Annotated in this window: 52 protein-coding genes (1 of these 52 only partly in view); 21 read left to right on the top strand and 31 right to left on the bottom strand. The window is 61.1% G+C overall.

The features are described 5' to 3' along the window. The 6 genes from AWX27_RS13390 to AWX27_RS13365 all read left to right on the top strand — a co-directional run. Positions 1–54, top strand: partial view of an MFS transporter gene (locus tag AWX27_RS13390; protein ID WP_060422782.1) — the 3' portion only. Its footprint begins 1,242 nt before the window's first position; only the last 54 of its 1,296 coding nucleotides appear in the window; its start codon lies beyond the left edge, outside the window; its stop codon occupies positions 52–54. Then, positions 54–1,544: an FGGY-family carbohydrate kinase gene (locus AWX27_RS13385; protein ID WP_060422779.1), complete on the top strand. Its 1,491-nt coding sequence runs from the start codon at positions 54–56 to the stop codon at positions 1,542–1,544. The genes AWX27_RS13390 and AWX27_RS13385 overlap by 1 nt, the downstream gene beginning before the upstream one ends. Beyond that, positions 1,541–2,197, top strand: coding sequence for a 3-keto-L-gulonate-6-phosphate decarboxylase UlaD (gene ulaD, locus AWX27_RS13380; RefSeq protein WP_060422776.1), 657 nt, complete (start codon positions 1,541–1,543; stop codon positions 2,195–2,197). The genes AWX27_RS13385 and ulaD overlap by 4 nt, the downstream gene beginning before the upstream one ends. Before the next feature lies 1 nt (position 2,198). Beyond that, the gene (locus AWX27_RS13375) at positions 2,199–3,059 is read left to right on the top strand and encodes an L-ribulose-5-phosphate 3-epimerase (RefSeq protein ID WP_060422773.1); all 861 of its coding nucleotides are present in this window, start codon (positions 2,199–2,201) and stop codon (positions 3,057–3,059) included. Next, positions 3,053–3,748: an L-ribulose-5-phosphate 4-epimerase gene (araD, locus tag AWX27_RS13370; protein WP_060422769.1), complete on the top strand. Its 696-nt coding sequence runs from the start codon at positions 3,053–3,055 to the stop codon at positions 3,746–3,748. Before AWX27_RS13375 ends, araD begins: the two co-directional genes overlap by 7 nt. 142 nt (positions 3,749–3,890) lie before the next feature. Further along, entirely contained in the window at positions 3,891–4,589 is a 699-nt protein-coding gene (locus tag AWX27_RS13365) for an RluA family pseudouridine synthase (protein WP_060422763.1), read from the top strand. Between the two features lie 7 nt (positions 4,590–4,596). Here AWX27_RS13365 and AWX27_RS13360 read toward each other — a convergent pair whose 3' ends face one another. After that, entirely contained in the window at positions 4,597–5,136 is a 540-nt protein-coding gene (locus AWX27_RS13360) for a DUF2058 domain-containing protein (RefSeq protein WP_025160208.1), read from the bottom strand. A gap of 315 nt (positions 5,137–5,451) precedes the next feature. Between AWX27_RS13360 and AWX27_RS13355 the strand changes: the two genes are divergently transcribed. The 3 genes from AWX27_RS13355 to AWX27_RS13345 all read left to right on the top strand — a co-directional run bounded on the left by AWX27_RS13355 (position 5,452) and on the right by AWX27_RS13345 (position 9,007). Next, a complete protein-coding gene (locus AWX27_RS13355) occupies positions 5,452–6,429 on the top strand; it encodes a DUF1852 domain-containing protein (protein WP_060422759.1) in 978 nt (325 codons plus the stop codon). A 25-nt stretch (positions 6,430–6,454) separates the two neighbouring features. Beyond that, on the top strand, positions 6,455–7,486 hold the full coding sequence (locus AWX27_RS13350; protein WP_033635869.1) for a methionine synthase: 1,032 nt from the start codon (positions 6,455–6,457) through the stop codon (positions 7,484–7,486). A 171-nt stretch (positions 7,487–7,657) separates the two neighbouring features. After that, positions 7,658–9,007 (top strand): MFS transporter, encoded by a 1,350-nt coding sequence (locus tag AWX27_RS13345; RefSeq protein ID WP_060422754.1) that lies wholly within the window; start codon positions 7,658–7,660, stop codon positions 9,005–9,007. 97 nt (positions 9,008–9,104) lie between these two features. Here the strand turns inward: AWX27_RS13345 and AWX27_RS13340 are convergent, their stop codons facing one another. Continuing rightward, complete coding sequence (locus tag AWX27_RS13340) at positions 9,105–10,232, bottom strand: hypothetical protein (RefSeq protein WP_060422750.1); 1,128 nt, start codon at positions 10,230–10,232, stop codon at positions 9,105–9,107. Positions 10,233–10,488: 256 nt separating this feature from the next. After that, positions 10,489–11,355 (bottom strand): small-conductance mechanosensitive channel MscS, encoded by an 867-nt coding sequence (gene mscS, locus AWX27_RS13335; RefSeq protein ID WP_015378992.1) that lies wholly within the window; start codon positions 11,353–11,355, stop codon positions 10,489–10,491. A 205-nt stretch (positions 11,356–11,560) separates the two neighbouring features. Here mscS and AWX27_RS13330 point away from each other — a divergent pair, with 205 nt between their 5' ends. Continuing rightward, complete coding sequence (locus AWX27_RS13330) at positions 11,561–12,229, top strand: DUF1345 domain-containing protein (protein WP_048234646.1); 669 nt, start codon at positions 11,561–11,563, stop codon at positions 12,227–12,229. 219 nt (positions 12,230–12,448) lie between these two features. Here AWX27_RS13330 and fbaA read toward each other — a convergent pair whose 3' ends face one another. From fbaA to AWX27_RS13310, 4 genes are all read right to left on the bottom strand, one after another. Next, positions 12,449–13,528 (bottom strand): class II fructose-bisphosphate aldolase, encoded by a 1,080-nt coding sequence (gene fbaA, locus AWX27_RS13325; protein WP_025304179.1) that lies wholly within the window; start codon positions 13,526–13,528, stop codon positions 12,449–12,451. A gap of 116 nt (positions 13,529–13,644) precedes the next feature. Continuing rightward, positions 13,645–14,808 (bottom strand): phosphoglycerate kinase, encoded by a 1,164-nt coding sequence (gene pgk, locus AWX27_RS13320; RefSeq protein WP_025160206.1) that lies wholly within the window; start codon positions 14,806–14,808, stop codon positions 13,645–13,647. 70 nt (positions 14,809–14,878) lie between these two features. Continuing rightward, positions 14,879–15,895, bottom strand: a complete 1,017-nt coding sequence (gene epd / locus AWX27_RS13315) for an erythrose-4-phosphate dehydrogenase (protein WP_004931582.1) — start codon at positions 15,893–15,895, stop codon at positions 14,879–14,881. A 313-nt stretch (positions 15,896–16,208) separates the two neighbouring features. Beyond that, the gene (locus AWX27_RS13310) at positions 16,209–17,168 is read right to left on the bottom strand and encodes a LysR family transcriptional regulator (protein WP_274534220.1); all 960 of its coding nucleotides are present in this window, start codon (positions 17,166–17,168) and stop codon (positions 16,209–16,211) included. Between the two features lie 82 nt (positions 17,169–17,250). Here AWX27_RS13310 and AWX27_RS13305 point away from each other — a divergent pair, with 82 nt between their 5' ends. The 5 genes from AWX27_RS13305 (at position 17,251) to AWX27_RS13285 (ending at position 23,977) form a co-directional block, all read left to right on the top strand. Next, positions 17,251–18,336, top strand: a complete 1,086-nt coding sequence (locus AWX27_RS13305; RefSeq protein ID WP_060422746.1) for a tartrate dehydrogenase — start codon at positions 17,251–17,253, stop codon at positions 18,334–18,336. A gap of 364 nt (positions 18,337–18,700) precedes the next feature. Further along, positions 18,701–20,323, top strand: coding sequence for a BCCT family transporter (locus AWX27_RS13300; RefSeq protein WP_060422742.1), 1,623 nt, complete (start codon positions 18,701–18,703; stop codon positions 20,321–20,323). Between the two features lie 26 nt (positions 20,324–20,349). Continuing rightward, positions 20,350–21,474 carry an aromatic ring-hydroxylating oxygenase subunit alpha gene (locus AWX27_RS13295; protein ID WP_019455611.1) on the top strand — a complete coding sequence of 375 codons (1,125 nt, stop codon included), beginning with the start codon at positions 20,350–20,352 and terminating at the stop codon, positions 21,472–21,474. Positions 21,475–21,521: 47 nt separating this feature from the next. Continuing rightward, positions 21,522–22,970 (top strand): NAD-dependent succinate-semialdehyde dehydrogenase, encoded by a 1,449-nt coding sequence (locus tag AWX27_RS13290; protein WP_060422739.1) that lies wholly within the window; start codon positions 21,522–21,524, stop codon positions 22,968–22,970. A 41-nt stretch (positions 22,971–23,011) separates the two neighbouring features. Beyond that, positions 23,012–23,977 carry a PDR/VanB family oxidoreductase gene (locus tag AWX27_RS13285; RefSeq protein ID WP_060422736.1) on the top strand — a complete coding sequence of 322 codons (966 nt, stop codon included), beginning with the start codon at positions 23,012–23,014 and terminating at the stop codon, positions 23,975–23,977. A gap of 30 nt (positions 23,978–24,007) precedes the next feature. Here AWX27_RS13285 and AWX27_RS13280 read toward each other — a convergent pair whose 3' ends face one another. From AWX27_RS13280 to AWX27_RS13265, 4 genes are all read right to left on the bottom strand, one after another. Further along, a complete protein-coding gene (locus tag AWX27_RS13280; RefSeq protein ID WP_060422732.1) occupies positions 24,008–25,078 on the bottom strand; it encodes an ABC transporter ATP-binding protein in 1,071 nt (356 codons plus the stop codon). Further along, positions 25,071–26,840 (bottom strand): ABC transporter permease, encoded by a 1,770-nt coding sequence (locus AWX27_RS13275; protein WP_060422728.1) that lies wholly within the window; start codon positions 26,838–26,840, stop codon positions 25,071–25,073. The genes AWX27_RS13280 and AWX27_RS13275 overlap by 8 nt, the downstream gene beginning before the upstream one ends. Positions 26,841–26,918: 78 nt before the next feature. Further along, positions 26,919–28,007, bottom strand: a complete 1,089-nt coding sequence (locus tag AWX27_RS13270; RefSeq protein WP_060423111.1) for an ABC transporter substrate-binding protein — start codon at positions 28,005–28,007, stop codon at positions 26,919–26,921. A 169-nt stretch (positions 28,008–28,176) separates the two neighbouring features. Then, entirely contained in the window at positions 28,177–29,094 is a 918-nt protein-coding gene (locus tag AWX27_RS13265) for a DMT family transporter (RefSeq protein WP_060422725.1), read from the bottom strand. A gap of 292 nt (positions 29,095–29,386) precedes the next feature. Between AWX27_RS13265 and AWX27_RS13260 the strand changes: the two genes are divergently transcribed. The 3 genes from AWX27_RS13260 (at position 29,387) to brnQ (ending at position 32,166) form a co-directional block, all read left to right on the top strand. Further along, the gene (locus AWX27_RS13260) at positions 29,387–29,719 is read left to right on the top strand and encodes a tRNA-binding protein (RefSeq protein ID WP_048234649.1); all 333 of its coding nucleotides are present in this window, start codon (positions 29,387–29,389) and stop codon (positions 29,717–29,719) included. Between the two features lie 30 nt (positions 29,720–29,749). Beyond that, positions 29,750–30,631 (top strand): 2OG-Fe dioxygenase family protein, encoded by an 882-nt coding sequence (locus AWX27_RS13255; RefSeq protein ID WP_038871106.1) that lies wholly within the window; start codon positions 29,750–29,752, stop codon positions 30,629–30,631. A gap of 212 nt (positions 30,632–30,843) precedes the next feature. After that, positions 30,844–32,166 (top strand): branched-chain amino acid transport system II carrier protein, encoded by a 1,323-nt coding sequence (gene brnQ / locus AWX27_RS13250; RefSeq protein ID WP_060422720.1) that lies wholly within the window; start codon positions 30,844–30,846, stop codon positions 32,164–32,166. A 69-nt stretch (positions 32,167–32,235) separates the two neighbouring features. On the opposite strand, the gene tkt is transcribed toward brnQ, so the two are convergent. Then, the gene (gene tkt, locus AWX27_RS13245) at positions 32,236–34,230 is read right to left on the bottom strand and encodes a transketolase (RefSeq protein ID WP_041036605.1); all 1,995 of its coding nucleotides are present in this window, start codon (positions 34,228–34,230) and stop codon (positions 32,236–32,238) included. A 238-nt stretch (positions 34,231–34,468) separates the two neighbouring features. Between tkt and AWX27_RS13240 the strand changes: the two genes are divergently transcribed. Continuing rightward, entirely contained in the window at positions 34,469–35,221 is a 753-nt protein-coding gene (locus AWX27_RS13240) for a metalloprotease LoiP (protein WP_019456034.1), read from the top strand. A 40-nt stretch (positions 35,222–35,261) separates the two neighbouring features. On the opposite strand, the gene AWX27_RS13235 is transcribed toward AWX27_RS13240, so the two are convergent. The 14 genes from AWX27_RS13235 to AWX27_RS13170 all read right to left on the bottom strand — a co-directional run bounded on the left by AWX27_RS13235 (position 35,262) and on the right by AWX27_RS13170 (position 48,231). Then, positions 35,262–36,902 carry a thiamine pyrophosphate-binding protein gene (locus AWX27_RS13235; RefSeq protein ID WP_060422714.1) on the bottom strand — a complete coding sequence of 547 codons (1,641 nt, stop codon included), beginning with the start codon at positions 36,900–36,902 and terminating at the stop codon, positions 35,262–35,264. A 52-nt stretch (positions 36,903–36,954) separates the two neighbouring features. Next, positions 36,955–38,424: an aldehyde dehydrogenase gene (locus AWX27_RS13230; RefSeq protein ID WP_047570600.1), complete on the bottom strand. Its 1,470-nt coding sequence runs from the start codon at positions 38,422–38,424 to the stop codon at positions 36,955–36,957. 16 nt (positions 38,425–38,440) lie between these two features. Then, positions 38,441–39,235, bottom strand: coding sequence for an aspartate dehydrogenase (locus AWX27_RS13225; protein ID WP_060422711.1), 795 nt, complete (start codon positions 39,233–39,235; stop codon positions 38,441–38,443). Positions 39,236–39,250: 15 nt separating this feature from the next. Next, positions 39,251–40,045, bottom strand: coding sequence for an SDR family oxidoreductase (locus AWX27_RS13220; RefSeq protein WP_047570596.1), 795 nt, complete (start codon positions 40,043–40,045; stop codon positions 39,251–39,253). Then, positions 40,042–40,860 carry an alpha/beta fold hydrolase gene (locus tag AWX27_RS13215; protein ID WP_060422709.1) on the bottom strand — a complete coding sequence of 273 codons (819 nt, stop codon included), beginning with the start codon at positions 40,858–40,860 and terminating at the stop codon, positions 40,042–40,044. The genes AWX27_RS13220 and AWX27_RS13215 overlap by 4 nt, the downstream gene beginning before the upstream one ends. After that, the gene (locus AWX27_RS13210) at positions 40,860–41,384 is read right to left on the bottom strand and encodes a cupin domain-containing protein (protein ID WP_004937634.1); all 525 of its coding nucleotides are present in this window, start codon (positions 41,382–41,384) and stop codon (positions 40,860–40,862) included. The genes AWX27_RS13215 and AWX27_RS13210 overlap by 1 nt, the downstream gene beginning before the upstream one ends. Before the next feature lie 32 nt (positions 41,385–41,416). Next, the gene (locus AWX27_RS13205; RefSeq protein WP_038874278.1) at positions 41,417–42,673 is read right to left on the bottom strand and encodes an MFS transporter; all 1,257 of its coding nucleotides are present in this window, start codon (positions 42,671–42,673) and stop codon (positions 41,417–41,419) included. A 23-nt stretch (positions 42,674–42,696) separates the two neighbouring features. Further along, complete coding sequence (locus AWX27_RS13200; RefSeq protein ID WP_060422706.1) at positions 42,697–43,908, bottom strand: NAD(P)/FAD-dependent oxidoreductase; 1,212 nt, start codon at positions 43,906–43,908, stop codon at positions 42,697–42,699. Then, positions 43,905–44,846 (bottom strand): VOC family protein, encoded by a 942-nt coding sequence (locus AWX27_RS13195; protein ID WP_060422704.1) that lies wholly within the window; start codon positions 44,844–44,846, stop codon positions 43,905–43,907. Before AWX27_RS13195 ends, AWX27_RS13200 begins: the two co-directional genes overlap by 4 nt. A 109-nt stretch (positions 44,847–44,955) precedes the next feature. After that, positions 44,956–45,750 (bottom strand): IclR family transcriptional regulator, encoded by a 795-nt coding sequence (locus tag AWX27_RS13190; protein WP_004937625.1) that lies wholly within the window; start codon positions 45,748–45,750, stop codon positions 44,956–44,958. A 36-nt stretch (positions 45,751–45,786) separates the two neighbouring features. After that, the gene (locus AWX27_RS13185; RefSeq protein ID WP_047729877.1) at positions 45,787–46,542 is read right to left on the bottom strand and encodes an SDR family oxidoreductase; all 756 of its coding nucleotides are present in this window, start codon (positions 46,540–46,542) and stop codon (positions 45,787–45,789) included. Continuing rightward, on the bottom strand, positions 46,539–47,582 hold the full coding sequence (locus AWX27_RS13180) for an aromatic ring-hydroxylating oxygenase subunit alpha (protein ID WP_060422701.1): 1,044 nt from the start codon (positions 47,580–47,582) through the stop codon (positions 46,539–46,541). The genes AWX27_RS13185 and AWX27_RS13180 overlap by 4 nt, the downstream gene beginning before the upstream one ends. A gap of 20 nt (positions 47,583–47,602) precedes the next feature. Continuing rightward, positions 47,603–47,911, bottom strand: a complete 309-nt coding sequence (locus tag AWX27_RS13175) for a recombinase-like helix-turn-helix domain-containing protein (RefSeq protein ID WP_004937617.1) — start codon at positions 47,909–47,911, stop codon at positions 47,603–47,605. A gap of 2 nt (positions 47,912–47,913) precedes the next feature. Then, positions 47,914–48,231, bottom strand: coding sequence for a non-heme iron oxygenase ferredoxin subunit (locus tag AWX27_RS13170; protein WP_004937614.1), 318 nt, complete (start codon positions 48,229–48,231; stop codon positions 47,914–47,916). A gap of 398 nt (positions 48,232–48,629) precedes the next feature. Between AWX27_RS13170 and AWX27_RS13165 the strand changes: the two genes are divergently transcribed. Further along, entirely contained in the window at positions 48,630–49,871 is a 1,242-nt protein-coding gene (locus AWX27_RS13165; RefSeq protein ID WP_060422698.1) for an MFS transporter, read from the top strand. A gap of 110 nt (positions 49,872–49,981) precedes the next feature. Here AWX27_RS13165 and AWX27_RS13160 read toward each other — a convergent pair whose 3' ends face one another. The 3 genes from AWX27_RS13160 to speA all read right to left on the bottom strand — a co-directional run bounded on the left by AWX27_RS13160 (position 49,982) and on the right by speA (position 53,686). Beyond that, the gene (locus AWX27_RS13160; RefSeq protein WP_033638576.1) at positions 49,982–50,134 is read right to left on the bottom strand and encodes a Hok/Gef family protein; all 153 of its coding nucleotides are present in this window, start codon (positions 50,132–50,134) and stop codon (positions 49,982–49,984) included. Between the two features lie 336 nt (positions 50,135–50,470). Then, positions 50,471–51,391 carry an agmatinase gene (speB, locus tag AWX27_RS13155; protein WP_004937606.1) on the bottom strand — a complete coding sequence of 307 codons (921 nt, stop codon included), beginning with the start codon at positions 51,389–51,391 and terminating at the stop codon, positions 50,471–50,473. Positions 51,392–51,709: 318 nt separating this feature from the next. Beyond that, positions 51,710–53,686: a biosynthetic arginine decarboxylase gene (speA, locus tag AWX27_RS13150; RefSeq protein WP_055311965.1), complete on the bottom strand. Its 1,977-nt coding sequence runs from the start codon at positions 53,684–53,686 to the stop codon at positions 51,710–51,712. A gap of 908 nt (positions 53,687–54,594) precedes the next feature. Between speA and metK the strand changes: the two genes are divergently transcribed. Next, positions 54,595–55,749, top strand: coding sequence for a methionine adenosyltransferase (metK, locus tag AWX27_RS13145; protein WP_033654692.1), 1,155 nt, complete (start codon positions 54,595–54,597; stop codon positions 55,747–55,749). Positions 55,750–55,873: 124 nt separating this feature from the next. Here metK and AWX27_RS13140 read toward each other — a convergent pair whose 3' ends face one another. Together AWX27_RS13140 and AWX27_RS13135 are read right to left on the bottom strand one after the other, a co-directional pair. Continuing rightward, the gene (locus AWX27_RS13140) at positions 55,874–56,026 is read right to left on the bottom strand and encodes a Hok/Gef family protein (RefSeq protein WP_004937610.1); all 153 of its coding nucleotides are present in this window, start codon (positions 56,024–56,026) and stop codon (positions 55,874–55,876) included. A 311-nt stretch (positions 56,027–56,337) separates the two neighbouring features. Further along, a partial coding sequence (locus AWX27_RS13135) for an iron ABC transporter permease (RefSeq protein ID WP_156428563.1) occupies positions 56,338–57,184 on the bottom strand: 847 nt, incomplete at its 5' end.

Genomic DNA, 57,184 nt, shown 5'->3' with positions numbered 1-57,184 from the left:
GTGCTGGCGTTGATGTTGCCCAATAAATGCGACCACAGCGCGAGGAGCGAATGATGGAATATTGGCTGGGGCTCGACTGCGGCGGCACCTTCATCAAGGCGGGTTTATACGACCGCAGGGGCCATGAACACGGCGTTGCGCGGCGCAATCTGGCGATCGTCGCGCCGCAGCCCGGCTGGGCCGAGCGCGATATGGCGTCGCTGTGGCGCACCGCCGCCGACGTGATCCGTGAAGTGCTGTCCGCCAGCGGCGTCGCCGCCGGCGCCATCCAGGCCATCGGCATCTCGGCGCAGGGTAAGGGGGCGTTTTTGCTGGATAAGCAGGGGCAGCCGCTGGGCAACGCCATGCTCTCTTCCGATCAGCGCGCGCTGGCGCTGGTGCAGGAATGGCAACGGCAGGGCGTGCCGCAGGCGCTGTATCCGCAAACGCGCCAAACGCTGTGGACCGGGCACCCGGTCTCGCTGCTGCGCTGGCTGAAGCGGCATCAGCCGGAACGTTACGCCCGCATCGGCAGCGTGCTGATGGCGCACGACTACCTGCGCTATTGCCTGACCGGCGAGCTGGCCTGCGAAGAAACCAATATCTCCGAATCCAACCTGTATCAGATGCGCAGCGGACGCTATGACCCGGCGCTGGCGCAGCTGCTGGGTATCGGCGACATCATGCCCGCCCTGCCGACGATTGTCGGTTCGGCCGAGATCGCCGGGCGCATCGAGGCAAACGCCGCGGCCATCACCGGCCTGCAAACCGGCACCCCGGTGGTCGGCGGGTTGTTCGACGTGGTGTCCACCGCGCTGTGCGCCGGACTGCAGGACGAAACCCGACTCAATGCGGTGATGGGGACCTGGTCGGTCACCAGCGGCATCACCGACGCCATCGTCGAGGGTTTCGATCATCCCTTTGTCTATGGCCGCCACGCCGAAAACGGCCAATACATCGTGCACGAAGCCAGCCCCACTTCCGCCGCCAACCTGGAATGGTTCTGTCACCAATGGGGGCTGCAGGACTACGACCAGCTTAACCGCTGGGTCGCCGCCCTGCCGAAAGCCGCCGGCGATCTGCTGTTCGCCCCTTTCCTGTATGGCTCCAACGCCGGCCTGGGGCTGAGCGCCAGCTTCTACGGTCTGCAGGCCTTCCACCAGCGCGAGCACCTGGTGCAGGCGATCTACGAAGGTGTGGTGTTCTGCCACATGACGCACCTTAACCGCATGCGCCGGCGTTTCCCTGAGGCGCAGGCGCTGCGCGTGACCGGCGGCCCCGCCAAATCCCTCCCCTGGATGCAAATGTTCGCCGACGTCAGCGGCCTGCCGGTTGAGCTGCCGCAGGTGGAAGAAACCGGCTGTCTGGGCGCGGCGATGGCGGCCATGGTCGGCAGCGGCGTCTTCAACGATTTCACCGCCGCCCAGCACCGGCTGGCGCCGCGTATCGAGCGGCTGCTGCCGGATGCGGCCGCTGCCGAAGCTTACGACAACAAACACCAACGTTATCAGGCGCTGATTGCTGCATTGCAACATCTGCAGCCCGCCAACAAGGAGGCCCCATGAGCACGAAACCGCGCCTGCAGCTGGCGCTCGATCAAACCCGTTTGGATACGGCGCTGCGCACCGCCGAGACCCTCAGCCCCCATGTGGACATCATCGAGGCCGGTACCATTTTGTGCATCAGCGCCGGCATTCAGGCGGTTAGCGCGCTGCGCGAGCGCTGTCCGCAGCACACGCTGGTGGCCGATCTCAAGGTAGCCGACGCCGGTGCGACGCTGGCCGAGCAGGCCTTCGGCCAGGGCGCGAACTGGATGACGGTGATCTGCGCCGCGCCGTTGGCCACCATGGCCAGCGCGCGGGAGGTCGCCGAGCGTCACGGCGGTGAAATCCAGATCGAACTGTTCGGCCGCTGGACATTGGAGGATGCGCGGCAATGGCGCGGCCTCGGCATCCGCCAGGCGATCTATCACCGCGGCCGCGACGCGCAGGCCAGCGGGCAAACCTGGGGCCGGCAGGATTTGGATCGGATGAAGGCGCTGTCCGATCTGGGCATCGAGCTGTCGGTGACCGGCGGCATCACGCCCGCCGACCTGCCGCTGTTTAAAGAGATCGCCGTCACCGCCTTTATCGCCGGCCGCGCGCTGGCCGAGGCCGGCGATCCGCCGGCGGCCGCCAGGCAGTTCCGCACCGCCATCGATGACATCTGGAGATCATGATATGCGTCAGCACCCGTTGGGAATTTACGAGAAAGCGCTGCCGAAACACCTGAGCTGGCCCGAACGCCTGGCGCTGGCCAAGGCTTGCGGCTTCGACTTCGTCGAAATGTCGGTGGACGAAAGCGATGAACGTCTGGCGCGCCTGAGCTGGAGCAAAGCTCAGCGCCTGGCACTGGTGGACGCCATGCTGGAAACCGGCATCCGCATTCCGTCTATGTGCCTCTCCGGCCACCGGCGCTTCCCGTTTGGCAGCCACGATCCGGCGCTGCGACAGCGCGCCTTCGACGTGATGGAACAGGCCATTCAGCTGGCCAAAGATGTCGGTATCCGGACGATCCAGCTGGCCGGCTACGACGTGTATTACGAAGAGCAGGACGAGGGGACGCTGGCGCGCTTTAGCGAAGGCATGCAGTGGGCGGTAGACCGTGCCGCCGCCGCCCAGGTGATGCTGGCGGTGGAAATTATGGATACCGCCTTTATGAACTCGATCGGGAAATGGAAAGCCTGGGACACCCTGTTGGCCTCGCCGTGGTTCACGGTGTATCCGGACGTCGGCAACCTCAGCGCCTGGGGCAACGACGTGCCGCGTGAATTGGAGTTGGGCATCGATCGCATCGCCGCCATTCACCTGAAAGACACCTACCCGGTCACCGCCACTTCGCCGGGGCAATTCCGTGACGTGCCGTTTGGCGAAGGCTGCGTCGACTTCGTCGAGGTGTTTCGCACGCTGCAGCGCCTCAATTACCGCGGCGCATTCCTGATTGAGATGTGGACAGAAAAAGCCGAGGAGCCGGTGGCCGAGATCGTTCAGGCCCGCCGCTGGATCGAACAGAAAATGCAACAAGGGGGCATGACATGCTGACTCAGTTAAAACAACAGGTGCTGGAGGCCAATCTCGATCTGCCGCGCCATAATCTGGTGACCTTTACCTGGGGCAACGTCAGCGCGGTGGATCGCGAACGCGGTCTGGTGGTGATCAAGCCTTCCGGCGTTGAATACGAGCATATGACGGCGGAGGATATGGTGGTGGTCGATCTGGCCAGCGGCCGCACCGTCGAGGGGGCAAAAAAACCGTCGTCGGACACCGCCACCCATCTGGCGCTGTACCGCGAATTTGCCGATATCGGCGGCATCGTCCACACCCATTCGCGCCACGCCACCATCTGGGCGCAGGCCGGGCTGGACATCCCCGCCTGGGGAACCACCCACGCCGACTATTTTTATGGCGCGATCCCCTGCACTCGCCTGATGACCCAGGATGAAATTGAGCACGATTACGAACTGGAAACCGGCAACGTGATTATCGAAACCTTCCGCCGGCGCGATATCAATCCCAACGCTATCCCAGCGGTACTGGTCAATGCCCACGGCCCCTTCGCCTGGGGCAAAGACGCCCACAACGCGGTGCATAATGCGGTGGTGCTGGAAGAAATTGCCTACATGGGCATTTTCTCGCGCCAGCTGACGCCGGGCATTCACAGCATGCAGCGCGAGCTGTTGGACAAACACTATCTGCGCAAACACGGCCAAAACGCCTACTACGGGCAGTAGGTCCGCCGGGGCCCCAGCCGTTGCACCCGATGCTTTGCCGCATCGGGTGCAACGGGCATGAGGCGCAGTGTAGCGAAAACCGCATTCGCTCATCGACGCGAAATTCGCTATCATCCGCACCCATCCTCCAGCCGGCCGCCCGATGTCTACGATCACCGATACCTTTATCGCCCCGCCATGCCATGACCAAATAGAGATCCTCTATCAGGACGATCATCTGGCGCTGATCAATAAGCCGGCCGGGCTGCTCAGCCTCTCGGGCAAGAATCCGCAGAATCTCGATTCGGTACACCATCGGCTGGTACAGATCTTCCCCGGCTGCGCCCTGGTGCACCGCCTGGATTTCGGCACGTCCGGGTTGATGGTGGTGGCCCGCAACAAGGCCGCCAACGCCGCGCTCTGCCGGCAGTTCAGCGAGCGCACCGTCAGCAAAGTGTACAGCGCGCTGCTCTGCGGCCATCTGGCGGATAACGAAGGGGTCATAGACGCGGCAATCGCCAAAGATCCGGCGCTGTTCCCGCTGATGTCAATTTGCGCCCTCCACGGCAAACCCGCCCGCTCCCACTATCGGGTCATCGAGCGTTTTTATCGTGAAGCGGAGGGCGGGATCTCGCTGCCGCTGACGCGGGTGCAGCTCACCCCAGAGACCGGGCGCACCCACCAGCTGCGTATTCACAGCCGGCAGTTGGGCCACCCTATTTTAGGCTGCGATCTGTATGGCGGGCGTCTGCTGCCGGGTACCGAACAGACGCCGCGGCTGATGCTGCACGCCAGCGAGCTGGACTTTGTGCACCCCATCAGCGGAGCGCGGATCGCCGCTCGTCACGCCGCGCCGTTCTGAACGCGGTTTACCACATCAAATCGTCAGGCACTTTGAAGTCGGCGTACGGATCGTCTTCATCCTGCTCTTCCTGACTCAGCGCGCTGTGCAGCACAATGCTGGCTGCATCGCGCTGCGCGATTTTATCGGCGACGCTCGCAGGGATAATCGCGTATTCACACTCTTCGCGGTTCTCGACCACCAAGCGGGCAATGGCGAGACGGCCATTGATCAGCTGGGTCTGCGTCGCCTTATCCACCAGGATTTTCTTGATCAGGTTACCGTCGGTGAAGTTGAAACCGATATCGCCTTTCGCCAGGACGATGCGGTTCATCTCGATCAGCTGCTTCACCTGCGCCTTGTATTCTTTGGACAGCGCGGCCTGCTTTTGCTGTTCGCTCAGCTGCTTATCGCGCTCAAGCTGTGCTTTTTTGTTCTCTTCCACCGCCTCTCTGGCCTCACGGGCCTGAACGCGTGATTTTTTAGCCGTTCTTTGGACTTTGGCCATTTTCTTGCTGGTAACCAAGCCCGCTTTGAGCATCTGCTCTTGTAAGGTGAGTTTTGTCATGTTCGTGTCTGAAGCCGTGGGGTCATGGGGGGATTATACCCGTAATTTTTCAGGCTGCACCAGGTTGCCGGCCCGTACGTTGGCGGTTTGCGCCGCAGGGCAACGGCGGCAAACCGGCCCGAACGCCAGATCATGAATACCGCTCATGTAGTAATGAAATTAAGTCTCTTTCACTCCCATCGGGACTCTGGCAAAAATAGACCTCATTAACGACAGACAATATGAAATCGGCTGAATAAAAAAAGAGAAAAACAACCCATTGAAAGAAATGGATAAATCCAGCCTTCATATCATATAACAGGATGCTATAAGACGATGAATAGAGACTTTGCCTTTACGATTAAGAGCAGTTCTTTCGATGAAGATTATAACCCTTCTGAAAGTACGCGTATCACCACCAACTTCGCCAATTTGGCCAGAGGGGAAAACCGCCGGGAGAACCTGCGCAACACGCTGGTGATGATTAACAATCGCTTCAATTCGTTGGCGCATTGGGATAACCCCAAGGCCGACCGCTATTCGGTTGAGCTTGAAATCATTTCGGTTGAGATGCGCGTTGAAGTTAAGGGTGCCAGCTTCCCGGTGATTGAAATCCTGAAAACCAACATCATTGATAAAAAAACGCAAAAGCGTCTTGAGGGCATCGTCGGGAATAACTTCTCGTCTTACGTGCGCGATTACGACTTTAGCGTCTTGCTGCCGGCGCACAATAAAAACACGGCGGAATTCAACATTCCGGATGATTTCGGCGATTTGCACGGCAATATCTTTAAGCACTTCGTCAATTCAAACGCATACCATGAGAATTTCAGCAAACCGCCGGTGATCTGCCTCAGCGTGTCCAGCAAAGACACCTATCATCGGACGGGCAATCAACATCCGGTGTTGGGCGACGAATATCGGCAAGACGGCGTTTCGCTGACCGACCGGTATTTTAAAAAAATGGGCCTGCAGGTGCGCTACTTCATGCCGAAAAATAGCGTTGCGCCCCTGGCGTTTTATTTCCCCGGAGATTTGCTGAGCGATTACACCGATCTGGAACTGATCGGCACCATCAGCACGATGGAGACCTTCCAAAAAATCTATCGGCCTGAAATTTACAATGCCAACTCGGCGGCAGGGCAATGCTATCAGCCAAGCCTGAATAACCAGGATCATTCATTAACCAAGATTGTTTACGATCGCGAAGAGCGTAGCCGGTTAGCGATTGAGCAGGGGAAATTTACGGAAGAGCAATTTATCAAGCCCTACAAGCCCATTCTTGAGCAATGGTCTGCTCACTACGCGCTTTGATTCACTTAAATACAGGTCATCTATTATGAAAATATTGCTCCCTACCTCGACCGCCGGCAGCTTGCCTAAACCTTCCTGGCTGGCCCAGCCGGAAACCCTGTGGTCGCCCTGGAAATTGCAGAATGAAGAATTAATCGAAGGGAAACAGGACGCTCTGCGTTTGTCGCTGGCTGAACAACAACAGGCCGGCATCGATATCGTCAGCGATGGCGAGCAAACGCGCCAGCACTTCGTCACGACGTTTATCGAGCACCTCAGCGGCGTCGATTTCGAGAAACGCGAAGTGGTTAAAATTCGCAATCGCTATGAGGCGAGCGTGCCAACCGTCGTGGGTGCGGTCGCGCGCCAAAAGCCCGTGTTCGTTGAAGACGCCAAATTTTTACGCCAGCTGACCAAGCAGCCGATTAAATGGGCCCTGCCGGGGCCGATGACCATGATCGACACGCTCTATGACAACCACTATAAAAGCCGCGAAAAATTGGCCTGGGAATTCGCCAAGATCCTCAATCAGGAAGCCAAAGAGCTCGAGGCCGCCGGCGTCGACATTATTCAGTTTGATGAGCCCGCATTTAACGTGTTCTTTGACGAAGTGAATGACTGGGGCATCGCCGCCCTGGAAAGGGCCGTTGAGGGCCTTAAGTGTGAAACGGCGGTACATATCTGCTATGGATACGGCATTAAGGCCAACACCGACTGGAAAAAGACGCTGGGCTCAGAGTGGCGGCAATATGAAGAGGCGTTCCCCAAGCTGCAAACGTCTACTATCGATATTATCTCGCTGGAGTGCCATAACTCGCACGTCCCGATGGATCTGCTTGAACTGATTCGCGGTAAGAAAGTGATGGTTGGCGCCATTGATGTGGCGAATCATACCGTTGAGACGCCGGAAGAAGTGGCCGCTACGCTGCGCAAAGCGCTACAGTTTGTCGATGCCGACAAACTCTACCCGTCGACCAACTGCGGCATGGCTCCCCTGCCTCGTCAGGTCGCCAGCGGCAAGCTGAATGCCTTGAGTGCGGGCGCTGAGATCGTGCGCCGGGAACTGCTGGCCAAATAACCTCGCCAGCGCCTGCCGCAGGAGCCTCCTGCGGTGGGCGATGATCATCGACTCCCTCTCCCCGCAACGTCCCCCCTCTGGTGTATACTCGGGTTTCTACGCGATGCCAGCCACAGCGGCCTGAACGGCCCCTCAGCCAGCCCACAACAGCTTAATAACAGTGGAACCCTCATGAGCCCAGATACCGCTCGCATCAGCGAAATTATCGATCGCGCCAGGATCTCGCCCTATCAAATCCTCATCCTCACCCTGTGTTTCCTGATCGCCCTGCTGGACGGCTTCGATACCGCCATCATCGGCTATATCGCCCCGGCGCTGCGTGAAGAGTGGGGCCTGCACCCCTCGCAGCTTTCTCCCGCCTTCGGCGCGGGGCTGTTCGGCCTGCTGATCGGCAGCCTGCTGTTCGGGCCGATCGCCGACGCCATCGGCCGCAAACGCGTGCTGCTCGTCGCGGTGCTGGTGTTTGGCGGCTGCACCCTGGCTTCGGCCTATACGCAATCGATAGAATCCCTGACCTTGCTGCGCTTCATCACCGGCATTGGCCTCGGGGGCGCGATACCGACCTGCATTACCCTCAGCTCGGAGTACTCACCGGCGCGCCGCCGCATGCTGATGGTCACCCTGAGCTGGAGCGGCTTTACCGCTGGGCTGGCCCTGGGCGGCCTGCTGGCCGGGCAGATCATCCCGGCGTTCGGCTGGCGCGGCGTGCTGCTGGTCGGCGGCATTGCGCCATTGGCGCTGCTGCCGCTGCTGGCCTGGCAGATGCCCGAGTCGGTACGCTTTATGGTTGCCAACGCCAAACATGCCGATCGGCTGCGTCGGGTGGTCGAGCGTATCACCGGCCGGCGTTGGACGGGGGTCACCATCGTCGATGACGAACGCCCGGCACAGGCCAAGTCGCCGATCTCGCACCTGTTTATCGAAGGGCGCGCCGTGCGCACCCTGCTGCTGTGGGCGGCGTTCTTCTGCTCGCTGTTCGTGTTCTACCTGCTCACCAGCTGGCTGCCGACGATCCTCAAAGACGCCGGTTACGATATCGCCCACGCCTCGCGCATCGGGGCGATGGTGCCGCTCGGCGGCACCCTGGGCGCCATCCTGATGGCGCTGCTGATGGATCGGATCGGGCCCTACCGCGTGCTGGCCGTCTCCTATCTGGGTGCCGCGCTGGTGATCGGCGCGACCGGGTATCTGATGGGCGACGTCTATACGCTGGCCGCCGTCGTGTTCCTGATTGGCTTCGGCGTGGCCGGTGCGCAAAACGGCCTGAACCTGGTCTCCGCCACCCTTTACCCGACCGCTGCCCGCGTGACCGGCGTCAGCTGGGCCATGGCCAATGGCCGCTTCGGTTCGATCGTCGGCTCGATGCTCGGCGCCTGGATGATGACCGCCGCCGGATCGGCGGAAGTGTTCTTCCTCTGGCTAGCGCTGCCGGCGCTGCTGGGCGCGGTCGCTATCTTCCTGCTCTATCGCCTCAGCCTGCATCGTCGCGCGCCGCTCGCGGAACCGGCCGCTGGCGCCTGACCTCGCGGAAAAGAAAAGGCCGAGACGCCATCGATGGCGTCTCGGCCTCTCATGAGAAACCCTTAACCTATAGGTTATTTTTCAAAAGCGCGTGCCGCTATAGTGCACTGTTTTCCTTGTCATTGGCTTCCTTTATGCACTCATCGACATTTTTAAAATCATATTGCAGATAAACGCTCCCAATCCCACTATTGACGGCGGTCGCTTCAAGCATAATCCCCTGCAAATCGTTCTTGAACGGTTTATCTTTTTTCTCTTCCCAGTCAAAACCGAAATAGCGTTCTTTTTTAAGCAGCCCTATCATCCAATCACCAGGCTCTTTCCATAACGACCCCGGCAGCAGCACATCAGTGGCTTTTCCTTTGCCATAATTAGCGGTCAATGATTCAGCAATGTCCTTCACCTTGGACTTTAACGCCAACCCATAACTGTCCGTATTGATATCACCGCTAAGCGCGCGAATTCGGCATAAACCAACCTTGGGAGAGATGAGCAAAATGTAGGTTTCAAAGGCGTTATACGTTTTGGGGACGACCTCCGTAGTATAAATATTAAGACTATTCGGTATTGCCGTTAAGGTAACGCCCGTCATGTCCTCGACGTTCTTTTTCGTTAACCCCATTTGCAGGCCAAACGGCCCAATGCCGGGCGGAAGCAACGCGTCTTTCGCCACCGGATCTTCCTGCTGATTGGATTTTGAAGCGGTTGATGTTACATGATGGGCTATCGTCGGGACGGCCAGGCCATATTTCGCCGACAGCAATTTTTGCTGCAACATCGCCAGACTTTGCTCTTGAGTGGCTATCGTTGCCTTTTTTATCGACCCCACCAGACCACCATCGTATTGTGCGGCCTCTTGTTTAGCGGTCGATATTTCCCGAGTCAGCGTTGCCAATTCAGCGGTGAGTTTTTCAGCCAGCTTCAGATCTGGCGACGTCTGGTTCGTGACAACCTCAACCTTTGCTCCAGACTCGATCGCATTGATTCGTTGCTGAATAAGCGCCTTGTTCGTTTTCAGAATTTCCAGTCGCGCCATCACCAGAGATTTAATCAAGCCGCCGTTTAACGTGTCCTGCTGTTTAGCTGCGTTTTCAATCTCGGCATCCGTACTCACCAGCTCTGACTTTAAATCGGCTACCTGCTGTATTTGTTCAGGCGACAATGCTTTTGGCCCGCATCCAGAGATCAAGACGCTCAATAATGCGGCAATAACAGCCCTTTTCATTTCATCCTTTTCCTATCGACAATCCACAAGGAAGCTATGGTATCAGAGGAGGAAACAGTAACAACGAAAAGTCGTTTTTACCGCGACTTATTGAGCTTCTCGCTATTACGCCCGCATCTGTTTGTCACAGGCCGCAATTTCCGAAAGCGCATATCGGCTTGGCGCTAATATCGATACAGCGGAGACAGAGTGAATGGCTGCCTGGCTAATACGGGGAAAATGGCAATAAAAAAAGGGGCCAAGGCCCCCTTCTCTGTTATTCCGCCTTGGCGGAAGCGTCTTCGGTGCGATACAGGTGCACGTCCATCTGCGGGAACGGAATGCCGATGTTGTGGGCATCCAGCGCGCGCTTGAAGTTTTCCATCAGATCGAAGTACACGTTCCAGTATTCCGCGTTGGTGGTCCAGGAGCGGGTGACGAAGTTCAGGGAAGACGGTGCCATCTCGTTCAGACGCACAGTCACGCCTTTGGCATGCATGATTCGCTTGTCGGCGGCGATCACGTCGCCCAGCACCTTCTTCACCACGTCGATATCGGCATTGTAGGCCACGCCTACCACGATATCCACGCGGCGGTTCGGTTCACGGGAATAGTTGATGATGTTGCCGGCGATGATTTTACCGTTCGGCACCACGATGGTTTTGTTGTCTGCGGTACGCAGGGTGGTGGAGAAAATCTGCACCTGATCGACGGTACCGGCCACGCCACCCAGATCGACATATTCACCCACGCGCAGCGGGCGGAAGATCACCAGCAGCACGCCGGCGGCGAAGTTGGACAGCGACCCTTGCAGCGCCAGACCGACGGCCAAACCGGCGGCACCCAGCACGGCGATCACCGAGGTGGTCTGCACGCCAACGCGCCCCAGCACCGCGATGAAGGTGAACGCCAGCACGCCGTAGCGCACGATCGCCGACAGAAAGTCTGCCACCGTGGCGTCGATGCCGCGCAGCTTCATCACGCGGTTCAGCGCATTACCGACCACGCGGGCCACGATCGAACCGATGATCAGGATAACGATGGCGGCGACGATATTCACCGCGTACTGGATCAACAGATCCTGGTTCTTCACCAACCAGTCGCCGGCACCGTTGATGCCGTCTACTACATTCAAATCTTTCATTCGTGTCGTCCTAACTCAGTCCCTAACGGGAGAAACTCGCAAAAATACACTGGCCTCGGCGGCCAGTAGGAAACCACCGCCTAAGGGTAACCAACATTAAAGGCTCATGCCAACCGTCAGCGTTAAAAATAGCCGAAACCGCCCGCCGCTTCTTCTATGCTGAGAACAGCGCGTTGGCCATTTCACGACAAGGGATCCGTTAATCATGCACATTCGCTCTTCGCTCAAACACTATTGGCAAGTGCGGCCCAGGCTGCTGTTTTCCGTCGGCGCCGGGCTGCTGTGCTTTCTGCTGCTGCCCGCCCAACTTTCGCTGCTGCAGCGCCTGATGATCGGCTGGAATACGCTGGCCTGGCTCTACCTGCTGTTTCTCTGGCGGCTGATGCTGATCAGCACGCCGCAGCACATTCGCCAGATCGCCCGGCGGCAGGATGAAAGCGCCAGTATGGTGCTGACGCTGGTCAGCCTCGGTTGCCTGGTCAGTTTACTCGCGATCCTGTTTGAACTGAGCAGCGCCAAACAGGTGGCCGGCTCTCTGAAGACGCTGCATTTGCTGCTGACCGGTGCCACGCTGGTGGTCTCCTGGCTGCTGCTGCCGACCGCCTTCACCATGCACTATGCCCACCAGTTTTATCGCCAGGGTGCACAGCAGGATCCTTTGCCGCTGCTGTTCCCCGGTAACCTCACCGAGCCGACCTATCTGGATTTCGCCTACTTCTCCTTCACCATTGCGGTGGCGTCACAAACCGCCGATGTGGCGGTCGGAGCAGCGGAGGTGCGTAAGGTCACCCTGCTGCAGTCGGTGATCTCCTTCGCGTTCAACATGCTGATCCTGGGCCTGTCTATCAACGTCGGCGCCGGCCTGCTGGGCTGAAAACGAAAAAGGCTCCCCGCAGGGAGCCTTTAACTCACCAACAAAGGAGGAAAAAACGTGGTTTTTCCTCCTTTGTGGTCATCAGCCGAAAATCAATGGCTTGATTTTCCTTATTTTTTATATTTTGCCAACGGCAAGCCAGGCAACGCTATCAGGCTTGTCATAAACAAAAAGGCTCCCCGCAGGGAGCCTTTTGCATCGTGCAACAGGTGCCGAAGATTACAGAACGTCTACCGCGTTCAGATCTTTGAAGGCCTGCTCCAGACGCGTCACCATGCTGGTCTGCGCTGCGCGCAGCCATACGCGTGGATCGTAGTATTTCTTGTTCGGCTGATCGGCGCCTTTCGGGTTGCCCAGCTGGCCCTGCAGGTAAGCTTCGTTCGCTTTGTAGTACTGCAGGATGCCGTCCCAGGTCGCCCATTGGGTGTCGGTGTCGATGTTCATCTTGATCACGCCGTAACCCACAGACTCTTTGATCTCTGCGTCGGTAGAACCGGAACCGCCGTGGAACACGAAGTTCAGGCTGTTGTGCGGCAGGTTGAATTTCTTGGACACGTAGTCCTGAGAATCACGCAGGATGGTCGGGGTCAGCTTGACGTTGCCTGGCTTGTACACGCCGTGTACGTTACCGAAGGAGGCAGCGATGGTGAAGCGCGGGCTGATGGCGTTCAGTTTTTCGTACGCGTAAGCCACGTCTTCCGGCTGGGTGTACAGAGCGGATGCGTCCATATGACTGTTGTCCACGCCATCTTCTTCACCGCCGGTGCAGCCCAGTTCGATTTCCAGCGTCATGCCGATTTTGGCCATGCGCTTCAGGTAGGCGCTGCAGATCTCGATGTTTTCTTCCAGAGATTCTTCAGACAGATCGATCATGTGGGAAGAGAACAGCGGTTTGCCGGTAGCGGCGAAGTGCTTCTCGCCGGCGTCCAGCAGGCCGTCCAGCCATGGCAGCAGTTTCTTCGCGCAGTGGTCGGTGTGCAGGATCACCGGCACGCCGTAGTGTTCAGCCATCTGGTGAACGTGGTGTGCGCCAGAGATGGCGCCCAGAATCGCTGCGCCCTGAGGCACATCGGTCTTCACGCCTTTGCCGGCGATGAACGCGGCGCCGCCGTTGGAGAACTGAACGATGACCGGCGCGCGCACTTTAGCCGCGGCTTCCAGCACTGCGTTGATGGAGTCGGTACCCACGCAGTTTACCGCTGGCAGCGCAAAGTTGTTCTCTTTAGCAACTGCGAAGACTTTCTGAACGTCATCACCCGTGATGACACCCGGTTTTACGAAATCAAAAATTTTAGACATGTTACTTTGTCCTGTTTCGTCGGCCGTAGATGGATGTAAATCGATGTTTTCACGCCGCGCAGCATTAGCCGCGCGGTATAAAACAAACGGGCGGCTTTCGCCTCCCGTTGTCTGAATTACTGCTTAGCGCGCTCTTCCAGCATCACGACTGCAGGCAGCGGTTTCCCTTCAACGAATTCCAGGAATGCGCCACCGCCGGTGGAGATGTAGGAAATTTTGTCAGCGATACCGAACAGATCGATGGCTGCCAGAGTGTCGCCGCCGCCAGCGATAGAGAAAGCGTCGCTATCGGCGATCGCGCGGGCGACAATTTCGGTGCCCTTACGGAAGTTAGGGAACTCGAATACGCCAACCGGGCCATTCCACAGAATGGTCTTGGCGTTCTTCAGGATAACGGCCAGACGCTCGGCAGAGACGTCGCCCATATCCAGAATTTGCTCGTTGTCCTGGATCTCGTTGGCCTGCTTCACGGTTGCGGTCGCGGTTTCGGAGAACTCAGTCGCGACGCGCACGTCGGTCGGAACCGGGATGTCGCAGGTTTCCAGCAGTTTCTGCGCGTTCGGGATCAGGTCAGGTTCGTACAGGGACTGGCCCACGTTGTTGCCCTGCGCCGCCACGAAGGTGTTGGCGATGCCGCCGCCGACGATCAGCTGATCGGCGATTTTGGACAGGGAATCCAGCACGGTCAGTTTGGTGGACACTTTAGAACCGCCCACGATGGCGACCATCGGACGGGCCGGGTTGCCCAGGGCCTTGCCCAGCGCTTCCAGCTCAGCGGACAGCAGCGGGCCGGCACAGGCGACAGGCGCAAACTTGCCCACGCCGTGGGTGGAAGCCTGCGCGCGGTGCGCGGTGCCGAACGCGTCCATCACGTACACGTCGCACAGCGCCGCGTATTTCTTGGACAGGGTTTCGTCGTCTTTCTTCTCGCCCTTATTGAAACGGACGTTTTCCAGCACCACCAGTTCGCCTTCGGCGACGTCGACGCCATCCAGATAATCCTTCGCCAGACGCACTGGGGATTTCAGGTGATCTTTCAGGTAGTTGACCACAGGCAGCAGGGAGAATTCTTCGTTGTACTCGCCTTCGGTAGGACGACCCAGGTGGGAGGTCACCATCACGCGGGCGCCTTGCTTCAGCGCAGCTTCGATAGTCGGCAGGGAAGCGCGGATACGCGCGTCGGAAGTCACTTTACCGTCTTTTACCGGCACGTTCAGATCGGAGCGGATCAGTACGCGTTTACCCGCCAGATCCAGATCGGTCATCTTAATTACAGACATGGTGAACCCTCTTTATTGAATCTCTATAAAATTGCCTGAGCAGCGCGCCTGTCACGCCGGCGCCGCCGTACTAGAAACCGCTGGCGGCCATTGCCCGTGTGGTATCCAACATCCGATTGGCAAAGCCCCATTCATTGTCGCACCAGACCAAGGTCTTTATCAGGTGCTGCCCGCTGACCCGGGTCTGCGTACCGTCGACGATAGCGCTGTGCGGGTCATGGTTAAAATCGATCGAGACCAATGGTAATTCCGTGTAGTCAACTATACCACGAAATGACTCCCGTGCGGCCTTTTGCAACAGCTGGTTGACCTCCGCCACCTTCACCGCGGCGCTCACGCTGACGCTAAGATCGATAGCCGTCACGTTGATGGTCGGCACGCGCACCGAGATAGCCTCGAAGCGATCGCAAAACTGCGGGAAGATACGGGTGATGCCCGCAGCCAGCTTGGTATCGACCGGAATGATCGACTGGCTCGCCGCACGGGTGCGCCGCAAATCCGCGTGATACGCGTCGATCACCGGCTGATCGTTCATCGCCGAGTGAATGGTGGTCACGGTGCCGGATTCGATGCTGTAGGCGTCGTCCAGCAGCTTGATCACCGGAATAATGCAGTTGGTGGTGCACGAGGCGTTGGACACGATGCGATGTTCCGCCAACAGCGTCTGATGGTTGACGCCGAACACGATGGTAGCGTCCAGATCGTTGCCGCCCGGATGGGCGAACAGCACTTTCTTCGCCCCCGCCGCCAGATGGGCTTCGCCATCCGCCCGGCTGCCGTACACGCCGCTGCAATCCAGCACCACGTCGACGCCCAGCTCGCCCCAGGGCAACTGCTCCACCGCCGGCTGATGCAACAGGCGAATCGCGTCGTCCCCGACGCTCAGCGTGTCGCACTCTTGCCGCACATCCCAGGCGAAGCGACCGTGGCTGGAATCGTACTTCAGCAGATGGGCCATGCCCTCGGCATTCGCCAGCTCGTTGATCGCCACCACGGAGATTTCCGCCCGTCGTCCCGATTCGTACAGTGCGCGCAATACGCTGCGGCCGATGCGGCCAAAGCCGTTTATCGCTATGCGGATGGTCATGCTGCTCCTGAAAAAGGGCCGTCCCCGCCGGGCTGACTCACCGGCGCCGGGCCGGCGCTGACTGGTTGTCTCACTAACCCGCATAGAGTAGTGGATCGCACCGCCCGCTGTGAATCGCCGCGTTTGCATTATTCCCGCGCTTCAGCGGCTTTTCGCCGCCGTCACATCGGCATTTCTGTCGAAGAGTGCTTCAACTGAAACGCTTCAGCTGAGCATAAACCAAAGTTTTGGCAAAAGGAACAGGTGCAACAGTTCCACAAGTAACGGAGGGGAGTTTTACGAGCATAAGATGATCTGGCGCACATTTTTGGCCTCAAGGCCGCGGCGGATTTTCGCTCGCCGCCCCCGTTTCGCCGTAGTGCTCACGGAAATAGTCGCGCAAAAATTCGACCGTCACCCGCACTTTCGCCGACGTTGCCAGCCGGGAAACGTACACCGCCCAGATGTTGGCCGGCTGAAAATACTCCGGCAGAATGTGCACCAACCTGCCGCTGTCGATGTTCTCTTTCACGTCCCAGGCGGAACGCAGCGCAACGCCCTGCCCGTCCAGGCACCACTGGTGCACGATTTCGCCGTGGTTCGACGCCAGCGCCCCCGTCACCTTCACCGTCTCTTCGCCGCCTGGCCCCTGCAACCGCCACAGCCCGAACGGGTGATCGCGCTCCTTGATCACCAGGCAAGCGCGGCCCGCCAGCTCCGCCACGCTTTTCGGCACGCCGTGGCGCTGCAGATACGCCGGCGAAGCGCACAGGATGCGCTGGTTGTCCGCCAGCTTGCGCGCGATCAGATTAGGGGCGATATCGTCGCCGATGCGGATATCCAGATCGAACCCTTCGCTGACCAGATCCACCAACCGATCGGACACGTCAAGCCGCAGCTCCAGCTGCGGATACTCCCGCGCCAGCGCCGACAGCGCCGGGGCCACGAAGCGCCGGCCGAAGCCGAAGCTGCTGACCACGCGCAGCATGCCCTGCGGCGCCTGACGCACCTCGGACAGCTCGTCCATCATCTGATCGACATCGTTGAGAATGCGCTGCGCCCATTCGTAGATGCGCTCGCCGTCCTCGGTGATCGCCACCCGCCGCGTGGTGCGGTGCAGCAGCGACACGTCCAGCGCCTTTTCCAGCAACGCGATGCGTTTGCTGATAAAGGCCGGCGACACGCCCAGCTCTTCGGCGGCGGCGGCAAACCCGGCGCGGCGCGCCACCAGCACGAACACCCGCAGGTCACTCAGGATCGGCATATTGTTCATGATTCGTGTTTTATGTTTCACCGTTTTCGAGATTGATTAACAGTTAGTCAATTATAGGATAACAGTGTTGTCAATCTCCCCTACCTACAAATGAGACCTCTGTATGAGCAAAAATTACAAGATTGCCGCTATCCCCGGGGACGGTATCGGGCGGGAAGTGTTGCCGGAAGGCATACGGGTATTGCAGGCGGCGGCGGCGCGCTGGGATCTGTCGCTGGAATTCAACACCTTCGAGTGGGCCAGCTGCGACTACTACCAGCACCACGGCCAGATGATGCCTGACGATTGGTTTGAGCAGCTCAAGGGCTTCGACGCCATCTATTTCGGCGCCGTCGGCTGGCCGGATACGGTGCCCGATCACATTTCGCTGTGGGGTTCGCTGCTGAAATTCCGCCGCGACTTCGAGCAGTACGTCAACCTGCGCCCGGTGCGGCTGTTTCCCGGCGTGCCCTGCCCGCTGGCGAACAAACAGCCGGGCGACATCGATTTCTACGTGGTGCGCGAAAATACCGAAGGGGAATACTCCTCGCTCGGCGGGCGGATGTTCGAAGGCACCGAACGCGAGATGGTGATCCAGGAATCGGTCTTCACCCGTCAGGGCGTGGACCGCATTCTGAAATACGCCTTCGAGCTGGCGCAGCAGCGCCCGCGCAAACGCCTGACCGCCGCCACCAAGTCCAACGGCATGGCCATCAGCATGCCGTACTGGGATGAGCGCGTGGCGGAGATGGCGCGCCAGTACCCCGATATCGCCTGGGACAAACAGCACATCGATATTCTGTGCGCGCGCTTCGTGCTGAACCCCGAACGCTTCGACGTGGTGGTGGCCTCCAACCTGTTCGGCGATATTTTGTCGGATCTCGGCCCGGCCTGCACCGGCACCATCGGCATTGCGCCGTCGGCCAACCTGAACCCGGAGCGCAACTTCCCGTCGCTGTTCGAACCGGTACACGGCTCGGCGCCGGACATTTTCGGCAAGAACATCGCCAACCCGATCGCCATGATCTGGAGCGGCGCGATGATGCTGGATTTCCTCGGCGACGGCGATGCCCGTTACCGCCAGGCGCACGACGGCATCCTGCAGGCGATCGAGCACATCATCGCCGACGGGCCGCGCACGCCGGACATGCGCGGCGATGCCTCCACCCAGCAAGTTGGCCAGGCGATCGCCGCCCTGCTGCAACGCTAAGCATCACCGGTTTTCCTGCGCAGGGCGCCCTTTCGCGCCCTGCTTTGCCACGTCCGTTTTTCCGCTTCGATCGCCGCCGCAAATCCGCTGAAAACCACCGCAGAAAGCACGCCAATACCCCGGCCAAGATCACAACAAATTGTTTACATACTGTGTTTTATCCTTTTACAGATGCCCCAATTGTGGCCCTCCTGTAATTTGTGCACACTCGAAAATGTTAATGAAGAGTAAATATTCTCGGCGGCGTTTTGCCGGGGCGTTTGCTCCTCGCGGTGTAACAAAACAAAGGGTTCAAACCAATAAGGCCCGGGCGCACCCTACGCTTCGCGCACCGGCCCACCACCGATAACAGGAGTTCACTCCCATGCAGAGCACCCCTAAAAAGGATGTCACGCTCATCGCCATCAGCCTGTGCAGTATTGCGCTGATCGCCATTTGCCTGATGCTCTTTCCGGCTCAATCCGCGCTTATCGCCAACACCATTTTCAACGGCGTCACCCGGCTGTTCGGTTCAACCATTCAAATCCTGGTGCTGATCGCCCTGCTGGTGGTGCTGTATCTGGCGTTGAGCAAATACGGCAACATCCGCCTCGGCGAAGGCAAACCGCAATACTCCACGCTGGCCTGGCTGTTCATGTTCATCTGCGCCGGCCTCGGCTCGTCCACCCTGTATTGGGGGGTAATGGAGTGGGCGTATTACTACCAGACGCCGGGGCTGAACATCGCGCCGCGCACCCCGAAGGCGCTGGAATACAGCATCAGCTACTCCTTCTTCCACTGGGGCCTGAGCGCCTGGGCAACCTATGCCCTCGCCTCGCTGATCATGGCCTACCACTTCCACGTGCGTAAGAACAAAGGGCTCAGCCTGTCGGGGATCATTTCCGCCATCACCGGCGTGCGCGCCAACGGCCCGATCGGGCGGATGGTGGATCTGATTTTCCTGGTCGCCACCGTCGGCGCCCTCACCATTTCGCTGGTGCTGACGGCTTCCACCTTTACTCGCGGGCTGACGGCGCTGACCGGCATCCCCGACAATTTCGTGGTGCAGGCGACGGTGATCCTGCTGGCGGCGGTGATTTTCTGCCTCAGCTCCTACATCGGCATCGACGGTGGCATGCAGCGCCTGAGCAAAATGGTCGGCTGGGGCGCTTTCGTCTTCGCCGGGTTGGTGCTGCTGGTCGGCCCCACCGAGTTCACCATCAACAACACCATCAACGCCATCGGCCTGACGGCGCAAAACTTCCTGCAGATGAGTCTGTTCACCGATCCGATGGGCGACGGCAGCTTCAGCCGCAGCTGGACGGTGTTCTACTGGCTGTGGTGGATCTCTTACACCCCGGGCGTGGCGATGTTCGTCACCCGCGTCTCGCGCGGCCGCAAGATTAAAGAGGTGATCTGGGCACTGTTGCTCGGCAGCACCCTCGGCTGCTGGTTCTTCTTCGGCTCGCTGGAAAGCTACGCCATGCACCAGTTCATCAGCGGGCAGCTCAACGTGCCGGAGATCCTCAGCACCCAGGGCGGCGAAACCGCCGTGCAGATGCTGCTGACGGCGCTGCCGCTCGGCAAGCTGTTCCTGGCTGCCTATCTGTTCATCATGATCATTTTCCTGGCCTCGCACATGGACGCGGTGGCCTACACCATGGCCGCCACCAGCACCCGCAACCTGCAGGAGGGGCAAGATCCCAGCCCGATGCTGCGCCTGTTCTGGTGCGTGGTGATCACCCTGATCCCGCTGTCGATCCTGTTCACCGGCGCCTCGCTGGACACCATGAAAACCACGGTGATCCTGACCGCGCTGCCGTTCCTGCTGGTGCTGCTGGTGAAAACCTACGGCTTTGCCCGCTGGCTGAAGCAGGACTACGCGGCCATTCCGGCTCACCTGATCGAAAGCAGCGCGCCGGCGCTGCCCGAGGTACTGCCCGAGGCGCCGCCGGCCGCCGAACTCTCCGCTCCATCGTCGTATCAACCGCGCCCTATGGCGAAATGACAATAAGAAAAGAGGAAGGTTAACTTATGAGCACTCTGATCCCTGAATTTACCTTACCGAAAGATTTCTGCGCCGACGCCCGCGAGGCTTACACCATTCCGGCCCGGTTCTATACCCACCAGGCGGCGTTCGAGCACGAAAAAGAGCAGGTGTTCGCCACCAGCTGGATTTGCGTGGCGCACCGCAGCGAGCTCGCCGAACCGAACGACTACATCACCCGCGAGATCATCGGTGAAAACATTCTGGTGGTGCGTGGCCGCGACAAAGTGCTGCGCGCCTTTTACAACGTCTGCCCACACCGCGGCCACCAGCTGCTGGCGGGCGACGGCCGGGCGAAAAACGTCATCACCTGCCCTTATCACGCCTGGGCGTTCAAGCTGGACGGCGAACTGGCACACGCGCGCAACTGCGAAAACGTGCAGAACTTCGATAAGGAAAACTCGCACCTGATGCCGGTGCGGGTCGAAGAGTATGCCGGGTTTATTTACGTCAATCTGGACTCGCAGGCCGGCACGGTGGAAGACCAGCTGCCGGGCCTCGGCGCCAAAGTGCGCGAAGCCTGCCCACAGGTCGACGATCTCAAGCTGGCGGCGCGCTTCGTCACCCGTACCCCGGCCAACTGGAAGAACATCGTCGACAACTATCTCGAGTGCTACCACTGCGGCCCGGCGCACCCCGGCTTCGCCGACTCGGTGCAGGTCGACCGCTACTGGCACACCCTGCACGGCAACTGGACGCTGCAGTTCGGCTACGCCCGCCCTTCCGAGCAGTCATTCAAGTTTGAAGAGGGTAAAGAAGCCAGCTTCCACGGCATCTGGCTGTGGCCGTGCACCATGTTCAACATGCCGCCGCTGGAAGGCATGATGACGGTGATCTATGAATTCCCGGTCGATGCAGAAACCACCCTGCAGCACTACGACATCTACTTCACCAACGCCGATTTGAGCGACGAGCAGCTCAAACTGATCGACTGGTACCGCGACGTGTTCCGCCCGGAAGATTTGCGGCTGGTGGAGAGCGTGCAAAAAGGCCTCAAATCGCGCGGCTATCGCGGCCAGGGGCGCATCATGGCCGACGGCGCCGGCAGCGGCGTCAGCGAACACGGCATCGCCCACTTCCACAACCTGCTGGCGCAGGTTTATCAACCCTGATGCGACGGGGCCCACGGGCCCCCTCCCCCTGACTTGTGAGGTTCTTTGTGAATATTTCCGATCGGGCGCTATTCCGCCAACAGGCCTACATCAACGGGCAATGGCGCGATGCCGACAACCAGGAAACCCTGCCGGTGAGCGATCCCGCCACCGGCCAACTCATCGGCAGCGTGCCCAACATGGCGACGGCCGAAACCCAACGGGCGATCGACGCCGCCCAGCAGGCGCTGGAAGGCTGGCGCGCGCTGCCGGCACAGCAACGCGCCCAGCTGCTGCGCCGCTGGTTCGAACTGATGCTGGAACACCAGCAGGATCTGGCCAGCCTGATGACGCTGGAGCAAGGCAAGCCGCTGGCGGAGTCGCTGGGCGAGATCCGCTACGCCGCTTCCTTTATCGAATGGTTCGCCGAACAGGCCAAGCGCACCAATGGCGACATTATTCCCTCGCCGAGCGGCGATAAACGCCTGATGGTGCTGAAGCAGGGCATCGGCGTGTGCGCGGCGATCACGCCCTGGAACTTCCCGGCGGCGATGATCACCCGCAAGGCCGCGCCGGCGCTGGCGGCCGGCTGCACGCTGGTGGTCAAACCCGCCAACGAAACCCCTTACTCGGCGCTGGCGATGGCCGAGCTGGCCGAGCGCGCCGGCATTCCCGCCGGGGTGTTCAACGTGGTGACCGGCAACTCGCAGGCGATCGGCGCCGAGCTGACCGGCCACCCGCAGGTGCGCAAGCTGAGCTTTACCGGCTCCACGCCGGTGGGCAGGCTGCTGATGCGCCAGAGCTCGGACACCATCAAGAAAGTGTCGCTGGAGCTGGGCGGCAACGCGCCGTTCATCGTGTTTGACGATGCGGACATCGATGCCGCGGTGGAAGGCGCGCTGATCGCCAAATACCGCAACGCCGGGCAGACCTGCGTTTGCGTCAATCGGTTCTATGTGCAGCGCGGCGTTTACCCACAGTTCGCCGAGAAGTTTGTCGCCCGCGTGGCGGCGCTGCAGGTCGGCAACGGCTTCGAACCCGGCGTGCAGATCGGCCCGCTGATCAACCGCAAGGCGCGCGACAAGGTGCTGGAACTGCTCGATGACGCGCTGAGCAAAGGCGCTCAGGTGCTGACCGGCGCCACGCCGCACGCGCTGGGCGGCAATTTCTTCACGCCAACGGTGCTGGGCGACGTGCAGCCTGGCTCGCTGCTGCTGGAAGAAGAGATCTTTGGCCCGGTCGCGCCGCTGGTGGTGTTCGATGACGAAGCCGAGGCGATCCGCCAGGCCAACGACACCATTTACGGCTTGGCCGCCTACTTCTACACCCGCGATGCGGCGCGCATCTGGCGCGTTTCGGAGCGGCTGGAGTACGGCATGGTCGGCATCAATACCGGCCTTATCTCCAACGAGGTAGCCCCGTTCGGCGGGGTGAAGCAGTCGGGTCTGGGGCGTGAAGGCTCCGAATACGGCATCGAAGACTATCTGGAGCTCAAATACCTGTGCCAGGCGGTATAACTTTTTCATGCGCGGGGACGCCCGCGCTTTGGAGCCAATGAATGACCAGCTATCAGATGCTTGATGTTCGCGTCGTCGACATCGAACCCGTCACCGCACAGGTCAAGCGCTTTACCCTGGCGGATCCGCAAGGCCGGCCGCTGCCCGCCTTCAGCGGCGGCAGCCACATCATCGTGCAAATGCAGGACGGCGAGCAGCGTTACAGCAACGCCTATTCGCTGCTGAGCTCACCGTTCGAGCTCGACCGTTACCAGATCGCCGTGCGCCGTGAGTCCCCTTCCAAAGGCGGTTCCGACTTCATGCACGATCGGCTGGCAATCGGCGATACGCTGACCATCAGCACCCCCAATAACCTGTTCGCGCTGGCACCGGAGGCGCAGCATCACGTGCTGATCGCCGGCGGCATCGGCATCACGCCGTTTATGGCCCATCTGCACGAGCTGCAGCGCAGCGGGCAACGCTATCATCTGCACTACTGCTTCCACAGCGAGGAACACAACGCCTTCCAGCAGCAGCTGACGCAAGCGCCGTTCACCGACAACGTCAGTTGCCATGTCTCCAGCCTTAACGGCCGGTTGGATCTGGCGCGCACGCTGGCCGACGTGGAGCCCGGTGCCCATATCTACGTCTGCGGCCCGGCGGCGCTGAACGAAGCGGTTTACCGGACCGCCGCCGAACTGGGCATCGCCTCCGGTCGCTTGCACAGCGAAGCCTTCGCCGCCGAAGACACGGCGGGCGGCGCCTTTACGCTGGTGCTGGCCCGCTCAGGTATTGAGCTTGAAGTGGCGGAAGACATGACCATCCTGCAGGCGCTGGAAAACAGCAAGGCCGCCAAGGTCGAATGCCTGTGCCGCGAAGGCATTTGCGGCACCTGCGAAACCCGCATCGTCGAAGGGGAAGCCGATCACCGCGATCAGTATCTCAGTGACGAAGAGCGCGCGGCGCAGCAAACCCTGTTGATCTGCTGCTCGCGCGCCAAAGGCAACCGGCTGGTGCTGGATCTGTAAACGGAGCGCCCGCGTCTGCGGGCGTCCTGACTAGGCTTTCGGGAATATCCACAGATGCTCAGCCGGCAGGGAGAGCCGGCAAAGCGCCTGACTGCGCGCCTCGTGACCATAGGCGCGCACCACGAAATCCTCGGCCACGGTGCGGAACAGGTATTCCCAGCGATCGCCGAGGTACATGCTGGTCAACAGCGGCAGCTCAAGCTGGTTGCCCTGCGGATCTTCGCCCAACCGCACGCGCTCCACGCGGATCACCGCCGAGCCCTCCTGGCCAACCTGCACGCCTTCGCCCGCTTTGCCCCACAGCGCCCAGTCCTTGCCTTCGATGCGCGCCCGGTCGCCTTCCAGCGCCACGATCTTGCCCGGCAAGCGGTTGTTACTGCCCATGAACTCAGCGGTGAACAGCGTAGTGGGTGAACCGTACATCTCCTGCGGCGTACCCTGCTGTTCGATTTTGCCGTTATTGAGCAGCAGGATGCGATCGGAGATGGCCATCGCCTCGTTCTGATCGTGGGTCACCATCAGCGCCGACAGGCCAAGCTTGATGATCAACTCGCGCAGGAATACCCGCGCCTCTTCGCGCAGCTTGGCGTCAAGGTTGGACAGCGGCTCGTCCAGCAGGATCACCGGCGGGTTGTAGACCAGCGCACGCCCAATCGCCACGCGCTGCTGCTGGCCGCCGGAAAGCTGGTGCGGATGGCGCTTGGCCAGATGCCCCAACCCGAGCTGATCCAGCACCGCCTGCACCCGCTGGGTGATTTCCGCCGAGGCGATCTTACGCAGCTTCAGCGGGTAAGCGACGTTCTCAAACACCGTTTTATGCGGCCACAGCGCGTAGGACTGAAACACCAGCCCCAGGTTGCGCTCTTCGGCGGGAATTTCGCTGCGCGCGCTGCCGTTGTACACCGCATTATTGCCGATGACGATTCGGCCCTGGCTCGGTTTCTCCAGCCCGGCCACCGCCCGCAGCAGCGTGGTTTTGCCGCTGCCCGACGGGCCCAGCAGCGAGACCACTTCGCCCCGTTTCAGCTCCATCGACACCCCTTTCAGCACCGGGTTGTCGCCATAGGTCAAATGCAGATTCTCTACCGAAAGTTCAATCATGTAGTTTCACTCCAAAGCGCAAGGCGATCCCCAACCCCAGCACCACCAGCAGGATATTGATGAACGACAGCGCGGCGACGATATCGATAGCGCCCGCGGCCCACAGGGAAACCAGCATCGAGCCGATGGTTTCCGTGCCCGGAGACAGCAGATACACCCCGGTAGAATATTCGCGCTCAAAGATCAGGAACATCAGCAGCCAAGAGCCGATCAGGCCGTAGCGCGACAGCGGAATGGTGACGTGGCGAGTGACCTGGCCGCGGCTGGCGCCGGCGCTACGCGCCGCCTCCTCCAGCTCCGGCCCCACCTGCAGCAGCGTGGAAGAGATCAGCCGCAGGCCGTAAGCCATCCACACCACGGTATACGCCAGCCAGACGCTGAAGATGGTGCTGCGCAGCGAACGCAGCCAGACGATCCAGTTAGCACGCAGCCACTCGGCCATCGGCAGCGCCGACAGCCAACCCTCCTTGAGCGATTTGTCCAGCCACATCGGCAGGAACAGAAACACCCACAGGAATGCCAGACCGGCCAGCAGCCCCGGCACCGCACGCGGCACCAGCACGCTGTAGTCGAGGAAGCGCGTGGCGCCATCCGGCTTGCGGTGCATGGCGATGCCGATAAACAGGTAGCACGCCACCGCCAACGCCCCGCCGATCACCCCAATCGCCATTGAGTTGACGATGGCGCGCAGCAGGTTGGGCTGCGCCCAGATGGTGCGGAAGGTGTTGATCGACAGCTCGTCCCAAACAGACACGCCCACGCCCCAGTTGGAGATAAAGGCGCGCAGCACCACGCCGATCAGCGGCACGCCGATGGTGACGGTCAGCCAAAACACCACCACCGCGCCGGCCACCCAGCGCCATTTGCCCAGCGGCAGCGCGCGGGCCTGCGAGGCTTTGCCCTTGACGGTGACGAAACGGTTGGCGGTACGCATCAGCCGGCGCTGCAGCATCACCAGCGGAATGGTGATGCAGATCAGCACCACCGCCACCGCCGCCATCAGGTGGTAAGACGGCGTACCCAGCTTGTTGGTCAACTGGTAAAGGTAGGTCGCCAGCACCAGGTTGCCCTCCGGATCCCCCAGCACCAGCATCAGGCCGAACACTTCCAGCCCGAGGAAGAACAGCAGCACTCCGGCATACAGGATAGACGGCCGCACCATCGGCAGACTGACGGCGGTCATGACCTGCAGCGGCGTGGCGCCGGCGGTGCGCGCCGCTTCTTCAACGTCGGAGCCCACGCTGCGCAGCGCCGAGGAGATATACAGATACGCGTGGGGCACGTGCGTCAATCCGGCAATCACCACGATGCTGGCCATCGAATAGATATTCCACGGCACGAAGCCCAGCAGCGCCTCCGCCCACAGCGAGAAGAAGCCCACCGGCCCCGCCGCCACCACGTAGCCGAAGCCCAGCACCATCGGCGACACGAAGATCGGCACCAGAATCAGCGGCTCGATGATCCGCCGCCCCGGCAGATCGGTGCGCACCATCAGGAAGGCCAAAATGCCGCCGAGCGGGATGGCGATGATCACCAGCCCGAATGCCAGAATAAAGCCGCTCTTCAGCGCCTTGTAGAAATCCGGATCGGTAAAGATGAACTCGAAGGCCTCCAGGCTGAAGACCTTGGAGGGAGAGAAGAACGGTGCCGAGAGGAAGCTTTGAATGATGATAAACGACAGGGGGACATAGATAACCAGTGCGGTTATCAACACCACCAGGCCGCGCGGCAGGCTCTGCCACTTTCTGCGCCATGCTTGCATAAATGCTCCCTATGGTTGTAAACGCCGACCAAAGGGCGCGCGCCTCTAAGGCAGGCGCGCGTCCGAATGCAGTCCCTGTTATTTCGCCGCAGCGGCGCGCCATTGTTTGATGTAGTCGAGGCGTTTGGCCGGCTGCAGGTATTCCAGCAGGCTATCGTCGACCGGGATCGGCTTGAGCGCGTTGCCCAGCAGCTTGGTCATGCCGTAAATGTCGTTCTTGCCTTCGATGTCGTTGCGGATCGAGGGGATATCCGCCTGATTGGCGAGAATATTTTGCCCTTTTTCCGACAGCACGTAGTCGAACCACAGCTTGGCGGCGTTAGGGTTGCCGGCCTCTTTGCTGATGAAGCTCACGCGCGACAGCACCAGGGTATAGTCTTTCGGATAGACGATGCCGAGCGACGGATCGCTCTTGGCGCGGGCCTCGGCGTACGAACCGAGGATATTGAAGCCGATCAGGTTTTCACCGGAGGAGACGCGCTCCATCATGGTGCCGGTGGAGGATTGTACCGCCAGCCCGCCCTTGGCCACGTCGGCCAGCGTTTTGAAGTAGTTAGGATCGGCCTTGAAGTCCTGCACCGACAGCATGAAGCCGACGCCAGATTTTTCGATGTCGTACGTGGTGACTTTCTTCTTGAATTTGTCCGTCTGGCCGGCGATCAGTTTAGCCAGCGCCGCGTGCGAATCCGGCACATCGCCTTGCGGGATCAGGCGTTTGTTATAGATAAACACCACCGGCTCATAGGTGGTGCCATACACCTTATCTTGCCATACCGCCCATTTCGGCAGCTGAGCCTGCTCGGGGGAGGCGTATTCCTGTGCGTAATCGCCCGCCAGTTTCAAAATGGTGTCCATCGACGAGCTCCACACCACGTCGCCGCTGGTGCCGCCGGCCGCCTGCTCGCTGATGAAGCGGTTATACAGTTCGGTACTGTTCATGTCGTTGTATTCCACCTTAATGCCCGGATACAACGCCTCGAACCCCTGGATCAGCGGCGCCGCCGCCTTGGTGTCGGTGGTCGAGTAAATCACCACCTTGCCTTCTTTCTTCGCGCCGTCGACCCGTTTCTGATAGTCGGCGGGGTAGCCCGCCGGGAAGGCTGCATAGGCGGAAACGGAGCCCAGTAAGGTGATTGCAGCTACGGTAGCGCTGATTTTTTTCATCATCATCATCCATCCCCTGATCACATTTAATAAACCAAAAATTAACATATAGTTAATAAGTGTGACGAGGCAACGGCGTTGCTTTGTTATCTTTCGGTTTTGTGAGGTTGGCCATTTTTCAGCCAATAAAAAAACCCGGCAGCGCGGGCTTTACGGCACTTCCTGTTGCAGACTATTCGGCCAGGCGAGAGCGCCGCAGCAGGCGAATTCGCTGTACGATGGCGACCCCCAGCAGCGTCAGCACAAATCCTGCCAGCTGCAGCAGCGACAGCGCCTCGCCAAACAGCACGTACGCCTGCAGTGCCGCCGCCGGCGGCACCAGCAGCATCAGCGCGGTAATGCGAGTCAAATCGCCGTGGCGCACCATCCAGATAAACAGCGCGGTGCCGCCCAGCGACAACACGCCGGCCGACCACAGCAGCGAGAACCACAGCGTCGGCGAATTGTCCCAGGCGCCGGAGCCCATCACGGCCGCCAGCACGCCGGTTACGATCGCGGCGCCGAGGTGCTGAATGGCGCCTGCCGCCCGCAGATCGGCCGCCGCCAGCGAAGACTTCTGCACCATGATGCCGATCGTCAGCGCGACGATGCTGCCAAACCCCATCAGAATCGGCAACAGCGCCATATTGCCGACGTCGATACCGGTCAGCCGAGGGGAGAGCACCAGCGCAACACCGATAAAACCGACCGCCAGCCCAGCCCAGGAACGCAATCCTATCGGCTTACGCAGCACCAGCGCGAAAATCAGCGCGGTGAACAGCGGCTGCAATCCGCCAATGAGCGACATCACCCCGGCCGCCAGGCCGTTCGCCACCGCCCACCAGCTTGCGGCGAGATAAACGCCGTTCATCAGCATGCCGGTCAGCAGGTGCATCACGAACTGTCGCCCCTTGGGCCAGGCGCAATGCAGCGCCAGCAGGGCGAATACCGCAGCGGCGATCAAAAAGCGCAAAGTCAGGAAAAGGTTGGGATCGGCATGATCCGCCACCGCCCGCGCGGCAATAAAACCGGTCGACCAAATTAATATCAGGAAAAACGGCGCGATAAATGCCTTTCGCCGATCGCGTTTTTCGCGCTGGGTTATTTCCATATCACTACCTGAAAAATGCGGCTGATGAGTTAATGCGGAACATACTAACCAATTTAACACCGGCTTAACAGCACCGACACCGCCCTCCCAAGCCTGCGTAATGAACACACTTGCGGGAAATCATGACGTTTCAATTTTATATAATTCACCAAGCTTATAATTAATCCCACCCCGTTACGACAATGTAAATTAATTGCTACATCCGGTATAACTATTCCCCTCCTGGCGGCGTTGTCGGAATAATTCCCCTTTGCTAGCCTTCCTGAAGCCACTTAATTAACTGGACTGACTTATGGCCGAAATCACTGATTTTATGAAACTGGATATGCGTATTGGCGAAATTATTTCCGTGGAATATAACGACAAGGCGTTAAAGCCCGCCTATAAGCTGCGCATTGATTTCGGCGAAGAAATTGGCATTAAAAACAGCTCGGCGCAATTATGCGAAAACTATCAGGAAGATGATCTGCTCGGCAAAAAAGTCATCTCCGTCGTTAATTTCCCCGCCAGGCGGGTTGCTGGATTTAAATCCGAAGTGCTGGTACTTGCCGCGGTCACCCGGGATCAAGGCACCGTCTTGCTGAAAACCGACTTCGACGTGGAGATCGGCAGCAAGATTTTATAATCGCCACATCATTCGTGAGGCCCCCGAGAAATGCGACAGTTATCCCTGCTTGATGAAGTTAAAAAGGCGTACCAGGAACACCGTTCAGCCTTTATCCCCGGTGCCACCATGCAAGCGATCCTGCTGGCGCTGGGCGCGCGGCCGGAAGATTTCGCCAAGCTGCAGCAGGTCAGCGGCAATCTGGCGGACGATCCCACGCTGCCTTTCCGCAAGTCCAGAAACGGCCGCTTCTGTTTCGACTTCGATCGCGCCCAGATTGAGCGGCTGGAGTTCCAACCTTTCGTGCTCTCGGTCGAGGAAGACTTCATCCGTTACGATTCGGGAAAGGTGCGCCACTTCCGCGGCATCAACGACGATCTGCAGTTGAATACGGCATTCCAGGCGCTGATGAAATTCAAAGCCTACGTGATCGATGGCGTGAGCGTGACGCCGCGCGCCCGGCTTAATCAGGAGATCAACAAATTCGTCTGCACGGTGTTCAACCTGCGCACCGTCACCACGCCGCAGATGCTGGGCGAACCGGCACTGGAAGGCGTGCACAGCGACGGCGTCGACCACACCATGACGACCTTCCTCGGCTGCGACAACATGACCGACGACAGCGCCAAGACCTTTATTCACGATATGCGCGAAACCAGCGGGATCAAATTCGATCGGGCCCGGCCAGAATGGATTTTGGGCGAAATACAGCATCGGCATTTCCTCGATACCCTGCTGATTGTCGATCATGAACGCAAACATAGCCTCTCACCGGTGGAAGCGCAGGACAAACGCCGGCATTCGACCCGCGATATGCTGATCTTTTTCACCCGCAAACCGGTCGAAGACGGCCACGTCTCTTTCGCGTATGACTCTTTCAAACCGCATATCGAAATCCCGCTGTCGATAGACATGGTGGCGCGCGCGAGCTAACGCGCAGCCGGGCCGGCCGCCATGATCCCTCTGTGCGGCCGGTTCACGCCAGGATAAACAGCGCTGGATTAATCAGGTTTTTGTCGCCGAATTATTATATCCTGCCAGACGAAAATTTTGCGGGCGCTCGCTGCCCTCTGCGCCTGCCCTCTGCAGTTATCCATTCCGCAGCAGGCCGTTTATTTCATGAATACAGGCAGTGCCATACCGTTATGACCAAGAATTTATCCCCGAAAGACATTATCGCCCTGGGCTTTATGACCTTCGCCCTGTTTGTCGGCGCCGGCAACATCATTTTCCCCCCGCTGGTGGGGCTGCAGTCCGGCGAACATCTGTGGCCGGCCGCCCTCGGGTTTATGGTGACCGCCGTCGCCTTGCCGGTGATCGCCGTGATCGCGCTGGCGCGCGTCGGCGGCAGCATCAGCCTGCTGACCGGCCCCATCGGCCGCACCGCCGGCCTGCTGTTGGCGACCGTCTGCTATCTGGCGCTCGGCCCGCTGTTCGCCACGCCGCGAACCGCCAATGTCTCTTTCGCCCTCGGCATCGCGCCCTTCACCGGCGACGGCGCCCTGCCGCAGTTCATCTACAGCCTGCTGTTCTTTACCCTGGCGATGATCGTCTCGCTGTATCCCGGCCGGTTGCTCGATAACGTCGGCCATATTCTGGCGCCGCTGAAAATCCTGGCGCTGGCCGCGCTCGGCATCGCCGCCCTGGTTTGGCCCGCCGGTGAACCGGTCTCCGCCGTCGGCAGCTATCAGGCATCGGCGTTTTCCACCGGCTTCGTGCAGGGTTATCAAACCATGGACACGCTGTCGGCGCTGATGTTCGGCTCGATTATCGTCACCGCCGCCCGCTCGCGTGGCGTCAGCGACAGCGGCCTGCTGCTGCGCTACACCCTGTGGGCCAGCCTGATCGCCGGCGTCGGCCTGACGCTGGTCTATATCTGCATGTTCAAACTCGGCGCCGGCAGCGGCAGCCTGGTCGAGAGTGGCGCTCAGGATGGCGCGGCAATCCTGCACGCTTATGTGCAACACACCTTCGGCGATCTGGGCAGCATCTTTATGGCAGTGCTGATGTTCATCGCCTGCCTGGTGACGGCGGTCGGCATGACCTGCGCCTGCGCGGACTTCTTCTCTCGCTACCTGCCGCTCTCTTACCGCACGCTGGTGGTTATCCTCGCCCTCTTCGCCATGCTGGTCTCCAACATGGGGCTGGCCAACCTGATCCGCGTCTCGCTACCGGTGCTGACGGCGATCTATCCGCCCTGCATCGCGCTGGTGTTGCTCAGCTTCAGCCAGAACCGCTGGCGCAGCGCCAAGCGCGTCTTCGCGCCGGTGATCGCCACCAGCCTGGTGTTTGGCCTCGCCGACGGCCTGAAAGCCTCCAGCTTCAGCGGCCTGCTGCCCGCCTGGTTCGATAAGCTGCCGCTGGCCGAACAGGGGCTGGTCTGGCTACAGCCTACGCTGCTGGTGCTGTTGCTGGCGGCGGCTTATGACCGGTTGCGCAGCGTCGAAAGCGCCAACGTCGCGTCGTAAGCGCGGGTTACGCCCATAAAAAAAGCCGGTCACGATGACCGGCTTTTTTATCGGCTTGCGCCAGGCCGCTTACTTCAGCAGCGCCTGCGCCTTGGCCACCACGTTGTCCACGGTGAAGCCGAACTCGGCGAACAGCTGCTCCGCCGGCGCCGACTCACCGAAGGTGGTCATGCCCACGATGGCGCCGTTCAGGCCCACGTACTTGTACCAGTAGTCCGCGATACCCGCTTCCACCGCCACGCGCGCCGTTACCGCCGCCGGCAGCACCGACTCGCGGTACGCCGCATCCTGCTTGTCGAACGCGTCGGTCGACGGCATCGACACCACGCGCACCTTGCGGCCCGCCGCGGTCAGCTTGTCCGCCGCTTCCACCGTGATGCCCACTTCGGAGCCGGTGGCAATCAGGATGACGTCCGGCGTGCCCGCGCAGTCTTTCAGCACGTAGCCGCCGCGGTACACGTTCGCCAGCTGCTCTGCGGTGCGCGGCTGCTGGGTCAGGTTCTGGCGCGAGAACACCAGGGTGGTCGGGCCGTCGTTGCGCTCGATGCCGTACTGCCACGCCACCGCCGACTCCACCTGGTCGCACGGGCGCCAGGTGCTCATGTTCGGGGTCACGCGCAGGCTCGCCAGCTGCTCCACCGGCTGGTGGGTCGGGCCGTCTTCGCCCAGACCGATGGAGTCGTGGGTGTAGACGAACACGTTGCGCAGCTTCATCAGCGCCGCCATGCGCACCGCGTTGCGGGCGTATTCCACGAACATCAGGAAGGTCGCCGAGTACGGCAGGAAGCCGCCGTGCAGCGCGATGCCGTTGGTGATGGCGGTCATGCCGAACTCGCGCACGCCGTAATGAATGTAGTTGCCCGCCGGGTCAACGTTCAGCGCTTTCGAGCCGGACCACATGGTCAGGTTGCTCGGCGCCAGGTCGGCAGAGCCGCCCAGGAACTCCGGCAGCACCTTGCCGAACGCTTCCAGCGCGTTCTGCGATGCCTTGCGGCTGGCGATGTTGGCCGGGTTGGCCTGCAGTTTTTCCACGAACGCCTTGGCGTCGGCTTTCCAGTCGGCCGGCAGCTCGCCGTTCATGCGGCGCTTGAACTCGGCAGCCTGCTCCGGGAAGGCCCTGGCGTAGGCGGCGAACTTGTCGTTCCAGGCCGCTTCTTTGGCCTGACCGGCTTCCTTGGCGTCCCACTGGGCGTAGATGTCCTGCGGGATTTCAAAGGCGGCGTATTTCCAGCCCAGCGCTTCGCGGGTGGCGGCCACTTCGGCGGCGCCCAGCGCGGCGCCGTGCACGTCATGGGTGCCGGCCTTGTTCGGCGAACCGAAGCCGATAACGGTCTTGCACATCAGCAGCGACGGCTTGTCGGTCACCTTGCGGGCTTCTTCAATCGCGGCCTTGATGGCGTCCGGGTTGTGGCCGTCAACGTTGCGCACCACGTGCCAGCCGTAGGCTTCGAAACGCAGGGCGGTGTCGTCGGTGAACCAGCCGTCGACGTGGCCGTCGATGGAGATGCCGTTGTCATCGTAGAAAGCGGTCAGCTTACCGAGCTTGAGGGTACCGGCCAGAGAGCAGACTTCGTGCGAGATGCCTTCCATCATGCAGCCGTCGCCCATGAAGGCGTAGGTGTGGTGGTCAACGATGTCGTGGCCCGGGCGGTTGAACTGCGCCGCCAGGGTGCGTTCGGCGATGGCGAAGCCGACGGCGTTGGCGATGCCCTGGCCCAGCGGGCCGGTGGTGGTTTCAACGCCTGGGGTGTAGCCGTACTCCGGGTGCCCTGGGGTTTTGGAGTGCAGCTGACGGAAGTTTTCCAGCTCGCGCATCGGCAGGTCGTAGCCGGTGAGGTGCAGGAGGCTGTAAATCAACATGGAGCCGTGACCGTTGGAGAGCACGAAACGGTCGCGGTCAGCCCAGTGCGGGTTAGTCGGGTTGTGGTTGAGGTAGTCACGCCACAGGACTTCGGCGATGTCCGCCATGCCCATAGGGGCACCCGGGTGGCCGGAATTTGCTTTTTGTACGGCGTCCATGCTGAGTGCGCGGATGGCGTTGGCAAGCTCTTTACGAGAGGACATGTTTTACTCCAGGTCGGATAAAAAAAGCAGTCAAGTTCCCTATTTTCTCAGACTCCACATCACAACGGCAATCCCTAATGCCAAATGAGAGCGAGTTCACCACTTATTAGCACGATTGGACGCTTTTTCGGAATAACACTATTCTCGCCCCGTCTGACGTACACTAGGCTCTTGCGACAAGATTTCCTCCAAGCAAAATGATTCTTTTACCTTGTTACCTTCACAGGAAGATGGCGTTATGAAGATCCGTACCTCTTTGATTGCGTTGGGCATTGCCACCTTGGCAACCGGCTGTCAAAACCTGAATACCGAAACCTTGATGCAGTCCGGCGCCCAGGCATTCCAGGCGGCGACCCTGAGCAACAACGACGTTAAGGCCCTGAGTGATAAATCCTGCGCCGAGATGGACAGCAAGGCACAAATCGCGCCGGCCGACAGCACCTACGCCAAGCGTCTCAACAAAATCGCCGCGGCGCTGGGCGACAACATCAACGGCACCCCGGCCAACTACAAGGTCTACGTGACCAAAGACGTCAACGCCTGGGCAATGGCCAACGGCTGCATCCGCGTCTACAGCGGCCTGATGGACATGATGAACGACAACGAAGTGGAAGGCGTGCTGGGCCATGAAATGGGCCACGTGGCGCTGGGCCACACCCGCAAGGCGATGCAGGTGGCTTACGGCACCGTGGCGCTGCGCACCGCGGCGTCCTCCGCCGGCGGCGTCATCGGCTCGCTGTCGCAGTCGCAGCTGGCAGACATCGGCGAGAAGCTGGTCAGCGCCCAGTTCTCGCAGAAGCAGGAAAGCGAAGCGGATGATTACTCGTTCGATCTGCTGAAAAAACGCGGCATCGATCCGAACGGCCTGGCCACCAGCTTCGAGAAGCTGGCCCAGATGGAAGCCGGCCGCCAGAGCAGCCTGTTCGACGACCACCCTTCTTCCCAAGCGCGTGCGCAGCACATCCGCGATCGCATCGCGGCAGAGAAATAATCACGAAAACGCCCGGCATCGCCGGGCGTTTTTTATCGTATTAATACAGCGTTTTCTGCGGCGGCCCGGCGAAAGTCAGCGGCCCGACCTGTTTCATGTCCACCTCGACCACCGACGGCCCCGGGTAGTTGATCGCTTCGGCCAGCACGCCGTTGAACTGTGCCGCTGCGTCCACCTTCCAGGCTTTCAGCCCCATCGCTTCGGCAATCTGGGTGAACGCCGGCGTATGCAGCTCGTTGTAATACTGGCGCCCGGCGAAGTACTTGTCCTGAATGCCGCGCATCACGCCATAACCGCCGTCGTTCATGATCAGCAGGGTGATATTCACCTGTTCCTGCGCCATGGTCGCCAACTCGCCCAAGCCCAGCGCCAGACCACCATCGCCCACCAGCCCCACCACCTTGCGCTGCGGGTTGGCAATCGCGGTGCCGATGGCCATCGGCAGCCCCATACCGATGGCACCCGCCAGCGAGTGAATGTTGCACAGCGGCGAGATCGCCCGGAACAACCGGCTGCCCCAGACGCTGCCGGAAACGGTGATATCGCGTACCAACAGCCCGTCCTGCGGCAGCGCGGCGTCGATGGCGTCGTTGAGTTTGGCGTATTCACCGGACTGCTGGCGCAGCGCGCTCTCCGCCTGCTGCACCGCCCCCGCGATCTCGGCATCCCACTCGGCGTTGACCTTCTCGCCGGGGGCCAGCCGCGCCGCCAGCGCCGCCAGCAGCGCCGCACAGTCGCCGTTGATCTGTTCATCGGCCAGATAGTTGCGGTTGGCCGCCGCCGGATCGATGTCAATCTGCACCAGCGGGCGCGGCAGCGGCAGCGTCCAGGTACGGGTTTCATTGCTGCGCAGGCGCGAACCGGCCACCAGCGTCAGATCGCACTGCGTCAGGATCGCTTCGATGCTCGGTGAGTTATGGAACGCCCGCAGGCTGCGCGGATGGCTGTCCGGCAGAATGCCGCGCCCGTGGGTGCTGGAGATCACCGCCACGCCGGCGTCCGCCAGCTTGCGCACCGCGTCGCCGCAGGCCAAGGCGCCGCCGCCCAACCACAGCAGCGGACGCTTGGCCTGTTTCAGCCGCTGATGCAGCCGTTCCACCGCCGCATCGTCCGCCTTCGGCAGCGGCGCCGGCGCCAACGGCTCGGTCAGCACCGAACGGGGAACCAGGCTGCTTTGAATATCGATCGGGATCTCGACCGCCACCGGGCCGCAGGGCACGGTTTGCGCATCCAGGATCGCCCGTTCGATCACCGCCACCGCCTGCTCCGGCGAATTGACCCGGTAAGCGCGCTTGGAGCAGGCGCGCAGGAAGCCGAGCTGATCGCGGGTTTCATGAATAAAACCGGCGTCGGCGTCCAGATAGGCTTTTTCCACCTGGCCGGTGATATGCAGCAGCGGCGTGTTGGCATTGAGCGCCTCAATCATCGCCCCCACCGCGTTGCCGGCGCCGGCGCCGGTGCTGGTCAACGCTACGCCCAGGCCGGAGAAACGCCCGTGCGCGTCGGCCATGGTGACCGCCCCCGCTTCGCCGCGCGCCGGCACGAAGCGAATTTTATCGCGCTGCCCCACCGCATCGGCGATCGGCAGATTATGAATCGAAATGATGCCGTACATCGCCGACACCGCATACTGTTCCAGAGTCCGGGCTATCGCCTCGCCAACCGTGATTTTATCGCTCATCATCTGCCTTCTTAGGGTATTCGTTATTAGGGTTATGCGTAGAGGTGTCGGCCTAGTCGCTCCAGCGGTTCACCTGATGGCTCAGCGCCAGATACACGCTTTTCTGCTGCATGTAGGCCTTGATGCCGTTCAGGCCCTTTTCGCGGCCCAGCCCGCTTTCCTTGAAACCGCCGAACGGCGTGGAAATCGAGAACGTTTTGTAGGTATTGACCCAGACGGTGCCGGTTTCCAGCCGCTCCGCCAGCGCCATCGCGCGAGGGAAGTCGCGGCTCCAGATGCCGGCCGCCAGGCCGTACACCGAGTCATTGGCCTGTTCGATCAGCTGTTGCTCATCGTCAAACGGCAGCGCCACCAGCACCGGGCCGAAGATCTCTTCCTGGCAGACGCGGGCGTCGTTGTTCAAGCCTTCAATAATGGTCGGCAGGTAATAGCTACCGCTCGCCAGCTGCGGATCGGCCGGCGCTTCGCCGCCGATGATCACCCGGCCGCCCTCCTGCCGCGCCAGCGCCACGTAGTCCGCCACGCTTTGCCGATGTTTGGCGCTGATCAGCGGGCCGAGATGCACGCCCGGCACCAGCGGGTTGCCGATGCGCAGCCCCGCCGTCAGTTCGGTCAAACGCGCCAGCAGCGGCTGATACAGCGAACGATGCACGAACAGCCGCGAACCGGCGATGCACGCCTGGCCGGCGGAGCTGAAAATGCCGTAGCAGATGCCGCGCGCCGCCTGCTCCAGATCGGCGTCCTCCAGCACGATGGTCGGCGATTTGCCGCCCAATTCCAGCGAAGTGGGGATCAGCTTGTCGGCGGCGATGTGCGCCAAATGGCGCCCGGTGCTGGTCCCGCCGGTAAAGGAGATCTTTTTCACCAGCGGATGGCGCGCCAACGCCTCGCCGATCACCGAACCTTTGCCCGGCAACACGCTGAGCAGCCCAGCCGGCAGGCCCGCCTGTTCGAACAGCTCGGCCAGCTTCAGCGCCATTAGCGGCGTGGCTTCGGCCGGTTTGAGCACCACCGCGTTGCCCGCCGCCAGCGCCGGCGCCACCTTCTGCATTTCGCTGGCGATCGGCGAGTTCCACGGCGTAATGGCGGCGATCACCCCCATCGGTTGATACTGGCTTATCGTCATCACCTCGGCGCTGCGCGGGGTCGGCAGCTCGCCTTCCAACACCTCGCAGGCGGCCGCGAAGTAGCGCGCGGTCGCCGCCGCGCTGGCCACCAGCCCGCGGGTTTCCGCCAGCGGCTTGCCGTTGTCGCGGGTCTGCAGCTCGGCCAACTGTTCCTGCTGCGCCAGAATCAGGTTGCTGACGCGGTAGAGGATCGAGGCGCGTTGGTGCGGCACCAGCCCACGCCATTCCGGCGCGCGCCAGGCGCGTTCCGCTGCTTCCACCGCCTCGTTCACGTCCTCGACGTTCGCGGCACGCAGCCGCGCGTTGACGCTGCCGTCGGCCGGGAATACCGAAGCCATCTCTTCGCCACGCCCTTCACGCCAGCGCCCGGCGACAAAAATATTCAATCGTTCCATGCTCCGCTCCTGCCGTTCAGGCAATAAAACCGCCGTCCACCAGACGGCGACAGGCTTGTACCGCGCTCAGCGCCGCCAGGGTTGATGTTTTGGGATTGCTCGCCAGCGGGGTGCCGCTCAGCTCGATGTGAAATTCGCCAAAGTCGCCGCACACCTGCAGACGATGGGTATTGCGCCGGGTGGCGGGATCGACCTGCAGGCGTACCCGGGTGGCGTCCATCCCCAGGCCGTTGAGCGCAATGGTGGCCGCCACGTTGGCATTGGCCGGGAACAAACGCGCCGCTTCGCGCGCCGACCCTTCAAAAAATACCTGCGCTTCGCTCACCGCATTGAGGTCGATCAGCTGCTCCGCCGGGCTGCCGCGCCAGCTGGCCGGGCTTTTGCTGGCCTGATAGGTCACGCTCTCCAGCCCGCCTTCGCGCGCCGACGCCAGCCCATCCATCCCCGCCACCGCACCGGACAACACGATCAACTGCCCGTGATGGCGGCGGCAAACCTGCTGCAGCCGCTGTTGCAATGCGGCGTCCGCCAGCGCGCCGGTCGAGATCAGCGCCAGCGGCCAACCGCGCTGCAGAACCGCTTCGCCGAACTCCGCCACCGCCTGCTGGCTGGCGCACTCCAGCACCAGATCCGGCCGCTGCAAACACTGCTCGGGATGGGTCAACGCCTGCACCCGCCCGCCAAAGGCCTCGGCGATCGCCGCATGATGAGCCGCGCGCGCCAGGATCCAACCGACCTCCACGCCTTCCGGCAAACGGGCGATCACTTCCTTCGCCATCGCGCCGTAGCCAATCATCATGATCTTCTTCATCTTTATCGGCCCCTGCTACACATGGCGGTTAAAGCCGCCGGATACGTCCAGCGCCGCGCCGGTGGTAAAGGAAGCCAGCGGCGAAGCGAGGAACAGCAGCGCCTGCGCCGGCTCCTGCGGCTTGCCGAGGCGCTTCATCGGGATGCCGCGGCGTTCGGCGATCGCCGCCGTCCACTGCTCCCAGCTTTGATCTTTATCGCTGCGCTCGTCGAAACGGCGGCGCCATTGGCCCGACTCCACCATCCCCAGCAAGATCGAGTTAACGCGAATGCCTTTGCCCACCAGCTCTTTCGACAGCGTCAGCGTCATGTTGAGCAGCGCGGCGCGCGCCGCCGAGGTGGCGATCATGTGTTCTTCCGGCTGCAGCGCCAGCAGCGAGTTCACGCAAGTGATCGACGCGATCGTCGACCGTTCCAGCGCCGGTAAGAACGCCTGCACCGGGTTGATCACGCCGAACAGCTTCAGCTCGGCCTCATGCAGCCAGGCTTCGCGCGGCGTTTGGTCAAAATGGGCGACGAAGCCCTGACCGGCGTTGTTGATCAGCAGATCCACGCCGCCGAAATGCGCCGTCACCTGGTCAGCGAACTGCGCCACCTGCTGCGCGTCCAGTACGTCGCAGCGCAGCGCCAGGATCTCCGCCTGCGGAAACTCCGCACGCAGGCTGGCTGCTGCGCCGGCCAGTTTGTCCGGATCGCGGCCGCAGAACGCCACCTTCGCCCCTTCGGCCAGCAGCAGTTTCAGGGTTTCGAAACCGATGCCCGACGAGCCGCCGGTTACCACCGCCACCCGATTCTCAAGCTGAAAATTCATCGTTGGATTGCTCCCGTAAAGTCCCGCAGATAGCGGTTGAAACACGCCGGCGCGTCGAGGTAGCTGGCATGGCCGGCGGCGGCGATCAAACGCAGCGTCGCGTCCTGCTCACGCGCCAGCTCGGCCGCCTTCTCCGGCGGCGTAATGCGATCCTGTTCACCGCACCAGACTTCCAGAGGGCCGCGATAGCGCGCCAGATAGCGGCCGATATCGTCGTTGGCCAGCATCCAGGCGGCGCTCAGAAAACCGTCGGGATCGAGCTGCTGCATGCCGTTGCGCACCCAGGCGATATCCTGCGGATCCGCCCCTTCACGCAGCAAGGCCGCCGCCCGCTGCTCGCCATAGCCCACCGGCCCCAGCGTCTCTATCATCTGTTGGCGCTGGCCGTACACCTGCCGACGTTTTTCCTCCGGCGCCGTGGCATAGCCCTGCGCCGGATCCGCCAACACCAATCCACATAACCCGTCCGGATAGCCGGCGGCATAGGCGCTGCCGATCAGCGCCCCCAGCGAATGGCCGACGATCAGCGGCTGCGCCAGCTGCAGCTCATCAATCAGCGCCGCCAACGCCGCCGCATAACCGGCGGCATCGGCCTGAGGATCCGCCAACGGCAGGCTGCCGCCGTAGCCCGGCGCATCCCACGCCAACAGACGGTGGCCGTCCGTCAGGCCGCTATCGTTGAGCTGCTTGATCCACGAGGCCGATCCGGAGCTGATGCCGTGCAGCAATACCACCGGCCGCCCCTGCCCGGCCTCGCGCCAGCTCAGGGTATACGCCCCGTAGCGCGCCCGTTGGCGTTGCGCCAGGCCGTTCATCAGTTGCGCTTCACTTTGGACAGCGGGTGATCCGCCGGATAGGTCGGGATCTCCGGTTTGGCGGTGCCGAGCATCACGCACATCAGCGCCTCTTCCTCGCCGTGGTTGAACAGGCCGCGATACACCCCCGCCGGCACCGAGATCAGATCGCGCTCTTTCAGCCGGGTTTCGTAATACTCTTCCCCATCCTGAATCATCAGCGTGATGCTGCCTTTCAGCATGAAGAACACTTCTTCCACGTCGTCGTGCAGGTGCAGCGGGCCCTCGCACTTCGACGGCAGCACCATGGTGGAGAAGGTGAAATTGCCCGCCGGAATGGTGTTGGCGTCGCTGGCCACGCCGGTAGCGCCGGTACCGATGTAGCGCATCTGCGCACGGCGGTATTTCGGGTCAAAGTCGGCCTGGAACTTCAGCGCGTTCCAGTCGTATTTACGGCCTTCGAAACGGGCGATGCGCGACTCCACCCAATTTTCCATCGACAGATCCTGCGGCTTGACGCCGGCTTTGTTCTCAACCTGAGACATGTTGTCACTCCTCTGTTGAATCGATTGATTAATCAGTACTTTCTCAGCAACGGCAGCAGAATGAGGCAGCCGACGAAAGCCATCACCACCAGGAACAGCAGGCCGTTATCCATATTGCCGGTGGCGGCGATCAACGCCCCCATCAGCACCGGCGCCAACGCGCCGGCAAAATTGCCCAACCCGTTGAAGATACCGCCGGCGGTAGCGCTGACCTTGCTGCTGGTCGCCTTCGCCAACAGCGCGAAAATATTCGGCGCGCCGGCGCCCCACATAAAGGTGCTGAAGGCCATGGCGGCGATCACGCTGTAGGTGCCCTGCAGGTGCAGCACCACCGCCAGACCGAGGCCGGCACCGCACAGCGACAGGAAGCAGGCCAGCGCGCGCCGATCCAGCTTGTCCGACAGCCAGGCGCCCAGCACTTCGCCGAGCAGCATGGCGATGAACGGCAGCGAAGAGAGATAACCGGCATGCTCCAGATGAATGCCTTTCCCCTTGATCAGGTAGCTCGGCAACCAGCCGTTCATGCCCCACAGGTAGGTCAGGAAGGCGATGTTGAACAGGCAGATCATCCAAAAGTGCGGGCTGCGCAGCAGCTCGCGGCGATGCTGTTGGCGTTCCGACACCGCCGGCTTGGTCGCCGCCGCCGGGCGCGCGACGTTCAGGTGGCGCATGCCGAACAGCACCAGCAACATCACCGGCAACGTCAGAAACGCCATAAAGAAGAAGGTGGCCTGCCAGTCGAAGGTATTGAGGATGTACAGGGTGACCGGGAAGCCAAGCGCGGCGCCCAGCGGCGTGCCGAGCAGCCACAGCATGGTGGCGCGCGCCTGCAGCTGCGGCGGGAAGGCCTGACGAATAATGGCGTAGGCCATCGGCAGCAGCGGCCCTTCGGCGATACCGAGCAGAATGCGCAGCGTCATCATGGCGTGATAGGAACGCACCATCCCCATCAACACCATCAGCACGCCCCACACCACCATCATGCCAATCAATACCTTGACCGGATTAAGCCGATCGCCGATGCCGCTGAGCAGCATCGAGGAAATGCCGTAGGAGAACAGAAACGCGCTCATCAGCAAGCCCAGCCGCGCCGGGTCAAAACCGATCCCTAACGCCTGCTGGAACTCGCTATCGGAAAACAGCGCCGCGATGCTGATCTTGTCGAAAAACGCCAACAGCACGCAGGCAAACAGCGCGATCGGCACCGACCAGCGCACCCGCTGCTGCGGATTTTCGGCAACGGCTTCCCCCGCCCGTCCAGCGCGGGCGTCAATGTCTTGCGTAGTCATAAAACGCTCCCGAGGTTCGGGCGTTATTTCAACGCCATCAAAGAAAACTCCGCATCCGCCAACTGCTGCGGATCCAGCACCCGGCCGCTCGCCAACCAACGCTTGCCGAGCTTGATGGTGCGCGCGTCGTTGAACGCCACCATCTGCACCAGCTGCCGATCGGCGTTCAGCGTGAAGAACACCTGCGACTGCGGCGTGCGGCGCACCACATGGTGCACGCCGCCACTCGGCACGCCGAGGATCTGGATATTAGCGTCGTATTGATCCGACCAAAGCCAGGCCACGTCGTCATACGGGGCGGCGAAGGCGTCGAGCATCGCACAGGCGGTGCTGATGGCCTGATTTTGTGCGTAGGCCCAGGACTGCAGGCACAGGCCAAGCGTCGGGTGGCGCGCCACATCGCCGGCGGCGAAGATCGCCGGATGGCTGGTGCGCCCCTGGCCGTCGACCACGATGCCGGAGTCGATCGCCAGCCCGGCGCTGCGCGCCAGTTCGAGATTCAGCTCGACGCCGATCCCCACCACCACCAGATCGAAGGCCTGCGGATCGCTGACTTCGCTGCCGATCCAGGCGGTGCCGTCGCGATCTTCCAGCGAGATCTCGCCGCAGCCGCACAGCACCGTGACGCCCTGCTGGCGATGCAGTTCGAGCAACGCCTGTGAGACGTCGGCGCCGACGCTGCGCATGCACAGCGCAGGCTGGCGTTCAAACACCGTCACCTCGGCGCCGAGACGGCGCGCGGAAGCGGCGATCTCCAGCCCGATCCAACCGCCGCCGACGATCGCCAGGCGACGGCAGCCCTGCAGGCCCTGCCGCAACCGGGCCGCATCGTCCCAGGAACGCAGCGTCATCACGCGCGGGTGCTGCGCCCAGGCGGCGCTCGGCACACGCGGCCGCCCGCCGGTGGCGATCAGCAACTGCTCGAACTGCAGCCGTTGCCCGTCGCTGAGCGTGACGATTTGCTGTTCTGCATCGATGGACTCGGCGCGCAGCGGGCGACGCCAGTCGATATTCAGCTCCGCCACCGCCTGTTCGCTGAACAGCCGGCTGAGGGGAGCCGCGGCATCCAGCAGCGCCGCTTTCGACAGCGGCGGCCGCTCGTAAAAATCGTAGGGTTCGTCGCTGACAACCGTCAGCCGGCCGCTGTAACCGCGATCGCGCAGCGTCTTGGCCGCCCAGCCGCCGGCCTGGCCGCCGCCGACGATGACGATGCCCGCGTGTTCCGGCCGGTTCATAACGCCTCCGCCTTTTTATGCTGGCGGCGCGTGTCGTGATCGATGCCGCCCTCTACCGCCCATTCGGTGAAGGAGACCAATGAATGCTCCAGCTCGCGCGGCTGCCAGTTTTCCGTCAGATAATCGTCGTTGGTGTAGTACTCGAACGCGCCGCCGGTCGGGCTGTTGACGTACCAGAAATAGGCCGAGGAGATCGGGTGGCGGCCGGGGCCGATAAAGGTGCTCCACTTCTCTTTGTTCATGGCGATGCCGCCGCCGATCACTTCGTGGATATCGCGCACGGTGAACGCCACGTGGTTCAGGCCCCGTGGGCGGTTCGGCAGCTTCAGCAGGAACAGGTTATGGTGGCCGCCGCGCGCCTGGGTGCGCAGGAAGACGGCGCGATCGATATAGCGATCGGAAACCTGGAAATCCAACAGCTCGCGATAGAAACGCTCGGTCGCCGCCAGGTCCTCAACGAAGAACACCACGTGGCCAATGTTGATCGGCTGCGCCTGCGAATAAACCGGGCTGGGTTGATCGATGCGGCGCACGTCGCCCCATTGGTTGATCGGCGTGACCGGCACCTCGACCGCCTGCTGGCGGCTGACGACGAAGCGCAGCGTCATGCCGTTGGGATCGAGGCATTCCAGCTCTTCTCCCACCTGACGGAAGCCGGGCATCAGCGCCAAACGCGGCTGCAGGCGCGCCAGATCGGCAGGCGAGGCCACGCCCCAAGTCATGCGGCGCAGGGTAGAACCGCCTTCAAACGCCGCAGGCAGAGCCGCGCTTTGCAACGGGTGCAGGACAACCCGCGCCCCGCTCAGGGTAGTGAATTCGCGCTGCGGTTCGCCCCAATGTTGCGTGGCGGGCTGCAGGCCGAAGTCTTGCATGAATTTTTCGCAGATTGGCAGATCTTCGACGCCAAATTCCAGTTTTTCGATTCCGATTACGCTCATTGTTCAGCCTCACGTTCTCGCTGCATACGGTTTTCAGGCATGAGTGAACCCCGGCCCCTGTTTGCTACGGGCCTTATCCCTGCCTGAGTAAAAGAGTCGGTCCTGTCGGTTAGCCGACGTTGGCCTGCGGCGGCGCGCCGAGGAAGCCGGAAATTTTCTCCGCCGCGTCGCGCACTTCCATGCGCAGCCGCTCGCGATCCGCTTTCGGGATCTCATCGGACGGCACCATGATGCTGACCACCGCCTCGACCCGCTGCTCGCGGTTGAAGATCGGGTAGACGATCGAGGAGATGCCGTGGCGGAAGAACGATTCGCCGATCACATAGCCGCGCGCTTTGTCTTGTTGCACCATCTGCCACAGCGTTTCGCGATCCGCCGGGGTGCCCGGCGCATTGCCCGGCAGCTGCGCGTCCGGATAAAGTTGTTCGAACTCGCTGCGGGTGGCGCTGGTCAACAGCATGCGACCCAGAGAGGTTTGGTGCACCGGCAAACGGGTGCCGACGCTGACCTGATTGATCTGCGAACCGGCGGCGCTGACGCGGGCGATGTAAATAACGTCGCGCCCGTCTCGGATCGCCAGATGGCTGCTGCACTGGCTGCGATCGCGCAGCTGCTCAATCACCGGCTGGCCGGCCTGCGCCACGTCCAGCGACGCGATGTATTCGAAGCCGAGGCGCAGCACCTTGATGCCGAGCGCAAAGGTGTTGGTGCGCGGATTGCGCTCCAAAAAGCCCAGGTGCTCGAGCGTCTGCACCACCCGGTAAGCGGTGGCCTTCGGCATATCGACCAGGCGATGCAACTCGGCGAAAGTCATTTCCTTATGCTGCTCGCCAAACGCCAGCAGCAACTGCAACCCGCGATCCAGTCCCGGGATCAGATATTTACATGCTTGCTCGTCCGCCATCTCTCGCTCCTGCGCTGTGCGCCTGCCCTGCGGGCCTCAGTTGAATACGAAGCCGCCGTTGACCGGTAGCAGTTGGCCGGTGACGAAATCCGCCAGCGACGACAGCAGATAAAGCACCGTACCGTTCACATCGTCCGGATGCTGCGCCCCGGCCAGCGCGCGCCCCTGCTCGTACAGCTGATGGCGCTCGGCGGGCACATACTCGGTGGCTTCCACCCGCGTCAGGCCCGGTGCGATGGCGTTGACGCAGATCCCCTGCGGGCCCAGTTCGCGCGCCATCGATCGGGTCATCGCGATCAACGCGCCTTTGCTGGCGACATAGGCCATCAGGCGCGGCGCGCCCCACAGCGCGGTATCCGACGCCACGTTGACGATCTTGGCGTGCGGGTTGCGTGCCAGCAGCGGCACCGCCGCCTGGCTCACCAGCCAGGTGCCGCGCACGTTGACCTGCATCACCCGATCCCACAGGTCGATATCGTATTCCATCATGGTTTTGCCGCCGACGCCGGTCGCCAGCGCCGCGTTGTTCACGAGGCCGTCGATCCCGCCGCCTGCGGCGATCTTTTCGAACGCCGAGCGGATCGAATCCGGTGACGCCAGATCGATCGTCTGCGTTTCCACCTGAGCGCCCTGCTCGCGCAGCGCGGCACCGCTCGCCGCCAGCTCATCCGCCAGAATGTCGCACATCACCACCTGCGCGCCGGCAGCGGCGATGGCGGCAGCGAAGCTGTAACCCAGGCCGCGCGCCGCCCCGGTGACCACGATGCGTTTACCGTTCAGCAGGCCGTTCACTGCGCCGCCTCCCGCTCGCGCAACGTCGCCAGCTGTTTCTGCGCCTCTTTCTGCATCATCCGGCGCAGGCGAGAAAGACCGACGTCGTGCTGGTACAGGTATTCGCGGCCGCGGGCGTTAGGCGCCATGTTCTCAAGCACGATGCGATCCTGCTCGAGCACGTCCCAATGCAATGATTCCAGGCGGTTGCGGTACATGAAGCGCCACATGTCACGCTGCCAGTCTTTGACCTTACGGATGCGCCAGAAGAAGACCCGGCAGTGATCCTTGTCTTCCGGCACCACCATGCCGATGATCCAGAAGTGGCCACCTGGCCCGAAGCGCTTCTTGTATGGGATCGACAGGCGCATCCAATAGGCGCCGCTGCTGCCGAACTCCACCCAGTCGAAGTTGACGCCGATCTGGCCGTTCTTCTTGAAGATAAACCCGCTGTCGGTCGGTTCCAGCCCCATATCCGCCTTGCGATCCCCTTCCGCCATCGAGTGAGAGGAAGAGTGCAGGTAGGTGCCGTGCATCGGATCCATCACGTTTTCCAATGCGTATTGGTAGTTGCAGTTCCAGCTGGCGGTGCACAGGAAGTTGCTGTACGAGGCTTCGTCCGCCAGTTCTTGCGGGAAAGTCAGCGCCGCCGGCGCTTCATCCGCCGTCACGCCGAAATAGAGGAACACCGCGCCATAGGCTTCTTTGGCCGGGTAAGACCGCAGGCATTTTTGCCCCACCAGCGGGCAGCGATCCACTGCCGGCACATCTTTCACCGTCCCGTCGCCGCCGACCTCTACCCCGTGGTACCAGCAGGCGATGCGATCGCCGAGGTTCCACCCCATGGAAAGCCGCGCGCCGCGGTGCGGGCAGCGGTCTTCCAGCGCGTGGATCTGGCCTTCGCCGTCGCGCCACACCACGATTTGCTGCTCTAGGCGGGTGATGCCGACCGGGTTGTTGCCCACTTCCCAGCTGGCCAGCACCGGATACCACATGCCGCGCAACCCCTGGTCAAGATAGTCCTGCAGGCTCTGTTCGGAGGATGTTGTGTTTGCTGTCATTGTCTTCTCCCGGAGGTGGCTCAGAAACCGTTAACGTGAAGGAATTCGCGGAACGTCGCCTCATTCCACGGTTGGCCGCTGCGATCGAACAGGCGGCGCTGATTCAGCGCGCTGACGATCTGCTCCAGCTCTTCCGCGCCCTGATCGAAGATCGTTTCCAGCGCCGCCACCAGGGCGGTTTCGAAACCGTCCGGCACACGGGCGCGGTTTTGCCAGATGACATTGCGGAACTGGCCCGGCTGATGGATTTGACCGTTGCCGCCTTCGCGGGCCGGCGTCACCTGTTGGGTGTCCGGCAGCCAGGGATTGAAATCGGTGATGTGCTGCATGATTACTCCTCCGCGATAAAGGTGATCTGGATTTGGTTGTCGACCACCCGGGTGGGATAGGTTTGCAGATCGCGGCCGCCCGGCTCGCGCAGACACTGGCCGGTGCGCACGTCAAACAGCGCTTCGTGCAGCGGGCACTCAACCTTGCCGTCGTCTACAAACCCCTGGCTGAGCAAGGCATAAGCATGCGGGCAAACGTCTTCCAGCGCGTAGTAGTTACCGTCGAGCAGGTACACCCCGATCTCTTTTCCTTCCACTTTGCCGGAGAAAGGAAAATCTTCTTTCACCTGAGACACTTCGCACACATTCTTCCAGCTCATTGCTTTTGTCCTCTATCTGATTGTTTCATATATGAAACTCAGTTTCTTATTTAATACAGCCACTATAGGTCTGGCGAAACTTTCGTCAAGCGAGCGGAACGGCAAATGTTAATGAAAGGTTGTTTAAAAATGACAAATGCGGGAAGGATCACGAAATCATGCACCGATATGAAAAACCTATGTCAGTTGTGCGCTCTCCCGCTAATTTATGGCAAAAAATGCGTTGATTCCGACGACGCATTGCGCGTAAAAGTGTTTTCTCACTGTCTTTCACACCCTATTTGATAACAATAAATTTACATCAATCAGCCTCATCCCCCGCGTTTGCGCGCCATGGCATCCGCGGGTGAGTTTGCTGCTGCCTGAATTCGTCAACCGCTCGCATTGAGGAACGCAACGTGCAACAACGTCAACGCTGGTTTGGGGTGATCGCCCTGCTGTTTCTGATCGTTATCGCCTATGCGGATCGGGTCAATATCGCCGTGATGTTGGTCAATCCCGACTTCCTGCAACACTTCCAACTCGGCGGCGACCGCGCCCACCAGGGCACGCTGATGACGGTGTTTTTGCTCGGCTACGGCCTGTCCGCCATGTTGCTGACGCCGTTTCTGGAAACGCTGATGGGTTACCGCCGCGCACTGACGCTGAGCGTGGTGCTGTGGGCGCTGCTCACCGCCGCCTCGCCGCTGGCGGGATCGCTGATGCTGCTGTGCGTGGTGCGCGCGCTGCTTGGCGTCAGCGAGGGGCCGCTGTTCTCGCTGAAGACCATGTACATCAGCGATCATTTCGCCGCCGACGAGCGCGGCAAGCCCAACGCGATCAGCGCGCTGGGCGTTTCATTGGGGCTGGTGCTCGGCTTTCCGCTGGTGAGTTTTCTGATGGCGCACTTCGGCTGGGCGATGTCGTTTCACCTGCTGGCGCTGCTCAACCTGCTGCTGGGGCTGGCGCTGGTGCGGCTGTTCGTTCATCCCCTCGCCCTGTCTTCACCCTCGCGCTCTGCCGATCCACAACCGGTGCTGAGCCGCGTCTGGCACACCTTTACGCTGGCCTGGCGCACGCCGATGCTTGGCTGGATCCTGCTGATCGAGATCGCTACGCTCAGCTATCTGTGGGGCTCCAGCTCCTGGTTGCCGGCGTATCTGACCGATGAAAAGGGGTTCTCCATCAAGCAGATGGGCTGGATGGCCGCGCTGCCTTTCATCGTCAGCATCGCCTCCAAATACCTCGGCGGCGTGTTGCTCGATCGTATCCGCCCTTATCAAGCGCCGCTGATCTTCGTCTGCGGCGGCGCAGCGACCGCGCTGTGTATCTATGGCGTGATGAACAGCCATCAGCTTGGCTGGATCGCCTTCTTCCTGCTGGCGGCCAATGCCTGTTGGGGCGCGCAGGGCGCGGCGATCCCTACCCTGCTGCAACATTATGCGCGGCCGGAGGCGGTCGGCAGCGCCTATGGGCTGATCAACGGCATCGGCAATCTGTTTTCGGCGTTTGTGCCGATGGCGATGGGCATGGTGATGGCCAGCCAAGGTAAGGTGTCTTCAGGCTTTGCGGTGCTGATCGCCTCGCAGCTGCTGACATTGCTGGCGGGCGGCGCACTGTTTGGCCGCATGTTGCTGGCGCGGCAGGTGAAACGGGCATAGACCCGTTTCCCTGTCCCGTGCGGCGGAAAACCGACAGCGTTGAGAGGGTGCTCATGGATCTGGACGCCAACAATCAGCAGACGGGGGACATCCCCCGTCGCCGGGTTGCCTTACCGTTCGGATTCGTAAGCCAAAATGGCCGCAACCTCCGTGTTGCCCGATCGGATCCGCAGCTCACACAGCGTGCTGCGAGTTATCCATGCCAGTGATATTACCGTGGCACAAATAACCACCAATTTTAACAGGCTCCGTTTGTTCGGCATCATGCCTTCTTCTCCTTGCCTCGCGGCGGGTAAGAGGCTAACTTAACGTTGTCTGGCGTTAGAGTTGGCCTCGGGTTGATGGATATCGACTCGGGGCTTTTCTCTTTGTACCTTTCACGCAGGCTCCAGATACAAAGATCCAGAGCACCCGCGCGCAGTATATTCATCCTCTCCGTTGTCCCGTGTCCTTATTCTCTGACTCAGTTTCATTTCTGCGCAGGATTGCGCAAAGGCGTTGCAACAGGCTGAAAATCGCAGCGCGGATGGCGACAAATGAAATAAAAAAAGCGGCCCCATACGATGGGAGCCGCTTTTTCAGCGAGGCGTGGCCTGGCGTCAGGCGTGTTTCTTCGCCGCCTGCAGGTACAGCATCTCCAAGCCCAGGGTCGCCGCGGCCAGCGCGGTGATCTCGGACTGGTCATAGGCCGGCGCCACTTCTACCACGTCCATGCCGACGATGTTCAGCGACTGCATGCCGCGCACCAGTTTCAGCGCACGATCGGAAGTCAGACCGCCGATCACCGGCGTGCCGGTGCCCGGTGCGAACGCCGGATCCAGGCAGTCGATGTCGAAGGTCAGGTACACCGGCATATCGCCGACGATGCCTTTGATCTGGGTCAGCAGGTCGTCCACGCTGCGATCGTTCACCTGCGCGGCATCCAGCACGGTAAAGCCGTTGTCATGATCGAACTCGGTGCGAATACCGATCTGCACCGAGTGGTGCGGATCGATCAGGCCTTCGTTCGGGGCATGGTAGAACATGGTGCCGTGGTCGAACTTGCTGCCGTTGGCGTAGGTATCGGTATGGGCGTCGAAGTGTACCAGCGCCAGCTTGCCGAAATGCTTGGCGTGCGCGCGCAGCAGCGGCAGGGTCACGAAGTGGTCGCCGCCGAACGAGAGCATACGCTTACCGGCCTTCAGCAGTTTCTCCGCGTGCGCCTGCAGCTTGTCGCTCATGTCCTGCGCATCGCCGAAATTGAACACGATGTCGCCGCAGTCAACCACGTTCAGCCGATCGCGCAGATCGAAGCTCCACGGCCAACGGTTGCCTTCCCAGGCCAGGTTGGTAGATACCTGACGAATAGCCGCCGGGCCGTGACGGCCACCGGCGCGACCGGAGGTCGCCATGTCAAACGGAATGCCGGTGATGACCCACTCTGCATCGCTGTCGTAAGGCATGAAGTTCAGCGGAAAGCGCAGGAAACCAAAGGCGTTGGACACTAATGAATTATCGGACTGATGGCCTAAGGTGCTCATAGTAAACCCTCGTAGTTCAACAAGTTGCCGGGCGCAGGCGCCGGGCCGTTACAAAAAAAAATCCCTCCCGCGTCGTTAGCCCGACGAGAAAGGGATTGATACCCTAGATAATTGGAGTTGCATCAAGACGGCCAGAGCGGGAATCCCTAGGAGCTTACTCAAGTAAGTAACTGGGGTGAACGCACGCAGCCAACACAGAGGCAACTTCAAGTATGACGGGTAATTCGATGTTTGTTTCGGTGCTACCGATACGGCAGATTATGGCCGCATTTCATCCATGCTTCAAGGGGGCCGACATCGCCCCCCTGAAGAGAGCGGTTACTCGTCTTCCAGATACGTGTAGCCGTACAGGCCGGCCTCAAACTCTTCCAGGAACTGCGCCTGCAGCTCGCTGTCCAGATCGGTTTCTTTGACCTGATCGCGGAATTTGGCCAGCAGCGCACTCGGATCGAGCTGCACGTACTCCAACATGTCCGCGACGGTGTCGCCCTCGTCGGACAGTTCGGTCTCGACGCTGCCGTCCGGGAACACATACACGTCAACCGAGGCGGTGTCGCCGAACAGGTTGTGCATGTTGCCGAGGATCTCCTGGTACGCACCGACCATGAAGAAGCCCAGCGCCGGCGGGTTCTCCGGATCGTACGGCGGCATCGGCATGGTGGTCGCCACGCCGTCGCCGTCGACATAGTGGTCGATGGTGCCATCGGAGTCGCAGGTGATGTCGAGCAGCACCGCGCGGCCTTCCGGTGGCTTATCCAGCCCTTCCAGCGGCAGCACCGGGAACAGCTGATCGATACCCCAGGCATCCGGCATCGACTGGAACAGCGAGAAGTTGACGTAGAACTTGTCCGCCATGCGTTCTTGCAGTTCGTCGATGATCGGACGGTGTGCGCGGTTGCTCGGATCGAGCTGCTGCTGGATCTTGTTGCAGATGTTCAGATACAGCTGCTCGGCCCAGGCACGCTTGGTCAGATCCAACATGCCGTGCGCGTATTGGGTATGCACGTCGTGCAGATCCATCTGGCTGTCGTGCAGCCATTCGCGCAGCGAGCGGCGGTTCTCCGGCTCGTTCATTTCCAGCCAGGTTTCCCACATGCTTTCCAGCGCGCGCGGCGCGTCGGCTTCCGGCGGCAGCGGTTCGCTGAACTCGTTGCGCTCTACGCCGATCACGTTGGAGACCAGCACCGTGTGGTGCGCGGTCACGGCGCGGCCGGACTCGGTGATCACCGTCGGGTGCGGCAGGCCGTGTTCGTTACAGGCATCGCCGATGCCCCAAATCACGTTGTTGGCATATTCGTTCAGGCCGTAGTTCACCGAGCAGTCGGACTGCGAGCGGGTGCCTTCGTAGTCGACGCCCAAGCCACCGCCCACGTCGAAGCACTGAATGTTGACGCCCAGCTTGTGCAGTTCAACGTAGAAACGCGCCGATTCGCGCACGCCGGTGGCGATATCGCGAATGTTGGCCAGCTGCGAACCCAGATGGAAGTGCAGCAGTTGCAGGCTGTCGAGACGGCCCGCTTCGCGCAGGGTCTCTACCAGCTTCAGCACCTGCACCGCCGCCAGGCCGAACTTGGATTTTTCGCCGCCGCTCGACTGCCATTTGCCGGAGCCCTGCGAAGCCAGACGCGCACGCACGCCCAGGCGTGGTATGACGTTCAACCGTTCGGCTTCTTCCAGCACCAGGTTGATCTCGGACATCTTCTCGATCACCAGGTACACCTTGTGCCCCAGTTTTTCCCCGATCAGCGCCAGGCGAATGTATTCACGATCTTTATAGCCGTTACAGACGATCACCGAGCGGGTCATGCCGGCATGCGCCAGCACCGCCATCAGCTCGGCCTTGGAGCCGGCTTCCAGCCCCAGCGGTTCCCCGGAGTTCACCAGCGACTCAATCACGCGGCGATGTTGGTTTACCTTGATCGGATACACCAGGAAATAGCCGCCCTGGTAACCGAAGGACTCACGCGCGCGTTTGAACGCGGCGTTGATCGAACGCAAGCGATGCTGGAGGATCTGCGGGAAGCAGAACAGCGCAGGCAAACGCTGCCCGTCTTGCTGGCGCGTTTTCACCAGTTCTGCCAGATCGACGCGCGCCTGCGGGACATCCGGGTCCGGGCACACGCTGATATGGCCCAGCTCGTTGACGTCATAGTAATTGTTGCCCCAGTAGGCGACGTTATAAGTGCGCAGCATCTTGCTGGCATTACGATCATTCATGGCAACCTCCTGCATGGAGCGCAAAGATAAAGACTCGCCCGCAACCGGCGGGCGGTGAATCAACAGATCATCAGACATGGTTCGCCTCACATTCCGCACTGACGAAACCGTCAGCCACTATCGCAGCTACAACCCGCGAGAACAACCCAACAAGCCGCGCTGACGGCAGCGAAGAGAACTGCCGTTCGCGGTCAGCGATCGGTTTATCACTCATATAATTGTAAGACACCCTGTTCAAACCTCGTGAATCGGGCCAAGAAACATCCCACAGGAAGGCTGCAGGCTACCCTTGTTCAGTTCTTCAGACGACCGTTAGCCGGCCCGAGAATCCTGAGTAGCGGCCAAGTGTTTATCGCACCTGGTAAGTGACAGAGAGACAAGACGGGAAATAGCAGAAGAATGTGCGCCAGAACGGCACTGCTGTTGGGAACCAACAACCGGTAGACAACGGATCATTAATCCAACCACCTCCACGCGCGCCGTTCGGAGTGAACGACCCAGCCTCTAAAATAGTGTAAGAACGTGACCGTTCGATGAAGCGGCGGCGCTCACGGCGAACGCCTGCGACGGATAATAGCGCAACGCCGGCGAATGCAAAGCGGAAGTTTATCGCACCTTCCCCACCGCCAATCGCCGTACTGTGCAGCAAATGAACCGCGCGCGCAGTTTATACCGGTAAGCAGGTGAAAAAGCAAAATGAAAATTCGCCGAAAACTGTTTCAAGCGATGAAAATGGCGCCAACCCGTTTGCGCAAAAGAGCGAAAGCGCAAAAAATTACTGGCAATCTGGCTAAACCCTGACCTAAAATAGACGTCCAGATGTTAATCCATCTATACTGGTTAACTGATAAACTGCTTAACGGCTTTGCCTGAGGGGCGTTGCAGGATGCATCTCGCGCCATCAGCGGAAGACCCTTCGCTTTGATGCCGGATCTCCAGCGCTGTGCAGTAATTTCTAACCCGTCTTATGCAAGGTAAAGAACACAATGGCTAAACACCTCTTCACGTCCGAATCCGTCTCCGAAGGACATCCCGATAAAATCGCCGATCAGATCTCCGATGCCGTCCTCGACGCCATCCTGGAACAGGATCCGAAAGCGCGCGTCGCCTGCGAAACCTACGTGAAAACCGGCATGGTGCTGGTCGGCGGTGAAATCACCACCAGCGCCTGGGTCGATATCGAAGAGATCACCCGCAAAACCGTACGCGAAATCGGCTACGTTCATTCGGACATGGGCTTTGACGCCAACTCCTGCGCAGTATTGAGCGCCATCGGCAAACAATCCCCGGATATCAATCAGGGCGTTGACCGTACCGATCCTCTCGAGCAGGGCGCCGGCGATCAGGGCTTGATGTTTGGCTACGCCACCAACGAAACCGACGTGCTGATGCCGGCTCCGGTGACCTACGCACACCGTCTGGTGCAGCGTCAGTCCGAAGTGCGCAAAAACGGCACCCTGCCGTGGCTGCGTCCGGACGCGAAGAGCCAGGTAACCTTCCAGTACGACGACGGCAAAATCGTCGGCATCGACGCCGTGGTGCTGTCCACTCAGCATTCCGAAGACATCGCGCTGAAAGATCTGCAAGAAGCGGTGATGGAAGAGATCATTAAACCGGTCCTGCCGGCGGAATGGCTGACGGCGGGCACCAAATACCACATCAACCCGACCGGCCGTTTCGTTATCGGCGGCCCGATGGGCGACTGCGGTCTGACCGGCCGTAAGATCATCGTCGACACCTACGGCGGCATGGCGCGCCACGGCGGCGGCGCCTTCTCCGGTAAGGATCCGTCCAAGGTTGACCGTTCCGCGGCTTACGCGGCGCGCTACGTGGCGAAAAACATCGTCGCCGCCGGCCTGGCCGATCGCTGCGAGATCCAGGTGTCTTACGCTATCGGCGTAGCGGAACCGACCTCCATCATGGTGGAAACCTTCGGTACCGAGAAAGTGCCAACCGAACAGCTGACGCTGCTGGTGCGCGAATTCTTCGATCTGCGCCCATACGGCCTGATCCAGATGATGGATCTGCTGCAGCCGATTTACCGCGAAACCGCTGCCTACGGCCACTTCGGCCGCGAGCACTTCCCGTGGGAAGCGACCGACAAAGCCGCGCTGCTGCGCGATGCCGCCGGCCTGAAATAAGCCCCGACATCAACATGAAAACGGCGAGCCTGGGCTCGCCGTTTTTTTTAAGCGGATGGGTGCTCCCGGATCAACGCAGCGACTTGCCGGCAAGCGGAGGCCAAGCCCCCGCTGCCGGGTTGCCTTACCGTTCGGATTCGTAAGCCAAAATGGCCGCAACCTCCGTAGTGCCCGATCGGATCCGCAGCTCACACAGCGTGCTGCGAGTTATCCATGCCAGTGATATTACCGTGGCACAAATAACCACCAATTTTAACAGGCTCCGTTTGTTCGGCATCATGCCTTCTTCTCCTTGCCTCGCGGCGGGTAAGAGGCTAACTTAACGTTGTCACGCGTTAGAGTAGGCCTCGGGTTGATGGATATCGACTCGGGGCTTTTCTCTTTATCTCTTTCGCACGGGCTCCAGAGACAAAGATCCAGAGCACCCGCCCGCAGTATATTCATCTCACCACCACGCCACGTGTTCCTTTTCGCACGCAATATCGTTTTTGCGCAACCGCTCGCAGTGCCTTGCAACACCCTGAAAAATAAAAAAAGGCTCAGCGACGCTGAGCCTTTGAGGGCAGAAAAAGCACGGCGAGACGCCGATTACGACGTCTGCTTACGCAACAGATAAACGAAGTACGGCGCACCGATAAAGGTCGCCAACAACCCGGCGGGGATCTGGTACGGGAACAGCAGCATCCGCCCGCACCAGTCGGCAAACACCATCAGCAAGCCGCCCAGCAGCGCGGCGATCACCATCTGCGGCAGCGCACGGCGGAAGCCCAGCATGCGCGCCATATGCGGTGCCATCAGCCCGACAAAGCTCAACGGCCCTACGGTCAGGGTCGCCATGGCGGTCAGCACGGCGGCCAATAAAAGAATGGTCAACCGCGCCGGCGTCAGCGCAATGCCCACCGAACGGGCGGTGGCGCCGCCGAGCGGCAGGATGGTCAACCAACGGCGGCACAACGGCGCCAATACCATCAGGCCGGCGGCCACCAGCGCGGTACGCAGCGCCTGCGCCGGCTCCACCGAATAGGTCGAGCCGGAGAGCCAGGTCAGCAAGCCCCCCATACGCGGATCGCCGCTGGCCAACAGCAGGAAGATGACGGTGGTAAAGGCGGTGCTGAGCGCGATACCGGCGAGCAGCATACGTTCCGTCGAGAAACCGCCGCGACCTGCGGCGATCATGATGATAAGTAGCGTCGCGGCCGCCCCCAGGCTGCCGGCGGGCAGCAGCCAAACGAAGGCGTCGCCCGGCACCATAAACAGCATCATCACGACGCCAAAAGCGGCGCCGGAGCTGATGCCCAACACTTCTGGGCTGGCCATCGGGTTGCCGGTCAGCTTCTGAATCAGCGTGCCAGCGACCGCCAGCATCATGCCCGCCGCCAGCGCCGACAGCACCCGCGGCCAGCGCCACGGCAGCAAGGAGTCCAGTTCCGCCCCC

This window comes from Serratia sp. 2880STDY5682894, from assembly GCF_001537385.1.
GTDB classification, from domain to species: Bacteria; Pseudomonadota; Gammaproteobacteria; order Enterobacterales; family Enterobacteriaceae; genus Serratia; species Serratia nevei.
This window is presented reverse-complemented; position numbering and strand designations above follow the sequence as displayed.

What these genes read in the sequence shown, in the direction of transcription:
- AWX27_RS13385 (WP_060422779.1), top strand. Translation starts at nt 54, where the DNA reads ATGGAATATTGGCTGGGGCTCGACTGCGGCGGCACCTTCATCAAGGCG.
- ulaD (WP_060422776.1), top strand. Translation starts at nt 1,541, where the DNA reads ATGAGCACGAAACCGCGCCTGCAGCTGGCGCTCGATCAAACCCGTTTG.
- AWX27_RS13375 (WP_060422773.1), top strand. Translation starts at nt 2,199, where the DNA reads ATGCGTCAGCACCCGTTGGGAATTTACGAGAAAGCGCTGCCGAAACAC.
- araD (WP_060422769.1), top strand. Translation starts at nt 3,053, where the DNA reads ATGCTGACTCAGTTAAAACAACAGGTGCTGGAGGCCAATCTCGATCTG.
- AWX27_RS13365 (WP_060422763.1), top strand. Translation starts at nt 3,891, where the DNA reads ATGTCTACGATCACCGATACCTTTATCGCCCCGCCATGCCATGACCAA.
- AWX27_RS13360 (WP_025160208.1), bottom strand. Translation starts at nt 5,136, where the DNA reads ATGACAAAACTCACCTTACAAGAGCAGATGCTCAAAGCGGGCTTGGTT.
- AWX27_RS13355 (WP_060422759.1), top strand. Translation starts at nt 5,452, where the DNA reads ATGAATAGAGACTTTGCCTTTACGATTAAGAGCAGTTCTTTCGATGAA.
- AWX27_RS13350 (WP_033635869.1), top strand. Translation starts at nt 6,455, where the DNA reads ATGAAAATATTGCTCCCTACCTCGACCGCCGGCAGCTTGCCTAAACCT.
- AWX27_RS13345 (WP_060422754.1), top strand. Translation starts at nt 7,658, where the DNA reads ATGAGCCCAGATACCGCTCGCATCAGCGAAATTATCGATCGCGCCAGG.
- AWX27_RS13340 (WP_060422750.1), bottom strand. Translation starts at nt 10,232, where the DNA reads ATGAAAAGGGCTGTTATTGCCGCATTATTGAGCGTCTTGATCTCTGGA.
- mscS (WP_015378992.1), bottom strand. Translation starts at nt 11,355, where the DNA reads ATGAAAGATTTGAATGTAGTAGACGGCATCAACGGTGCCGGCGACTGG.
- AWX27_RS13330 (WP_048234646.1), top strand. Translation starts at nt 11,561, where the DNA reads ATGCACATTCGCTCTTCGCTCAAACACTATTGGCAAGTGCGGCCCAGG.
- fbaA (WP_025304179.1), bottom strand. Translation starts at nt 13,528, where the DNA reads ATGTCTAAAATTTTTGATTTCGTAAAACCGGGTGTCATCACGGGTGAT.
- pgk (WP_025160206.1), bottom strand. Translation starts at nt 14,808, where the DNA reads ATGTCTGTAATTAAGATGACCGATCTGGATCTGGCGGGTAAACGCGTA.
- epd (WP_004931582.1), bottom strand. Translation starts at nt 15,895, where the DNA reads ATGACCATCCGCATAGCGATAAACGGCTTTGGCCGCATCGGCCGCAGC.
- AWX27_RS13305 (WP_060422746.1), top strand. Translation starts at nt 17,251, where the DNA reads ATGAGCAAAAATTACAAGATTGCCGCTATCCCCGGGGACGGTATCGGG.
- AWX27_RS13300 (WP_060422742.1), top strand. Translation starts at nt 18,701, where the DNA reads ATGCAGAGCACCCCTAAAAAGGATGTCACGCTCATCGCCATCAGCCTG.
- AWX27_RS13295 (WP_019455611.1), top strand. Translation starts at nt 20,350, where the DNA reads ATGAGCACTCTGATCCCTGAATTTACCTTACCGAAAGATTTCTGCGCC.
- AWX27_RS13285 (WP_060422736.1), top strand. Translation starts at nt 23,012, where the DNA reads ATGACCAGCTATCAGATGCTTGATGTTCGCGTCGTCGACATCGAACCC.
- AWX27_RS13280 (WP_060422732.1), bottom strand. Translation starts at nt 25,078, where the DNA reads ATGATTGAACTTTCGGTAGAGAATCTGCATTTGACCTATGGCGACAAC.
- AWX27_RS13275 (WP_060422728.1), bottom strand. Translation starts at nt 26,840, where the DNA reads ATGCAAGCATGGCGCAGAAAGTGGCAGAGCCTGCCGCGCGGCCTGGTG.
- AWX27_RS13270 (WP_060423111.1), bottom strand. Translation starts at nt 28,007, where the DNA reads ATGATGAAAAAAATCAGCGCTACCGTAGCTGCAATCACCTTACTGGGC.
- AWX27_RS13265 (WP_060422725.1), bottom strand. Translation starts at nt 29,094, where the DNA reads ATGGAAATAACCCAGCGCGAAAAACGCGATCGGCGAAAGGCATTTATC.
- AWX27_RS13260 (WP_048234649.1), top strand. Translation starts at nt 29,387, where the DNA reads ATGGCCGAAATCACTGATTTTATGAAACTGGATATGCGTATTGGCGAA.
- AWX27_RS13255 (WP_038871106.1), top strand. Translation starts at nt 29,750, where the DNA reads ATGCGACAGTTATCCCTGCTTGATGAAGTTAAAAAGGCGTACCAGGAA.
- brnQ (WP_060422720.1), top strand. Translation starts at nt 30,844, where the DNA reads ATGACCAAGAATTTATCCCCGAAAGACATTATCGCCCTGGGCTTTATG.
- tkt (WP_041036605.1), bottom strand. Translation starts at nt 34,230, where the DNA reads ATGTCCTCTCGTAAAGAGCTTGCCAACGCCATCCGCGCACTCAGCATG.
- AWX27_RS13240 (WP_019456034.1), top strand. Translation starts at nt 34,469, where the DNA reads ATGAAGATCCGTACCTCTTTGATTGCGTTGGGCATTGCCACCTTGGCA.
- AWX27_RS13235 (WP_060422714.1), bottom strand. Translation starts at nt 36,902, where the DNA reads ATGAGCGATAAAATCACGGTTGGCGAGGCGATAGCCCGGACTCTGGAA.
- AWX27_RS13230 (WP_047570600.1), bottom strand. Translation starts at nt 38,424, where the DNA reads ATGGAACGATTGAATATTTTTGTCGCCGGGCGCTGGCGTGAAGGGCGT.
- AWX27_RS13225 (WP_060422711.1), bottom strand. Translation starts at nt 39,235, where the DNA reads ATGAAGAAGATCATGATGATTGGCTACGGCGCGATGGCGAAGGAAGTG.
- AWX27_RS13220 (WP_047570596.1), bottom strand. Translation starts at nt 40,045, where the DNA reads ATGAATTTTCAGCTTGAGAATCGGGTGGCGGTGGTAACCGGCGGCTCG.
- AWX27_RS13215 (WP_060422709.1), bottom strand. Translation starts at nt 40,860, where the DNA reads ATGAACGGCCTGGCGCAACGCCAACGGGCGCGCTACGGGGCGTATACC.
- AWX27_RS13210 (WP_004937634.1), bottom strand. Translation starts at nt 41,384, where the DNA reads ATGTCTCAGGTTGAGAACAAAGCCGGCGTCAAGCCGCAGGATCTGTCG.
- AWX27_RS13205 (WP_038874278.1), bottom strand. Translation starts at nt 42,673, where the DNA reads ATGACTACGCAAGACATTGACGCCCGCGCTGGACGGGCGGGGGAAGCC.
- AWX27_RS13200 (WP_060422706.1), bottom strand. Translation starts at nt 43,908, where the DNA reads ATGAACCGGCCGGAACACGCGGGCATCGTCATCGTCGGCGGCGGCCAG.
- AWX27_RS13195 (WP_060422704.1), bottom strand. Translation starts at nt 44,846, where the DNA reads ATGAGCGTAATCGGAATCGAAAAACTGGAATTTGGCGTCGAAGATCTG.
- AWX27_RS13190 (WP_004937625.1), bottom strand. Translation starts at nt 45,750, where the DNA reads ATGGCGGACGAGCAAGCATGTAAATATCTGATCCCGGGACTGGATCGC.
- AWX27_RS13180 (WP_060422701.1), bottom strand. Translation starts at nt 47,582, where the DNA reads ATGACAGCAAACACAACATCCTCCGAACAGAGCCTGCAGGACTATCTT.
- AWX27_RS13175 (WP_004937617.1), bottom strand. Translation starts at nt 47,911, where the DNA reads ATGCAGCACATCACCGATTTCAATCCCTGGCTGCCGGACACCCAACAG.
- AWX27_RS13170 (WP_004937614.1), bottom strand. Translation starts at nt 48,231, where the DNA reads ATGAGCTGGAAGAATGTGTGCGAAGTGTCTCAGGTGAAAGAAGATTTT.
- AWX27_RS13160 (WP_033638576.1), bottom strand. Translation starts at nt 50,134, where the DNA reads ATGCCGAACAAACGGAGCCTGTTAAAATTGGTGGTTATTTGTGCCACG.
- speB (WP_004937606.1), bottom strand. Translation starts at nt 51,391, where the DNA reads ATGAGCACCTTAGGCCATCAGTCCGATAATTCATTAGTGTCCAACGCC.
- speA (WP_055311965.1), bottom strand. Translation starts at nt 53,686, where the DNA reads ATGTCTGATGATCTGTTGATTCACCGCCCGCCGGTTGCGGGCGAGTCT.
- metK (WP_033654692.1), top strand. Translation starts at nt 54,595, where the DNA reads ATGGCTAAACACCTCTTCACGTCCGAATCCGTCTCCGAAGGACATCCC.
- AWX27_RS13140 (WP_004937610.1), bottom strand. Translation starts at nt 56,026, where the DNA reads ATGCCGAACAAACGGAGCCTGTTAAAATTGGTGGTTATTTGTGCCACG.